This is a genomic window from Kitasatospora sp. NPDC098663 (assembly GCF_044760075.1).
In the GTDB taxonomy this organism is placed as follows: domain Bacteria; phylum Actinomycetota; class Actinomycetes; order Streptomycetales; family Streptomycetaceae; genus Kitasatospora.
Genome location: NZ_JBIWAP010000037.1, coordinates 1 through 57,020, shown reverse-complemented (window position 1 = coordinate 57,020; position 57,020 = coordinate 1). Strand labels below are relative to the sequence as shown.

The 57,020-nt window shown below is 71.4% G+C and carries 49 protein-coding genes, 1 tRNA gene and 1 pseudogene (1 of these 51 running past the window's edge); 24 read left to right on the top strand and 27 right to left on the bottom strand.

Annotated features, from left to right (window positions below):
- Both ACIQVZ_RS31550 and ACIQVZ_RS31545 read left to right on the top strand, forming a co-directional pair.
- A protein-coding gene (locus tag ACIQVZ_RS31550; RefSeq protein WP_063347991.1) for a peroxiredoxin crosses the window boundary here: on the top strand, positions 1-531 show its 3' portion. Its footprint begins 21 nt before the window's first position; 531 of the gene's 552 nt are visible here — the last part of the coding sequence; the start codon falls outside the window, past its left edge; it ends in the stop codon at positions 529-531.
- 3 nt (positions 532-534) lie between these two features.
- Positions 535-1,077 (top strand): alkyl hydroperoxide reductase, encoded by a 543-nt coding sequence (locus ACIQVZ_RS31545; RefSeq protein WP_063347992.1) that lies wholly within the window; start codon positions 535-537, stop codon positions 1,075-1,077.
- Between the two features lie 75 nt (positions 1,078-1,152).
- Here the strand turns inward: ACIQVZ_RS31545 and ACIQVZ_RS31540 are convergent, their stop codons facing one another.
- The 4 genes from ACIQVZ_RS31540 to ACIQVZ_RS31525 form a co-directional block, all read right to left on the bottom strand.
- Entirely contained in the window at positions 1,153-2,544 is a 1,392-nt protein-coding gene (locus ACIQVZ_RS31540) for an AI-2E family transporter (RefSeq protein WP_402454645.1), read from the bottom strand.
- Between the two features lie 471 nt (positions 2,545-3,015).
- Positions 3,016-3,774: a transglycosylase SLT domain-containing protein gene (locus ACIQVZ_RS31535; RefSeq protein WP_402454642.1), complete on the bottom strand. Its 759-nt coding sequence runs from the start codon at positions 3,772-3,774 to the stop codon at positions 3,016-3,018.
- 432 nt (positions 3,775-4,206) lie between these two features.
- Positions 4,207-5,541 (bottom strand): PhoH family protein, encoded by a 1,335-nt coding sequence (locus ACIQVZ_RS31530; RefSeq protein WP_063347994.1) that lies wholly within the window; start codon positions 5,539-5,541, stop codon positions 4,207-4,209.
- Positions 5,542-5,747: 206 nt separating this feature from the next.
- Positions 5,748-6,542 carry an isoprenyl transferase gene (locus tag ACIQVZ_RS31525; RefSeq protein WP_350879969.1) on the bottom strand — a complete coding sequence of 265 codons (795 nt, stop codon included), beginning with the start codon at positions 6,540-6,542 and terminating at the stop codon, positions 5,748-5,750.
- Positions 6,543-6,986: 444 nt separating this feature from the next.
- Here ACIQVZ_RS31525 and ACIQVZ_RS31520 point away from each other — a divergent pair, with 444 nt between their 5' ends.
- Entirely contained in the window at positions 6,987-8,597 is a 1,611-nt protein-coding gene (locus ACIQVZ_RS31520; protein ID WP_402454639.1) for a chitinase, read from the top strand.
- 154 nt (positions 8,598-8,751) lie between these two features.
- Here ACIQVZ_RS31520 and ACIQVZ_RS31515 read toward each other — a convergent pair whose 3' ends face one another.
- On the bottom strand, positions 8,752-9,465 hold the full coding sequence (locus tag ACIQVZ_RS31515; RefSeq protein WP_350879973.1) for a prepilin peptidase: 714 nt from the start codon (positions 9,463-9,465) through the stop codon (positions 8,752-8,754).
- Between the two features lie 119 nt (positions 9,466-9,584).
- Between ACIQVZ_RS31515 and ACIQVZ_RS31510 the strand changes: the two genes are divergently transcribed.
- A complete protein-coding gene (locus ACIQVZ_RS31510) occupies positions 9,585-9,881 on the top strand; it encodes a hypothetical protein (RefSeq protein ID WP_402454636.1) in 297 nt (98 codons plus the stop codon).
- 100 nt (positions 9,882-9,981) lie between these two features.
- Positions 9,982-11,196, top strand: a complete 1,215-nt coding sequence (locus tag ACIQVZ_RS31505; protein WP_350879977.1) for a pyridoxal phosphate-dependent aminotransferase — start codon at positions 9,982-9,984, stop codon at positions 11,194-11,196.
- A 212-nt stretch (positions 11,197-11,408) separates the two neighbouring features.
- Here ACIQVZ_RS31505 and ACIQVZ_RS31500 read toward each other — a convergent pair whose 3' ends face one another.
- Complete coding sequence (locus ACIQVZ_RS31500) at positions 11,409-13,235, bottom strand: phosphoenolpyruvate carboxykinase (GTP) (protein ID WP_402454633.1); 1,827 nt, start codon at positions 13,233-13,235, stop codon at positions 11,409-11,411.
- Positions 13,236-13,511: 276 nt separating this feature from the next.
- Here ACIQVZ_RS31500 and ACIQVZ_RS31495 point away from each other — a divergent pair, with 276 nt between their 5' ends.
- Entirely contained in the window at positions 13,512-14,216 is a 705-nt protein-coding gene (locus ACIQVZ_RS31495; RefSeq protein WP_380345602.1) for a hemolysin III family protein, read from the top strand.
- Here ACIQVZ_RS31495 and ACIQVZ_RS31490 read toward each other — a convergent pair.
- From ACIQVZ_RS31490 to ACIQVZ_RS31480, 3 genes are all read right to left on the bottom strand, one after another.
- On the bottom strand, positions 14,187-14,669 hold the full coding sequence (locus ACIQVZ_RS31490; RefSeq protein WP_402454630.1) for a hypothetical protein: 483 nt from the start codon (positions 14,667-14,669) through the stop codon (positions 14,187-14,189). The two genes, ACIQVZ_RS31495 and ACIQVZ_RS31490, sit on opposite strands and share 30 nt — an antisense overlap.
- A gap of 326 nt (positions 14,670-14,995) precedes the next feature.
- Positions 14,996-15,844, bottom strand: a complete 849-nt coding sequence (locus ACIQVZ_RS31485) for a hypothetical protein (RefSeq protein WP_402454628.1) — start codon at positions 15,842-15,844, stop codon at positions 14,996-14,998.
- 8 nt (positions 15,845-15,852) lie between these two features.
- Positions 15,853-16,527: a papain-like cysteine protease family protein gene (locus ACIQVZ_RS31480; RefSeq protein WP_350879985.1), complete on the bottom strand. Its 675-nt coding sequence runs from the start codon at positions 16,525-16,527 to the stop codon at positions 15,853-15,855.
- Between the two features lie 265 nt (positions 16,528-16,792).
- Between ACIQVZ_RS31480 and ACIQVZ_RS31475 the strand changes: the two genes are divergently transcribed.
- Positions 16,793-17,725, top strand: coding sequence for a hypothetical protein (locus ACIQVZ_RS31475; RefSeq protein WP_350880042.1), 933 nt, complete (start codon positions 16,793-16,795; stop codon positions 17,723-17,725).
- A gap of 17 nt (positions 17,726-17,742) precedes the next feature.
- On the opposite strand, the gene ACIQVZ_RS31470 is transcribed toward ACIQVZ_RS31475, so the two are convergent.
- Complete coding sequence (locus tag ACIQVZ_RS31470; RefSeq protein WP_402454625.1) at positions 17,743-18,315, bottom strand: hypothetical protein; 573 nt, start codon at positions 18,313-18,315, stop codon at positions 17,743-17,745.
- A 44-nt stretch (positions 18,316-18,359) separates the two neighbouring features.
- The gene (locus tag ACIQVZ_RS31465) at positions 18,360-20,039 is read right to left on the bottom strand and encodes an alpha/beta hydrolase (RefSeq protein WP_402454623.1); all 1,680 of its coding nucleotides are present in this window, start codon (positions 20,037-20,039) and stop codon (positions 18,360-18,362) included.
- Positions 20,040-20,128: 89 nt separating this feature from the next.
- Here ACIQVZ_RS31465 and ACIQVZ_RS31460 point away from each other — a divergent pair, with 89 nt between their 5' ends.
- Positions 20,129-20,485, top strand: a complete 357-nt coding sequence (locus tag ACIQVZ_RS31460; RefSeq protein WP_402454621.1) for a hypothetical protein — start codon at positions 20,129-20,131, stop codon at positions 20,483-20,485.
- Here ACIQVZ_RS31460 and ACIQVZ_RS31455 read toward each other — a convergent pair.
- From ACIQVZ_RS31455 to ACIQVZ_RS31445, 3 genes are all read right to left on the bottom strand, one after another.
- On the bottom strand, positions 20,476-21,351 hold the full coding sequence (locus ACIQVZ_RS31455; protein WP_402454618.1) for a GNAT family N-acetyltransferase: 876 nt from the start codon (positions 21,349-21,351) through the stop codon (positions 20,476-20,478). The genes ACIQVZ_RS31460 and ACIQVZ_RS31455 overlap by 10 nt on opposite strands.
- A gap of 40 nt (positions 21,352-21,391) precedes the next feature.
- Positions 21,392-23,509 carry a thioredoxin domain-containing protein gene (locus ACIQVZ_RS31450; RefSeq protein WP_402454616.1) on the bottom strand — a complete coding sequence of 706 codons (2,118 nt, stop codon included), beginning with the start codon at positions 23,507-23,509 and terminating at the stop codon, positions 21,392-21,394.
- 212 nt (positions 23,510-23,721) lie between these two features.
- The gene (locus tag ACIQVZ_RS31445) at positions 23,722-27,309 is read right to left on the bottom strand and encodes a hypothetical protein (protein WP_402454614.1); all 3,588 of its coding nucleotides are present in this window, start codon (positions 27,307-27,309) and stop codon (positions 23,722-23,724) included.
- 591 nt (positions 27,310-27,900) lie between these two features.
- Here ACIQVZ_RS31445 and ACIQVZ_RS31440 point away from each other — a divergent pair.
- The 6 genes from ACIQVZ_RS31440 to cas6e all read left to right on the top strand — a co-directional run bounded on the left by ACIQVZ_RS31440 (position 27,901) and on the right by cas6e (position 34,068).
- Positions 27,901-28,077, top strand: coding sequence for a hypothetical protein (locus ACIQVZ_RS31440; RefSeq protein WP_402454611.1), 177 nt, complete (start codon positions 27,901-27,903; stop codon positions 28,075-28,077).
- Positions 28,078-28,866: 789 nt separating this feature from the next.
- Positions 28,867-30,468, top strand: a complete 1,602-nt coding sequence (locus ACIQVZ_RS31435) for a type I-E CRISPR-associated protein Cse1/CasA (RefSeq protein ID WP_402454608.1) — start codon at positions 28,867-28,869, stop codon at positions 30,466-30,468.
- Positions 30,469-30,493: 25 nt separating this feature from the next.
- A complete protein-coding gene (gene casB / locus ACIQVZ_RS31430) occupies positions 30,494-31,021 on the top strand; it encodes a type I-E CRISPR-associated protein Cse2/CasB (RefSeq protein WP_402454605.1) in 528 nt (175 codons plus the stop codon).
- A 55-nt stretch (positions 31,022-31,076) separates the two neighbouring features.
- Complete coding sequence (locus tag ACIQVZ_RS31425) at positions 31,077-32,432, top strand: type I-E CRISPR-associated protein Cas7/Cse4/CasC (protein WP_402454602.1); 1,356 nt, start codon at positions 31,077-31,079, stop codon at positions 32,430-32,432.
- Positions 32,429-33,322, top strand: coding sequence for a type I-E CRISPR-associated protein Cas5/CasD (gene cas5e, locus ACIQVZ_RS31420; RefSeq protein ID WP_402454599.1), 894 nt, complete (start codon positions 32,429-32,431; stop codon positions 33,320-33,322). Before ACIQVZ_RS31425 ends, cas5e begins: the two co-directional genes overlap by 4 nt.
- Entirely contained in the window at positions 33,319-34,068 is a 750-nt protein-coding gene (gene cas6e / locus ACIQVZ_RS31415) for a type I-E CRISPR-associated protein Cas6/Cse3/CasE (protein WP_402454596.1), read from the top strand. Before cas5e ends, cas6e begins: the two co-directional genes overlap by 4 nt.
- A 135-nt stretch (positions 34,069-34,203) precedes the next feature.
- Here the strand turns inward: cas6e and ACIQVZ_RS31410 are convergent.
- From ACIQVZ_RS31410 to mca, 3 genes and pseudogenes are all read right to left on the bottom strand, one after another.
- Positions 34,204-34,362: pseudogene (locus ACIQVZ_RS31410) on the bottom strand (DUF255 domain-containing protein); the annotation flags it as partial.
- A gap of 78 nt (positions 34,363-34,440) precedes the next feature.
- Positions 34,441-34,632, bottom strand: coding sequence for a hypothetical protein (locus ACIQVZ_RS31405; protein WP_063348010.1), 192 nt, complete (start codon positions 34,630-34,632; stop codon positions 34,441-34,443).
- Positions 34,633-34,681: 49 nt separating this feature from the next.
- Positions 34,682-35,587, bottom strand: a complete 906-nt coding sequence (gene mca, locus ACIQVZ_RS31400; protein WP_350879998.1) for a mycothiol conjugate amidase Mca — start codon at positions 35,585-35,587, stop codon at positions 34,682-34,684.
- A gap of 240 nt (positions 35,588-35,827) precedes the next feature.
- Between mca and ACIQVZ_RS31395 the strand changes: the two genes are divergently transcribed.
- Together ACIQVZ_RS31395 and greA are read left to right on the top strand one after the other, a co-directional pair.
- Positions 35,828-36,244, top strand: coding sequence for a DUF4307 domain-containing protein (locus ACIQVZ_RS31395; protein ID WP_402454592.1), 417 nt, complete (start codon positions 35,828-35,830; stop codon positions 36,242-36,244).
- A 429-nt stretch (positions 36,245-36,673) separates the two neighbouring features.
- Positions 36,674-37,174: a transcription elongation factor GreA gene (gene greA / locus ACIQVZ_RS31390; RefSeq protein WP_063348012.1), complete on the top strand. Its 501-nt coding sequence runs from the start codon at positions 36,674-36,676 to the stop codon at positions 37,172-37,174.
- A 108-nt stretch (positions 37,175-37,282) separates the two neighbouring features.
- On the opposite strand, the gene ACIQVZ_RS31385 is transcribed toward greA, so the two are convergent.
- The 3 genes from ACIQVZ_RS31385 to ilvA all read right to left on the bottom strand — a co-directional run bounded on the left by ACIQVZ_RS31385 (position 37,283) and on the right by ilvA (position 40,780).
- The gene (locus ACIQVZ_RS31385) at positions 37,283-38,140 is read right to left on the bottom strand and encodes an ABC transporter permease (RefSeq protein WP_350880002.1); all 858 of its coding nucleotides are present in this window, start codon (positions 38,138-38,140) and stop codon (positions 37,283-37,285) included.
- Between the two features lies 1 nt (position 38,141).
- Positions 38,142-39,236 (bottom strand): ATP-binding cassette domain-containing protein, encoded by a 1,095-nt coding sequence (locus ACIQVZ_RS31380; protein WP_402454588.1) that lies wholly within the window; start codon positions 39,234-39,236, stop codon positions 38,142-38,144.
- Positions 39,237-39,568: 332 nt separating this feature from the next.
- Positions 39,569-40,780 carry a threonine ammonia-lyase gene (ilvA, locus tag ACIQVZ_RS31375; RefSeq protein ID WP_402454585.1) on the bottom strand — a complete coding sequence of 404 codons (1,212 nt, stop codon included), beginning with the start codon at positions 40,778-40,780 and terminating at the stop codon, positions 39,569-39,571.
- A gap of 122 nt (positions 40,781-40,902) precedes the next feature.
- Between ilvA and ACIQVZ_RS31370 the strand changes: the two genes are divergently transcribed.
- Entirely contained in the window at positions 40,903-41,385 is a 483-nt protein-coding gene (locus tag ACIQVZ_RS31370) for a MarR family winged helix-turn-helix transcriptional regulator (protein WP_063348015.1), read from the top strand.
- A 173-nt stretch (positions 41,386-41,558) separates the two neighbouring features.
- The gene (locus ACIQVZ_RS31365) at positions 41,559-44,447 is read left to right on the top strand and encodes a SpaA isopeptide-forming pilin-related protein (protein WP_402454582.1); all 2,889 of its coding nucleotides are present in this window, start codon (positions 41,559-41,561) and stop codon (positions 44,445-44,447) included.
- 172 nt (positions 44,448-44,619) lie between these two features.
- Here ACIQVZ_RS31365 and ACIQVZ_RS31360 read toward each other — a convergent pair whose 3' ends face one another.
- Entirely contained in the window at positions 44,620-45,774 is a 1,155-nt protein-coding gene (locus tag ACIQVZ_RS31360) for a cystathionine gamma-synthase (protein WP_063348017.1), read from the bottom strand.
- 171 nt (positions 45,775-45,945) lie between these two features.
- On the opposite strand from ACIQVZ_RS31360, the gene msrA reads away from it, so the two are divergent.
- On the top strand, positions 45,946-46,611 hold the full coding sequence (gene msrA / locus ACIQVZ_RS31355; RefSeq protein WP_363621317.1) for a peptide-methionine (S)-S-oxide reductase MsrA: 666 nt from the start codon (positions 45,946-45,948) through the stop codon (positions 46,609-46,611).
- 138 nt (positions 46,612-46,749) lie between these two features.
- Complete coding sequence (locus tag ACIQVZ_RS31350) at positions 46,750-47,112, top strand: cupin domain-containing protein (RefSeq protein WP_350880013.1); 363 nt, start codon at positions 46,750-46,752, stop codon at positions 47,110-47,112.
- A gap of 26 nt (positions 47,113-47,138) precedes the next feature.
- Here ACIQVZ_RS31350 and ACIQVZ_RS31345 read toward each other — a convergent pair whose 3' ends face one another.
- From ACIQVZ_RS31345 to ACIQVZ_RS31335, 3 genes are all read right to left on the bottom strand, one after another.
- A complete protein-coding gene (locus ACIQVZ_RS31345; protein WP_350880015.1) occupies positions 47,139-48,425 on the bottom strand; it encodes an Ig-like domain-containing protein in 1,287 nt (428 codons plus the stop codon).
- Positions 48,426-48,616: 191 nt separating this feature from the next.
- A complete protein-coding gene (locus ACIQVZ_RS31340) occupies positions 48,617-48,952 on the bottom strand; it encodes a hypothetical protein (protein WP_063348021.1) in 336 nt (111 codons plus the stop codon).
- A gap of 502 nt (positions 48,953-49,454) precedes the next feature.
- A complete protein-coding gene (locus ACIQVZ_RS31335; RefSeq protein ID WP_402454577.1) occupies positions 49,455-50,879 on the bottom strand; it encodes a cystathionine beta-synthase in 1,425 nt (474 codons plus the stop codon).
- A gap of 232 nt (positions 50,880-51,111) precedes the next feature.
- On the opposite strand from ACIQVZ_RS31335, the gene ACIQVZ_RS31330 reads away from it, so the two are divergent.
- From ACIQVZ_RS31330 to ACIQVZ_RS31320, 3 genes are all read left to right on the top strand, one after another.
- Positions 51,112-52,194, top strand: coding sequence for an SGNH/GDSL hydrolase family protein (locus tag ACIQVZ_RS31330; protein ID WP_402454574.1), 1,083 nt, complete (start codon positions 51,112-51,114; stop codon positions 52,192-52,194).
- A 62-nt stretch (positions 52,195-52,256) separates the two neighbouring features.
- Positions 52,257-53,477, top strand: coding sequence for an acetyl-CoA C-acetyltransferase (locus tag ACIQVZ_RS31325; RefSeq protein ID WP_063348024.1), 1,221 nt, complete (start codon positions 52,257-52,259; stop codon positions 53,475-53,477).
- A 290-nt stretch (positions 53,478-53,767) separates the two neighbouring features.
- A complete protein-coding gene (locus ACIQVZ_RS31320; protein WP_350880021.1) occupies positions 53,768-54,748 on the top strand; it encodes a hypothetical protein in 981 nt (326 codons plus the stop codon).
- A gap of 106 nt (positions 54,749-54,854) precedes the next feature.
- Here ACIQVZ_RS31320 and ACIQVZ_RS31315 read toward each other — a convergent pair whose 3' ends face one another.
- The 3 genes from ACIQVZ_RS31315 to ACIQVZ_RS31305 all read right to left on the bottom strand — a co-directional run bounded on the left by ACIQVZ_RS31315 (position 54,855) and on the right by ACIQVZ_RS31305 (position 56,397).
- The gene (locus tag ACIQVZ_RS31315) at positions 54,855-55,223 is read right to left on the bottom strand and encodes a hypothetical protein (RefSeq protein WP_402454571.1); all 369 of its coding nucleotides are present in this window, start codon (positions 55,221-55,223) and stop codon (positions 54,855-54,857) included.
- Positions 55,224-55,303: 80 nt separating this feature from the next.
- Positions 55,304-56,176 (bottom strand): Bax inhibitor-1/YccA family protein, encoded by an 873-nt coding sequence (locus tag ACIQVZ_RS31310; RefSeq protein WP_350887894.1) that lies wholly within the window; start codon positions 56,174-56,176, stop codon positions 55,304-55,306.
- A gap of 139 nt (positions 56,177-56,315) precedes the next feature.
- Positions 56,316-56,397: transfer RNA gene (locus tag ACIQVZ_RS31305), tRNA-Leu, on the bottom strand.
- A gap of 393 nt (positions 56,398-56,790) precedes the next feature.
- Here ACIQVZ_RS31305 and ACIQVZ_RS31300 point away from each other — a divergent pair.
- A partial coding sequence (locus ACIQVZ_RS31300; RefSeq protein ID WP_402454567.1) for an ATP-binding cassette domain-containing protein occupies positions 56,791-57,020 on the top strand: 230 nt, incomplete at its 3' end.

Below are 57,020 nucleotides of genomic sequence, written 5' to 3'. Positions count from 1 at the left end.
TTCCCCGAGTTCGAACTCAACGCCTGCGTCGACCTGGACGCCGCGAACGCCTTCGCCGAGATCAACCACAAGTCCTACGAGGGCAAGTGGAAGATCGTCTTCTTCTGGCCGATGGACTTCACCTTCGTCTGCCCGACCGAGATCGCCGCGTTCGGCAAGCTGAACGACGAGTTCGCGGACCGCGACGCCCAGATCCTCGGCGTCTCCGGCGACTCCGAGTTCGTGCACCACGCCTGGCGCAAGGACCACAAGGACCTGCGCGACCTGCCCTTCCCGATGCTGGCCGACGTCAAGCACGACCTGATGCGTGCCTGCGGCGTCGAGGGCGCCGACGGCACCGCCCAGCGCGCGGTGTTCATCGTCGACCCGAACAACGAGATCCAGTTCGTCATGGTGACCGCCGGCTCCGTCGGCCGTAACCCCAAGGAGGTCCTGCGGGTGCTGGACGCCCTGCAGACCGACGAGCTGTGCCCGTGCAACTGGACCAAGGGCGAGGACACCCTCGACGCCCAGGCCCTGCTGGCGGGCTGACCCATGGCCCTCGACGACCTGAAGGCCGCCCTCCCGGACTACGCCAAGGACCTCAAGCTCAACCTGGGCTCGGTCATCGGCAACTCCGACCTCCCCGCCCAGCAGCTCTGGGGCACCGTGCTGTCCTGCGCGATGGCCACCCGCAGCGCCGCCGTGCTGCGTGAGCTGGAGCCCGAGGCCAAGGCCAACCTCTCCCCGGAGGCGTACACCGCCGCCAAGGGCGCGGCCGCGATCATGGGGATGAACAACGTCTACTACCGGACGCTGCACCTGCTCTCCGACAAGGAGTACAGCACGATGCGGGCCGGTCTGCGGATGAACATCATCGGCACCCCGGGCGTCGAGAAGGTCGACTTCGAGCTCTGGTGCTTCGCCGTCTCGGCCATCAACGGCTGCGGCCAGTGCCTCGACTCGCACGAGGCCGTGCTGCGCAAGGCCGGTGTCGAGCGCGAGGTCGTCCAGGCCTCGATGAAGATCGCCGCCGTCCTCCAGGCCGTGGCGGGTGTCCTCGACTCCGAGGCCGCCCTCGCCGCCGCCGGCGCCTGACGGACCCCGCACCAACGCCGACGGGCCCTCCCGGACACCACGTCCGGGAGGGCCCGTCGGCGTTGCGCTTCGGCCTCAGCCGTCCGCGGCCGGGGCGGCGGAGGTCCGGCCCGCGGCCTCGCGGGCGGCCTCCATGGCGGTGAAGACGGCCTGGCCGGCCTCGTTGCGCCGGCGTAGGTGGGTGATCACGGTGTTGGTGACGGCGATCAGCGGGACGGCCACCACCGCACCGCCGATGCCGCCGATGATGCCGCCGGCCGCGACGCCGAGGACGACGCCCAGCGGGTGCACCCGCACGGCCCGGCCGAGGATCAGCGGCTGCAGGATGTGGCTCTCGATCTGCATCACCGCGACCAGCACGATCAGCACCATCAGCGCCGTCCACGGCCCCTCGGTGACCAGGGCGATCAGCATCGCGACCGTGCCGGTGACGAGTGCGCCGACCAGCGGGACGAAGGCGCCCAGGAAGATGATCACGGCCAGCGGCATCGCCATCGGCACGCCCAGCAGATCGATGCCGATGCCGATGCAGACCGCGTCGATGAAGGCCACGCAGACGGTGCCGCGCACGTACGCGGTGAGCGTCGCCCAGGCCTTCGGGCCGGCGCCGGCCATGGCGAAGCGGGAGTGCCGGGGCAGTCCGCGCAACGCCCAGTTCCAGATTCGCGAGCCGTCGTAGAGGAAGAAGAAGGTGGTGAAGAAGGCCAGCGCCACGGCGGTCAGCACCTCGACGGCGATCTGCGCGCCGGTCAGGCTGGCCGAGGTGATCTGGTCGGTGTTGGTGGTGATCGCCTTGCCGATCTGGTCGGCGTAGTCGTTGATCTGCTGCTGGGTCAGGTGCAGCGGCCCGGTGCTCAGCCAGTCCCGCAGTTGGTCGACGCCGTCCTTCACCTTGCTGGTGACCGTCGACAGGTTGGTGGACACCTGCCAGACCACGAACCAGCCGACCAGCCCGATTCCGGCCAGACCGCTCAGGAACACCCCGCCCGCCGCCAGCGAGCGCGGCACCCCGTGCCGGCGCAGCCAGGAGACCGTCGGCTCCAGCAGTGCGGAGATCAGCAGCGAGGCCAGCACCGCGAAGGCGACCAGCCGCAGCATGTCGACGATGTAGAAGACGACGTAGAGCGCGCCGCCGAGCAGCAGCAGCCGCCAGGTCGACTCGGCGGCCACCCGCAGCCCCCAGGGCACGGCCTCGGCCGGGGTGGCGGGCCGACCGGGGTGGTACTCCCGTGCCAGGCCGGGCGGTGCGGCCGGCGCGGGGGCCGCCGGGGCGGCGGCCGGCACCGCGGCGGGTTCGACCCGCGGGGCCGGCACCGGATCGGGCGCCTCGGCCAGTGCGGGGACGGCGAGCTCGTGCGGGTCGGCCGCCATCGCGGCACGCCGGCGCCGTTCGATCACGGCGGCCGCGCTCGCCACCACGGCCATGCCCTTGGCCACGGCCTTGAAGGCCTTTCCGCCCCGCGCCATCCTCGCTACCACCGCTCCCCTGCTGAGCCGCCGTGCCCGGCGGTACGCCGTGGGTCCCGACACGGCCGTCAGGGATGACGCTACCCGGCGGCGGGGCGGCGAGTCCGGCCCCCGCCGGGTTCGGCTCGAACAACCTCGTCATCAAACCGGGGCAAAACGCCAGGTTTCAGATGGTTTCGGACCGGAACCGCTGGGGAGGAGTCGAAACGGGGCGCCCGGGGAGAGCGTGGCCTCGGACCACGGACCAACTGTCGGCGGACCGGCCGGCGCGGGAAGCAACCAGGACCCCTTCCCGCGCCCCGCGTCCGCACCGGGCCCGCACCGCCCGCAGGCGCACTGGTCAGCGCAGCCCGGGCGGCGCGGCCCGACCCGGCTCCCGGTGGGCGGGAACGCGACGGCCCCCGGTCGCTCGTCGGGCGAGACGAGCGGCCGGGGGCCGTACCGGAGTCCACCGCCGGGCGGTGGCGGCTCCTAGTACCAGTTGTGCGACTGCCAGAACGACCAGGCGCCACAGGGGCTGCCGTAGCGGCTGTTCATGTAGCCCAGGCCCCACTTGATCTGGGTGGCCGGGTTGGTGCGCCAGTCGGCGCCGGCCGAGGCCATCTTGGTGCCGGGCAGCGCCTGGACCAGGCCGTACGCGCCGGAGCTCCGGTTGGTCGCGGTGTAGTCCCAGCCGCTCTCGCGCTTCACGATCTGGCTGAAGCACTGGAACTGGGCGTCGTCACCGACGACCTGCCGGGCGATGTCCTGGACGGATCCGGGGCTGACCGAGACCGGCGGGGCACTGTTGTCGGTGGCGGCCATCGCCGAACGCGCCTTGGAACGGTTGGCAGCGGCCTCGTCGGCCTTGCGCTTGTCCTCGGCGGCCTTGGCGGCCTTGTCCGCGTCGGCCTTGGCCTGGGCATCGGCCTTCGCCTGGGCGTCCGCGGCGGCCTTCTGGCGCGCGGCCTCCTCGGCGGCCTTCTGCTCGGCGGCGGCCTTGGCCGCGGCGTCGGCGGAGGCCTGCTGGGCGGATGCCTGCTGGCCGATGTTGTCACTGATGGTCTGCGCCTGGGAGCCAGAGGGGACTTCGGCAAGCAGGGTCGCGCCCGCGACGTCGACCGTCTGCGTCGTCTTGCCCTCGCTGCCCGAGGCCACACCCACGACGGCACCGACAGCGGTGACGGCGGTGGCGGAGGCCACAGCGACTCCCCGGACCGAGATCCGAGTCACATGGATTCCTTCCAGCATGCCCACGCGTGACCGTGCGGGCGCAACATACCCCTTGGCACTGACCTCCGCAGGTGCTCTGGTCACGGGAGGTGCTGGCCCGGCGTCCGGCCGAGGTGAGGCGACCGGGCGTTGGAATCGGGCGGCGTACGGCTCATCGGTCTTCAATTGTGCGCCCACCGACCGGAGTTGGTGGACCATTCGGGGCCGGACCCGTGGAGTCCGAAAGCCCTGCCACGCCGTACGCGGGGCCTGACAGAACCCTCACCATGCCGCACCGGACGCTGTCGACGCAATTCCCGTTCGCGTGGCGCACGTCACATTCACCGCACGGGAGTTCTTCGGACGGAAAGCACTCGATGTGATGAAAGGGATGAGGGCCCGCCCCGTCAGGAGCGGGCCCCACATCAAGAGTTGACCGTATTGTCCGACTATGTCCTGGTCAGGGACGGATCACGGGTGGATGTCCTCCAGCATCTCCGTGACCAGCGCCGCGATCGGCGAACGCTCCGAGCGGGTGAGCGTGATGTGCGCGAAGAGCGGATGCCCCTTCAGCTTCTCCACCACCGCCACCACGCCGTCGTACCGGCCCACCCGGAGGTTGTCGCGCTGCGCCACGTCGTGGGTGAGCACCACCCGCGAACCCTGGCCGATCCGGGACAGCACCGTCAGCAGGACGTTCCGCTCCAGCGACTGGGCCTCGTCCACGATCACGAAGGCGTCGTGCAGCGAGCGGCCCCGGATGTGGGTCAGCGGCAGCACCTCCAGCATCCCGCGCGAGATCACCTCCTCGATCACGTCCGGGGTGGTGACGGCGGAGAGGGTGTCGAAGACCGCCTGCGCCCAGGGGCTCATCTTCTCCGTCTCGGAGCCCGGCAGGTAGCCGAGCTCCTGCCCGCCGACCGCGTACAGCGGCCGGAAGACCATCACCTTGCGGTGCTGCCCCCGCTCCAGCACCGCCTCCAGCCCCGCGCACAGCGCCAGCGCGGACTTGCCGGTGCCCGCCCGGCCGCCCATCGAGACGATGCCGACGTCCGGATCGAGCAGCAGGTCCAGCGCCACCCGCTGCTCGGCGCTGCGCCCGCGCAGTCCGAACGCCTCGCGCTCGCCGCGCACCAGCCGGACCCGGCCGTCACCGGTCACCCGGCCGAGCGCCCGGCCGCGCTCCGAGGTGAGCACCAGCCCGGTGTGCACGGGCAGCTCGTCCGCCCCCTCGACGTCCACGGCGGCGTCGTGGCCGGCCGCGAACAGCGCGTCCACCTGCTCCGCCGGGACGTGCAGCTCGGACATCCCCGTCCAGCCGGAGGTGATGGCGAGCTCGGCCCGGTACTCCTCGGCGAGCAGGCCCACCGAGCTGGCCTTGATCCGCAGCGGCAGGTCCTTGGAGACGACCGTGACGTCGTACCCCTCGGCCTGGAGGTTGCGGGCGACCGCGAGGATCCGCGAGTCCGCCTCGCCGCCGCCGACCCGGTAACCGGCCGGCAGTATCGACAGGTCGGAGTGGTTGAGCTCGACCCTGATGGTGCCGCCGAGCTCGCCGACCGGGATCGGCTCGTCGAGCCGTCCGTGGCGGATGCGGTAGTCGTCGAGCAGTCGCAGCGCCTGGCGGGCGAAGTAGCCCAGCTCCGGGTGGTGCCGCTTGGCCTCCAGCTCGGTGACGACCACCACCGGCAGGACGACCTCGTGCTCCTCGAAGCGGGTCATGGCGAGCGGGTCCGCCAGGAGCACGCTGGTGTCGAGAACGTACGTGCGCCGGTCTGGCGTCCGGCGGCTCTTGGAACTGACCACTAGGCCTCCAGAGCGGATGACCCTGCGTCATCCGCGGCAAGCCGGCCCCCGCTGCCCCGGTGGCCTCGGGACCGGACTGCCTGGAGTATTCCCAGGCGAGGGGCGGTGCATTCGCGCCCCCGGCGAACTGACGGATCATTGCCGGTGAACGTTTGGCCTCACGAGGGCTCCGGGTAGGCCAGCCCTACGGCGGTCACTTCACCCGTTCAGAGGCCCAGTCGCCGGTTGCGCTGCTCGAACGCCCGCAGCGCCCGCAGAAAGTCGACCTTGCGGAAGGCCGGCCAGTACGCCTCGCAGAAGTAGAACTCGCTGTGCGCGCTCTGCCAGAGCAGGAAACCGGACAGGCGCTGCTCGCCCGAGGTGCGGATGATCAGGTCCGGGTCGGGCTGGTTGCGGGTGTAGAGGTGCTCGGCGATGTGCTCGACGTCGAGGATCTCGGCCAGTTCCTCGATCGAGGTGCCGCGCCCGGCGTGCTCCTGGAGCAGCGAGCGGACGGCGTCGGCGATCTCGTGCCGGCCCCCGTAGCCGACCGCGACGTTGACCGTGATGCCGTCGATGTCGGCGGTCTCGTCGGCGGCCCGCTTGAGCACGTCGGCGGTGTGCTGCGGGAGCAGGTCCAGTGCGCCGACCGGGTGGACCTTCCAGCGGCGGGCGGCGGCCAGCCCGGTCACGGCGTCCTCGATGATGCCCAGCAGCGGGACGAGCTCGTCGGCGGGGCGGTCGAGGTTGTCGGTGGAGAGCATCCAGAGGGTGACGACCTTGACGTGGGTCTCGTCGCACCAGCCGAGGAACTCGCTGATCTTGTCGGCGCCGCGCTGGTGGCCGTACACGGTGGTGCCCCCGGCGGCCTTCGCCCAGCGGCGGTTCCCGTCCAGGATCACGCCGATGTGGTGCGGGGTGCGGGCGAGGTGGACCTCGACCCGGCGGCCGTAGAGCCCGTACATCCCGCCCAGCAGGGTACGCAGACCCGGCGTCCGTTCGGCGACATCGCGCAGACCCATGATTCCCGGCCCCTCCGTGCTCGTTTCAGCTGGTGCGTCAACGCCCCGGCGCAGCCTACTCCGGCGGGCAGGCACACGGTAAAGCCGCAGGTAGCGGTCTGGTCACGGTCCTGTACGGAGTCCGTCCCGGCGGGCGTGTCGCGGGCCTTCCCCGGCCGCTCCGACGGCGGACACGGAACGGTCTCCGAATCCTTAAAGAATCCGTAAGCCGACTGTCCAATGCTTGACGACCGGCAATGGTCTAGTCCAGCTTTTGATCCAAGGCGGAACGAACCCCACGGCCCCGCCCCACCCCCACGCACCACCGTGCACTCCCATGCGCCACCGCGGTCGCCCACCCCCACGTACGACGACCCCACGCACCACGACGGACCTCCCCTCCCCCACACGCGGCCGCCGCGCCCCCCACCGCGGCGGCCGCTCCCTCCCCAGGAGCGTCACCCCATGGCCCGTACGCTGAACCAGCCCGCGCACAAGCGCCGGCGCAGCCCCCTCCCGGCCGTCGCGGCCGGCGCCACCGCCCTCGCCCTGGCCGGCGGCGGCCTGGCCCTCTTCGCCGGCGGCGCCAGCGCGGCCGTCGGCAACCTGGTCACCAACGGCGGCTTCGACAGCGGGCTGGGCGGCTGGAACTGCGCCGGCGCGGCGACCACCGTCTCCTCCCCGGTCCACTCCGGCACCGGCGCGCTGCAGGCCACCCCGGGCGCCGGCGACACCGCCGAGTGCACCCAGACCATCAGCGTGCTGCCCAACACCAGCTACACGCTGAGCGCCTGGGTCCAGGGCCCGTACGTCTACCTCGGTGCGCGCGGCACCGGCGGCACCGACCCGTCCACCTGGTCGAACCAGAACAGTTGGAACCAGCTGTCCTCCACCTTCACCACCGGCGCGAACGCCACCAGCGTCACCGTCTACCTGCACGGCTGGTACGGCCAGAGCGCCTACCTCGCCGACGACGTGAGCCTGATCGGCCCCGGCGGCCCGTCCACCCCGAGCCCGACCGCCACCGCCACCCCGTCGCCGACCGCCACGGCCACCGCGACCTCCTCCCCCACCGCGACCGGCACGCCGACGGCCACCGCGACCCCGACCGCGACGCCCACCCGGACCGCCACGCCGACCCCCACGGCCACCGCGACCGCCACCACCCCGCCCACCGGCCTGCCCGCGCACGCCGTCACCGGCTACTGGCAGAACTTCGACAACGGCTCGACCCCGCAGCGCCTCGGCGACGTGCAGAGCGCCTACGACATCATCGCGGTGTCCTTCGCCGACGCCGTGCCCACCCAGACCGGCGCGATCAGCTTCACCCTCGACCCCGGCCTGTCCAAGGCCCTCGGCGGCTACAGCGACGCGCAGTTCCGCGCCGACATCAAGGCCAAGCAGGCGGCCGGCAAGAAGGTCGTCCTCTCCATCGGCGGCCAGAACGGCGCGATCACCGTCGGCGACGCCACCGCCGGCAACAACTTCGCCAACAGCGCCTACGCGATCATCAAGGACTACGGCTTCGACGGCATCGACGTCGACCTGGAGAACGGCGTCCAGGCCGGCCCGCTCGGCAACGCGCTGCACACCCTCCAGGCCAAGGTCGGCCCCGGCTTCATCCTGACCATGGCGCCCGAGACGATCGGGATGTACAGCACCGCCGGCGCCTACTTCCAGCTGGCGCTGAACACCAAGGACATCCTCACCGTCGTCAACACCCAGTTCTACAACTCGGGCGGCATGAACGGCTGCGACGGCAAGGTCTACAACCAGGGCACCATCGACTTCATCACCTCGCAGGTCTGCAACCACATCCAGGGCGGCCTGCGGCCCGACCAGGTCGGCATCGGCGTCCCCGCCTCCGCCAAGGCGGCCGGCGGCGGCTACGTCTCGCCGACCGTGGTGAACAACGCGCTGGACTGCCTGGCCACCGGCAACAACTGCGGCAGCTTCGTCCCGCCGGCCAAGTGGCCGACCATCCGCGGCGCGATGACCTGGTCCACCAACTGGGACGCCAACAACGGCAACGCGTTCTCCAACGCGGTCGGCCCGTTCGTCCACAAGATGCCGTAACCCCCACCGCCACATCCCCCACCGGCGCGCCGCTCCTTGAGGGTGGGGCCCGCGCGCCGGCGGCGGGGCCCGCCGTACCCGACCCGGTACGGCGGGCCCTCCCGCGTCCGGGCCCGGTAGCGCCCCGTCCGGTCCGGCCTCCCGGGCCCGGACGCTACCGGGCCAGCACCGCCAGCAGCGCGCCGAGCAGCAGGAACGGTCCGACCGGGACGTCGAGCCCGCGCACCGGGCGCCGGCGGGCCAGCGCGACGGCGGCCCGCAGGATCGCCCAGAGCCCGGCGAGCACCACTGCGGCGAACAGCCCGCCGACCGCCACCGGCCAGCCGTACCAGCCGAGCAGCCCGCCCAGGGCGAACCCCAGCGGGGAGTCACCCGGGCCCAACGCGCCGATCCAGACCGCCAGTTCGAGCAGGGCCCCGACCGCGAGGGCCACCAGTAGGCAGCGCAGCAGCACCCCCGGGCGCCCCGCGGCCAGCGCCGCCACCGCCAGCAGGGCCGCCACCCCGCCGGCCAGCGGCAGGGTCAGCCGGTACGGCAGCCGGCGCACCCGGGCGTCGACGAAGCCGAGCACCACGCCGAGCCCGGCCGCCCAGCCCAGCGCCGCGGCCGACGGCCCGTCCGCCGCGTACGCCAGCCCGGCAGCGACCACGGCCGCCACCAGCTCCACCGACCAGGCGCCCGCGCCCAGCCGCTCCCGACAGCCCGGACAGCGCCCGGTGGGCGGCAGCAGCCGCACCTCGCGCCCGCACAACGGGCAGGCACCGCACCAGGGTTCGCCCTCCGGCACGGCGAACCTGGCGACCAGCCCGCGCAGCAGCGGAGCCACCAGAAATGCGGCCAGCACCGCGCCGACTGCGGCTACCATCACCGGCGCACCCCCTTTCGATCAACGCCCGCACGCCCGCACGTCCGCACGCCCGCACGTCCGTGCGAAACCCGGGGACCGGGCGGGGCGCACCGAGCACATCATCCAACGGGGGAACGACCATGACGAAGACCCAGTCCATCCGGAGAATCGCGGCCGGCCTGCCGGCGGCGGCGCTCGTCCTGGCGCTGTCGGCCTGCGGGCCGGACAACGCCGACCCGGCGGCCGGCCCGAGCGCCTTGGGCGCCACGGCCGGACCGGCGATCCCGCGGTGCGACACCCGGTCGCTGGTCACGCTCGCGGACGGGCAGTCCGTCAAGCTGTGTGCCGTCTATCTCGTCCCGAACGAGACCCCGCCCGGCTTCCTCACGTACGGGAACATCATGGACACCGCGCCCCTGGTTTGGAAGGTCGGCTGACACCCCCGCCTGCCGATCCAAGGAGGCCACTCCGGGCACTTCGGTGCGCGTCCCGGGACGCGCACCGAAGTGCCCGGAGGTGCCCCTAAAGTAGGCAGGCATGCAGGTCATCCAGTCCAGCAAGCTCGCCAATGTCTGCTACGACATCCGCGGCCCGGTACTCGACGAGGCGATGCGGCTGGAGGAACAGGGCCACCGCATCCTCAAACTCAACACCGGCAACCCCGCCGTCTTCGGCTTCGAGGCGCCGCCGGAGATCCTCCAGGACATCCTGCGCAACCTCTCGACCGCGCACGGGTACGGCGACTCCAAGGGCCTGCTCGCCGCCCGCCGCGCGGTGGTCATGCACTACGAGGACCGCGGCCTGCACGGGCTGAGCGTCGAGGACGTCTTCCTCGGCAACGGCGTCTCCGAGCTGATCCAGCTGGCCATGACCGCGCTGCTGGACGACGGCGACGAGGTGCTCGTCCCGGCGCCCGACTACCCGCTGTGGACCGCCTCGGTCTCGCTGGCCGGCGGCACCGCGGTGCACTACCGCTGCGACGAGCAGGCCGAGTGGTACCCGGACCTCGCCGACATCGAGGCCAAGGTCACCGACCGGACCCGGGCCATCGTGGTGATCAACCCGAACAACCCGACCGGCGCGGTCTACCCGCGCGAAGTGCTGGAGGGCATCGTCGAGATCGCCCGCCGGCACCGGCTGGTGGTCTACGCGGACGAGATCTACGACAAGATCCTCTACGACGACGCCGAGCACGTCCCGCTGGCCACCCTGGCGCCCGACCTCTTCTGCGTCACCTTCAACGGGCTGTCCAAGGCGTACCGGGTCGCGGGCTTCCGCTCCGGCTGGATGGTGCTCTCCGGCGACCGGCAGCGGGCCCACAGCTACATCGAGGGCCTGGCCGTGCTGGCCTCGATGCGGCTGTGCGCCAACATGCCCGCCCAGCACGCGGTGGCCGCCGCGCTCGGCGGCCGGCAGTCGATCCGCGACCTGGTGCTGCCCGGCGGGCGGCTGCTCGCCTCGCGCGACGCGGCGTACCGGCTGCTCAACGAGATCCCGGGAGTCAGCTGCGTCAAGCCCAAGGGCGCGCTGTACGCGTTCCCGCGGCTGGACCCGAAGGTCTACAAGATCAAGGACGACGCCCAGATGGTGCTGGACCTGCTGCGCTCCCAGCGCATCCTGCTGGTCCAGGGCACCGGCTTCAACTGGCCCGAGCCGGACCACTTCCGGCTGGTCACGCTGCCCCGGGCGGAGGAGATCACCGACGCGGTGACCAGGATCGGCGACTTCCTGAGCGGCTACACCCAGCCGTAGCCCCGGAACGGCCGCACCCGGCCGCAGCCCCGCGCGCCCAGCCGTGGCCCCCGCGCCCGGCGCGCGCGGGGAAAGCACTACGGCCGGAGTCCCGACCCGGGCGGTCTCCTTGGTCGGGGAAAGACCGCCCGGGGGAACTCCGGCCGTCCTGTCACTCGGCGGGCGCGCGGTTCGTGCCGCGCGGCCGCCTCTCGCTCTGCCGAGGCTCAGGCTCAGCCGAGACGCGCGACGAGGCTCCGGTACTCGTCCCACAGCTCCTTCGGGGTGTGGTCGCCGAACAGCTCCAGGTGGGCCGGCACCAGCGCGGCCTCCTGGCGCCAGATGTCGGCGTCCACGGTGAAGAGCAGGTCGAGGTCCTCCTTGGACAGCTTCAGGTCGCCGAGGTCGAAGCCGTCGACCGTCGGCAGCACGCCGATCGGGGTCTCGACGCCCTCGCCGGTGCCCTCCAGGCGCTCGACGATCCACTTGAGGACGCGGCTGTTCTCGCCGTAGCCCGGCCAGACGAACGCGCCCTCGGCGTTCTTGCGGAACCAGTTGACGTAGTAGATCTTCGGCAGCTTCGCGGCGTCCGCCTGGGCGCCGACCTTCAGCCAGTGGGCGAAGTAGTCGCCCATGTTGTAGCCGCAGAACGGCAGCATCGCGAACGGGTCGCGGCGCAGCTCGCCGACGGTGCCCTCGGCGGCGGCGGTCTTCTCGGACGCGATGTTGGCGCCGAGGAAGACGCCGTGCTGCCAGGTGAACGACTCGGTCACCAGCGGGACGGCGGTGGCGCGGCGGCCGCCGAACAGGATCGCCGAGATCGGCACGCCCGACTGGTCCTCCCACTCGGGGGCGATGGTCGGGCACTGCGCGGCCGGGACGGCGAAGCGGGCGTTCGGGTGGGCGGCCGGGGTGCCGGACTCGGGGGTCCAGTCGTTGCCGCGCCAGTCGGTGAGGTGCGCCGGGGGCTCCTCGGTCAGGCCCTCCCACCACACGTCGCCGTCGTCGGTCAGCGCGACGTTGGTGAAGACCGTGTTGCCCCACAGGGTGTCGATGGCGTTGGCGTTGGTGTCCACGCCGGTGCCGGGGGCGACGCCGAAGAAACCGGCCTCGGGGTTGATCGCGTAAAGCTGGCCGTCGGCGCCGAAGCGCATCCAGGCGATGTCGTCGCCGATCGTCTCGACCTTCCAGCCCGGGACGGTCGGCTGGAGCATGGCCAGGTTGGTCTTGCCGCAGGCCGACGGGAAGGCGGCGGCGACGTACTTGACCTCGCCGGACGGCGGGGTGAGCTTCAGGATCAGCATGTGCTCGGCCAGCCAGCCCTCGTCACGGGCCATGGTCGAGGCGATGCGCAGCGCGTAGCACTTCTTGCCGAGCAGGGCGTTGCCGCCGTAGCCGGAGCCGAAGGACCAGATCTCCCGGGTCTCCGGGAAGTGCGAGATGTACTTGGTGCTGTTGCACGGCCACGGCACGTCCGCCTGGCCCTCGGCCAGCGGGGCGCCGACGGTGTGCACGGCCTTGACGAAGTCGCCGTCCTCGCCGAGCTGGTCCAGCACCGCCTTGCCCATGCGGGTCATCACGCGCATCGACACGGCGACGTAGGCGGAGTCGGTGATCTCGACGCCGTACGCGGCCAGCGGGGAACCGACCGGGCCCATCGAGAAGGGCACGACGTACATCGTGCGGCCCTTCATCGCGCCGCGGAACAGTCCCTTCTCGCCCTGGAAGACCTCCCGCATCTCGGCCGGGGCCTTCCAGTTGTTGGTCGGACCGGCGTCCTTCTCCTGCTCGGAGCAGATGTAGGTGCGGTCCTCCACACGCGCCACGTCCGTCGGGTCCGAGGCGGCGTAGTAGGAGTTGGGGCGCTTTTCCTCGTTGAGCTTCTTGAAGGTGCCCTGAGCCACCAGCAGGTCCGCGAGGCGCTGGTACTCCTCGTCGGAGCCGTCGCACCACTCGACGCGGTCCGGCTGGGTGAGCTCGGCGATCTCGTTCACCCACGCGAGCAGGCGCTGGTGGCGGGTGGGCGCGAAGGCGCTGAGAGCAGAGATCTCGTACGACACGATCGCTCCGTTTCACACCATCTCGGCGAGGAGGTGGCGTAGCGGGGGTCTGAGGGTGCTTGCAGCGTAGCTCCGGCCTCAACGCCAAACTGCGGCACAGCGGCGAAATTGACTCATCTTTTACTACAGTAAGTACGATTACCGGCCAGTAATAGGTCGTCCACATCCCGGCCCGGACGCCTCCGCGGACGCCCCGAACACTCCAAAACGTCCAAGAGTGATGATCGCCACTTTCCTACGCGTCAGTAACCTACGGCCCCGTAGGTAGCGGGTAGCATGCTGCGCATGACTGCTGAGCTCGTCGAGAGCACGGAGAACGAGGGCGCGGAGAACGAGGCCTCGGGACGCAAGCCGAAGTGGCGCGGCTGGCTGCACGCCGGGATGTTCCCCGCCACCGTCGCCGCCGGGATCGTGCTGATCTGCCTGGCCGACTCCACCCCCGCCAAGATCGCCTGCGCGATCTACTCGATCAGCGCCTGGCTGCTGTTCGGGGTCAGCGCGGTCTACCACCGCTTCGACTGGGGCCCGCGCGGGGACGCCGTGCTGCGGCGGCTGGACCACGCGAACATCTTCCTGATCATCGCGGGCACCTACACGCCGTTCACGATCCTGCTGCTCAAGGGCGCCGACCAGCAGGTGCTGCTCTGGGTGGCCTGGGGCGGCGCGCTGGCCGGAATAGCGTTCCGGGTGTTCTGGGTCGGCGCGCCGCGCTGGCTGTACACACCGGTGTACATCGCGCTCGGCTGGGCCGCCGCCTTCTTCCTGCCGGACTTCCTGCACGCCGGCGGCGTCGCCGTCCTGGTGCTGATGATCGTCGGCGGCGTGCTCTACAGCATCGGCGGCGTGGTGTACGGGCTCAAGCGGCCCAATCCGTCACCGCGCTGGTTCGGCTTCCACGAGGTGTTCCACGCCTTCACCCTGGGCGCGTTCATCGTGCAGTACGTCGGGGTCTCACTGGTGGCGTACAGCGCGGCCGGCTGAACCCGGCGCGCCACGGCGGGCGGCCGCGCGGTCCACGGACCGGGCGACCGCCCGCTCCGCCGTCCAAGGACGCTCGTACGGCGCCCGGCCCTGCGGGCGGCGCGGATACGGCGGGTGGTCCGCCGCGCCGGCCTCCGGCCACGGCTCCACCACCGGCCCGGCGGTGCGCCCGCGCGCCTGCCGGGCGTCCAGCGCCTCGCGGGCCCGGCGGCAGCGCTCGCAGTGCGCGGCGTCCGGGGTGACGGCCGACGGCCGATGCCCCCGCGGGGCGGCCGGCCGGTGGAGCGCCCGCCAGCGGCGGCCCACGTAGACCATGAGCAGCAGCACCTCGACCCCGGCGACGACCAGCACCAGCATCGCCCCGTTGATCAGGTAGGCCGCGACCACGGCGAGCGCGGACGCCACCACCACCGCCGCACCCCACACCTGGGCGCTCGACTCCCTGCCGGCCATTCGACTCCCCTTTCCCGGCGCCGGGCTCGTGGTCGGCTCCGGCCGCCCCACCCCTTCTCCGCTCTCGGCACGCGTCAGTCAGCACTGACCGATTGCCACATGGTATCTACCGTCCGTCACCCGGAGCTGCCCCCGGGCGGCGAACGACAGATCAACGTTGCGTCAATTCCTTGTGCGGAAGCATTACTTCCAGGACACATCACGCAGCGCGCCCGCTCGGCTACAGGTCGACGCGCCGGGGCCGCACACGGCACGGCGGGGCCCGGCTGTGTCAGCCGGACCCCGCCGCATCCCACGTGTGGCGCGCATGTCGCGCCCGAGAGGCCCTACCCCCGTCGGACACCCGCCCTGCGCCGCACGGCCGCACCCGCGCCCACGAGCGCGGTCACGCCCAGGGCCGCGAGCGCCGTCACGGCCGGCAGCGCCGAACCGCCGCCCGCCGCCCGTTCCCGGTCGGCCGCCAGCTGGTAGCCGCCGCCCTTGCCCTCCCGGTCGTACGCCGAGCCGGGCAGCTTGTCCCCGTACCGTTGGTGCACCAGCTTCTGGTACGCGGCCAGCGACACCCCGCCCGCGCCCACCGAGCGCCGGGCCTCGTCGTCCAGCGGCAGCACCCGGCCGTCGCGCAGCACGTACCAGGCGTTCACCTGCGGCTCGCGGAACGCCGTACCGCCACCGCCGCCGGCCGCCTTCGCCGCGTAGTCGCTCTCGTCACCACCGGAGGCGATGTTGACCACCTGCCAGGAGTCGCCCTGCCGGATCGTCCACACCGAGGCCGTCTGCCCGTCCGCCGCGACCACCTTGCTCGCGGTGAACTCGGCCTTCGCCACCGGCGCACCCGGGGCGCCGGCCACGAAACCCGCGTCCAGGGTGTACACCGGCACGGTGTCGCCGGCCAGCCGCGGCGCGGCCGCGCTCGCCGCCTGCGCCTCCTGCGCCGCACCGATGGTCAGCTGCTGGGTCGGCGGGACGCCCTTGCGGGCGAAGAAGTGACCCACCTTGTCGAGGACGGCCCGGTCCTGGACCACGCCACGGGCCTTCGCCAGATCCGCGGCGGGCACCGGCACCGGGGCGCCGGCCGGCCCGTCCGCGTGCGCGGCCGGGGCCAGCGCCAGCCCGAGGCCGGCGGCGAGCAGGGCGGTGACGGCGGCCCGACGGGCCTTTCCGAGGTCAGTCATGGTCGCCCTCACGCGCCGATCCGGTACAGGGAGTGGGTCCACGAGAACGTGTTGTTGTTCACGTAGTAGTTGTAGTCCGCCCAGTTGTAGCGGTAGTTGGACGGCCACGGGTCGCCCCAGTACACCCAGTTGCTGCTGGTGTCGTAGCCGTAGACGACGTGCATGTGGCCGCCGCCGGAACTCCACTGGATCCGGGTCTCGATCGGCCGGTTCGCGTCCACCTCGGTCTGCACGGTGTTGTAGCGCAGGTAGCCGGTGACGTACGAACCCGGGTTGATGCCGACCCAGTCCAGCCCGTTCTGCACATCGGCCAGCGAGGCCTGGCTGTTGGGGCAGCTGGAGTTGACCGAACGGCCGAACGCGGCGTTGCAGAACTGGTTCTGGCTGTAGTTGTAGCCGAACCAGGTGGCGATGGTGTTCCCGCTCGCCGCCCAGCACCAGTTGGTCTGCTGTTGCTGCTGCATGGTGATGTTGAGCTTCTTGAACGTGCCGGCCAGATCGGCCGTGCTGCCGGGCGCGGCGGCCTGGCGGACCTGCGCCGGGGCGCGGTCCTGGACGGGAGCGAGATCCTGGGCGGGGGCGGCGAGCGCCGGAGTGGCCGCCACCGCGGTCAGCGCCGGGCCCAGCACGCCGAGGGCGAGCAGCGAGACCGCGCGGCGCAGCCGTATCCGTGGAACTGGCATGGGGGAAATGCCTCCTTGCACAAGCGGAGCGAGGTGCTGTGTGGGGGCGCGGTCCGGATCGCGCCATGAGCATCCCGCCGCCCCCGGAGGCCGGTCAACGGCCCCCAGAACCATCACAGTTCAGGTGTGAACGACTGGTCACGGGTGTGAACGCCACCCCGAAAACCCCCGCGTGGCACGCCAGGACCGGTGACAAACCGCCGCCCTGATGTGAATATTCACGGTCAAACACGGTCTGCCCGCGCCCGTCCCCCAGGAGGCCGTCATCCACCGCACCGACCAGGCCGACCTCACCGCCGCCCTCCGCACCGGCCCCTTCCACCTCGCCCTGCGCACCGCCATCGCCACCCGCGGCCTCGCCCTCCACCGCATCCGACGCCACCTCGCCCTGCGCGGCGTCCACGTCGGCCTCACCAGCCTCAGCTACTGGCAACAAGGCCGCCGCCGCCCCGAACGCCCCGAATCCCTCCGTGCCGTCGCCGCCCTCGAAGACGTCCTCGACCTCCCCGAACACTCCCTCACCCGCCTGCTCGGCCCCCGCCGCGCCGCCGACACCACCCCCGCCGGCCCACCCGTACGCCCCTACCGCGACCTCATCTCCCCCGCCACCGCCGTCGACGACCTGCTCGCCACCATCGCCGGCCCCCGCGACACCGGCCTGCACACCATCACCCACATCGAACGCATCCGCCTCGGCCCCGACCGCCAACTCGCCCGCCGCGACTCCCAACACGCCCTCCGCGCCCACCGCGACGGCATCGACCGCTACCTCGCCCTCTACCAGGGCGACCCCGGCAGCGACATCACCCGCGTCGGCGTCCGCGCCGAAGAGAACTGCCGCCCCGGCCGCATCCGCCGCGACCAGACCCACCACCTGCTCGTCGCCGAACTCCTCCTCGACCGCCGCCTACGCGCCGGCGACACCCACCTCCTCGGCTACGGCTTCGACGACGCCCCCTCCCCCGACCCCAGCTGCGAATACGTCCGCGGCTTCAACTCCGGCGCCGGCCAGTACGTCCTCCAGATCACCTTCCACCCCGCCGCCCTCCCCGTCCGCTGCCACCGCTTCGCCCTCCGCTCCCCGGGCGAAGCCCCCTACGAGACGGAGGAACTGACCCTGGACGGCCACCACTGCGTCCACCTGGTCGCGACGGCGCTGCGGCCGTGCCTGCTGGGGATCCGGTGGGACTGGGAGTGACGGGCGCGGCGTCAGCGTCAGTGCGACCAGTACGGGTCGTCGACGTCGGGTGCACCCTCGTGGCCGGTCAGGCGGGGGCCGACGGGGCTGGCGCCGTAGTCCTTCTCGGGCTGGTAGCGGACCGTGTCCACCCGACCGCTCAGGTGCACCCCAAGGGTCGATCCATCCGCCGAACTGACCACTGACAGCTTGAAGTACGACTCGCCGCGCCCGGGGCACGACAGATCTGTGTAGTGCGTCGCCGCGTAGCCGACGGTGGTGTCGTCCTGCCGGCACCGATCACCCCAGAGCTGCTTCATCTGGTTCAGCAATACCGGGATCCTCGCCGGGCCGACCTTCGTCCGGAGGGAGACCGAGGCCATGACACCGGACAGCAGACTCGGTTCGCCGTCCGCGTGCTCCGGCAGGCGGTCCACGACGTAGACACCGCCGAAGTAGGCCACTGGTGGGGAGATCGCACCGGTGGCCGCCCGAAGGGTGTCGTCGAGTTGTCCCTTCGCCTCATGCGGGCTCAGCTGGGGGGCTCCCCGATCCTTCAGAGCCATCGGCCCGTAGCCGTTGTAGAACAGCCCAACCCCGGCGGCCAGCACGGCTACTACCGCAGCTGAACACCCCAGTGCCCGGCGCGGCCGCTTCATCGCCCGCCCGTCCGTTTGACGTCCCCGCTGCCGATGACGATGGCCGCGACGTTGTCCAGCGAGGGCCCACCGCGGCCCGTCAGGTACTTGGTGTGCGCGTCGACGGGGTTGCCCCTGCTCCAGTCGTCGACGGCGAAGCGGTTCGCGCCGAAGTGCTTGCTCGCCGGGTCCCGCCCGTACCAGCGTTCGTCCGGGTCGATGCTGAACTTGGACGGAACGTGCGTCACGACGTCGTTGTCGGCCGCGCCGACCCAGACGTGGCCGGGCGGCAGCTTGAGGTCGGCGGCCTTGTCCACTCCTACGCCCGGGCTGCCGAGGAAGACCACGTCGTCCGGGGGTGCGTAGTGCGACCCGGGCTGGGTGGCGAGCTTGGTGGCCTGGCCCACCAGGTACGAGCCGTAACTGTGTCCGACCGCGGTGATGTGCGGCGGCTGGGCGCCCTCGTGGTTCGCCCGCACTCCGCTCAGGAACTTCGCGTACGCCGGAGCTCCGTCCTTGCCCGCCTTGGTCGAGGCGGCCCCCAGGTCGGCGCCCGGCGGGTCGTACCCGAGCCAGACGATCGAGGCGACCGAATGGCCTGCCGGAGCCTTCCTGCTCGCGCTGCGATAGAGGCTCAGCGCGTTCTCCGCCTCGTTGGTGCCGTCGTGGACGTTCCCTGCCACCCCCAGGCTGCCGGTGTCGGTGGTGATCCCCGGCACGTAGGCGGAGATGTCGGTGGCGGTGTCCGGGTTCCCGTACGAGAGGACCACACGGCCCTTTCCCTCGTCGCCGAGGCCGAGCAGATAGATCGGCGGATCTCCCTTGCTCTCCGCGAGACGGGCGGCGACGGGTCCGTAGCGGGCGAGAACAGCCTTCTCACTGGAGTCCAGCGGCAGGCCCGCCTCCGCCTTGTCGCTGGCGGATTTCATGAGGGCTCCTAGGTGCGCCCGGTTCACCTGGTCCCGCACCTCTGCCGGCACCCCGTCGAGGTTGCCCAGCGATTCCGGATGGTGGCTGAGGAACCACTGCTGCCCGTCCGCTCCGAGACCCTTCCACCAGGCGTTGACGTCCGTCGGGGTGGCCTCCTTGCCCGGCATGTTCAGCTTCCAGAGCGGATTGGCCGCCTCGCCGAACTGCAGCAGGTAGACGTCCGCGCTCGCGGTCCTGGCGTCCAGGCCGCTCTTGTCGGTGGCGCGGCCCGTGTACTTCTTGAGTTCTTCGGCCAGCCCCTGGTCGACCCGGGTGGCCTCCGACAGCGCCGCGCCGATCCGCTTGGAGATCTCCTCGGCGGCCGCTTTCTGCTTGGCCTCCCAGTCCGTGCTCTGGAAGGGACTGCTCGCCGGGGGCCAGCTCACCGACCCGCTGTCGTCGACCGACATGCCTTTGGCCTGGGCGTCGACGAGCGCCTTTCGGAGCTTGCCCTGGGCGAGCGTGAGGGAGTCGGCGCAGTCCCGCACCTCGGCGCCGATGCAGTGCAGTTCGGTCGCCGCCGCACGCAGCTTGTCGGTGATGCCGTCCAGGACCGGAATCGCGGCGGCGGCCGCCGGTCCGCTCCACCCGGACCCGTGGACCCGGTCCGCGGTGCCGCTCTTCCAGTCGGCGGCGTGCTGGCCGCACGCCTTGCACAATGCGTCGTAGGCATCCGCCACCGCGTACAAGTCCGCAGGCTTGGCGTTCTTCAGGCTTGCGAGGTCCATCCCCCAGTCCCCCCGTTACCCATAGGTGCCCCCGGAGCACTCAGGGATACCATAACTCCCGCTATCGATACGGAGATCGGGGGGACATCGTGCCGAGCGACCCAGGATTCACCGTCAAACCGAGCGAGTTGACCGTGGCCGGGAACAACGCGCTGACCGTCGCCGGGAAAGTGCCCGACGAGACCGCGAAGTTGGCCGAGCCGAGCGCCAAGGCGGCCGGGGGGCTGGCGGGTTGGCAGAGCGGGGCGGCGTTGCAGGGGTGCGGGGCGGCCTGGAAGGCGCTGTTGGACGGCCTGGCCGGTGACATGAAGTCGGCCGGCGGCAATCTGCTGACCTGCGCGCAGACGTACGTGAACGCGGACCACCTGCCGGCACCCGCCGCGACTGCGGCCGTCGACCCCTTCAACACGAAGGTGGTCGGCGGCCGCCCGGTCGACTACGCGTAGGTTCCGCCCTGCGTCGTGAAGTCCAGCGTCAGGCAGTCCTCGACCGGCCGGTAGCCGATCTGCTGGTAGATGGAGTTGCTGGTCGGGTTGGCGAGGTCGGTGTAGAGCAGGACCTCGGCCGCCCCCTGGGCGAGGGCGTGGGCGGAGGCGGCGGCGGTGACGGCGCTGGCGTAGCCGCGTCCGCGCTGGTCGGTCGGGGTGTAGACGGGGCCGATGCGGGACATGCCGGCGATCACCGGGCTACTGCCGGCCAGGGCGACGGGGCGGCCGCCGTCCTCCCACAGGTGGAGGCCGCCGGTGGCGATCCGGTCGTCGACGGCCTGGGGGACGTTGGGCAGGTCGACCCCGGCTTCGACGAGGAACTCCTCGTACCAGCGGATCGCCAGTTCGCGGTCGGCCGGGGCGGCGGGTCGGTGGTGGCCGGCGGGCGGGCGGGGCGGGTCGGTCAACTCGCCGAGCCGGTAGAGCCGTTCGTTGAAGCGGACGGACTGGCCGGCACCGGTGGCGGCGGTCCAGGCCGCGGCGAAGGCCCGGACCGCGTCCGCACCTCCGCCGACGCCGGACACCTCGGTGAACTCGCTCCCGGCGGCGGCCAGTTCGACCGCCAGCTCGGCTGCCGCCGCCGGTGTGCAGGAGAGCCGGGGGCCGAACGGCGGCGTCTGGAGGAAGGCTCCTTCGACCGGGCCGCCGGCCAACGGGCGCCACCAGCCGAAGACCGGTGGCCGCTGGCCGAACACGTCCAGGCCGCGTTCGGCCAGCCGGTGTACGACCGTGAGCAGGACGGTGCTCTCGGCCGGGCGGGCGGCGAGGAACTCTTCCGCGTGGCGCCGGAAGTCGTCGAACGAGCTGCTCAAGGTCCAGGTCATGGCCCATTCTGGCCCGGCCGCACCCCCTCCCACCAGCGTTTTATTCGACGGCGACGCCCAGCCGCTCGCCGAGGACCGCCGGGTCGGTGGTCGGTGCTTCGCAGGCGAAGTGCCGGCAGACGTAGGCGGCGGGCGCTCCGCCGACCAGCGGCCGGCCCGCCAGCAGCGGCACCTCCGCGCCGCCGTCCTCCGCCGAACCCTCCACCGAACCGTCCGCCGACCCATCCGCCGGGCTCGCCACCGACCCATCCGCCGGGCCCGCCGGCGCGCCCACCGCGACGACCGCCCCGGGCGCGGTCCCGAGCAGTGCGGCCCGGCGCAGTGCGGCGGTGGCCGGGTCGTCGGCCGGGCCGACGACAGCGACTTCGCGCGGCCCATCGAGCAGCGCCTCGGCGACGGCGAGGCCCCAGCCGATGAACCGGGGGGCGCGGGACGCGAGCGCGCCGACGATGCCGAGGGCCCGTTCGGCGGCCGTCCGGTGCCGGTCGGATCCGGTGTAGGCGGCGTAGGTGAGCAGGGCGCCGGCGGCGGCGGTCCAGCCGGACGGGGTGGCGTTGTCGGTGGGGTCCTGGGGGCGCCGGATGAGTTCCTCAGCGTCGTCGGCGGTGTCGTAGAGCGCGCCGGAGGCCTCGTCGGTGAAGTGCTTGAGCACGGTGTCGAGGAGTCCGCCGGCCAGTTGCAGCCAGGCGGCGTCGCCGGTGACGGCGTACAGGGACAGGAAGCCCTCGGCGGTGTCGGCGTAGTCCTCCAGGACGCCCGCATTGGTGCCGGCCCGGCCGTCGCGGGAGGTGCGCAGCAGCCGGCCGTCGGGGGTGAGGTGGACGGCGAGCAGCAGGTCGGCGGCGCGTTCGGCGGCCTCGACGAGGTCAGGGCGTTCCAGGAGGGCGCCGGTCTCGGCGAGGGCGGCGATGGCGAGGCCGTTCCAGGCGGCGACGACCTTGTCGTCGCGGGCGGGGGCGGGCCGCCGGGTGCGGGCTTCGAACAGCCGGGCACGGATGGTCTCGTACTCGGCGAAGTCCTCGGGATTGGCGAGGAGTTGGAGGACGGAGGTGCCGTGTTCGAAGGTGCCGCCGGCGGTGACGGTGAACAGCCGGGCGGCGGTGGCCGCGTCGGCGGGGCCGAGCAGGTCGACCAACTGGCCGGGTTCCCACACGTAGTAGGCGCCTTCGGTGGACTGCCCGGTCTCCTCGTCGAGGCTGTCGGCGTCCAGCGCGGACGCGAACGCGCCTTCGGGGGTGCGCAGTTCGCGCAGCAGGAAGTCTGCGGTGGTCAGCGCGGTCCGGCGCGCCAGCGGGGAGCCGGTGGCCCGCCACAGGTGCACGTAGGCACGCAGCAGCAGGGCGTTGTCGTACAGCATCTTCTCGAAGTGCGGCACGACCCAGCCGGCGTCGACCGCGTACCGGGCGAAGCCGCCGCCGAGCTGGTCGTGGATGCCGCCACGGGCCATCGCCTCGCCGGTGCGGACGGCCATCTCCAGGGCCGCCTCGGATCCGGTGCGGGCGTGGTGGCGCAGCAGGAACTCGACGACCATGGCCGGTGGGAACTTGGGCGCGCCCCCGAAGCCGCCATGCCGGTCGTCGAACTCCCGGCTGAGGGCGACCAGCGCCTGGTGCAGATCGGCACCGGCGGGCGGGTGGTGGGCGCCGGCCGAGTAGACGGCGGCGCGCTCGGCGAGGTCGGCCCGGATCCGCCCGGCGACCTCCGCGACCTCCTGCCGCCGCCCCCGCCAGGCGGCGTCGACGCCTTCCAGCACCTGCCGGAAGGACGGCATGCCGTGCCGGGGCTCCGGCGGGAAGTAGGTGCCGAAGTAGAACGGCTCCTTGTCGGGCGTGAGGAACACCGTCATCGGCCAGCCGCCCTGCCCGGTGGCGGCCTGCACGGCCTCCATGTAGACGGCATCGACGTCGGGCCGCTCCTCCCGGTCCACCTTGACGGCGACGAACCGCTCGTTCAGGTAGCCGGCGACCCCGGCGTCTTCGAAGCTCTCGTGAGCCATCACGTGACACCAGTGGCACGCCGCATACCCGACGCTGAGCAACACCGGGACCCCGCGCCGCTCCGCCTCCGCGAACGCCTCGGGCGACCACTCCCACCAGTCGACGGGATTGTCGGCGTGCTGCTGAAGATAGGGCGATGTCGCACCGGCGAGACGATTCACAGCAGCACCCTACTCATGCCGGGCAACGGGGTGACCACCGAAACGACGGCCTGCCCGAACCGGAACCACCGAGACCATCTCCGTGTCCGCGCCCACCCAGTTCCGCTCCCGAGCCGTCCGCCACGCGCTCGCGTTCTCGCTACATCCAGCGGGATCAAGCAGCATCAGGCCCAGAGTCAGTAAGCCAGGTTGCCCGTGTTCCCACCTGGCACCTAACCGATCGTGAGGGCCTCACCCCCGTGGCGAGGTGCCCGAGGTGCCTCTGCCGTCGGCTCCTTCTGTATGCCGGCTCGCGCCCCCGCGATTGCGCCCAGGTGGCCCAGCGCCCCAGGAGCAAGTGCCGGCAGCAGAGGGATCGTGTGGGTCCACGCATCGGACTTCAGCATCCTCAGCACGATGTGCCGGGCCGTCTCCCCTCCGGTGGGGCTGCCACCTCCATGGACCCGGGCGAGTGCCAGGCAGGTCCGGATCGTCCGATCCTCGGCACGGCTGTCCGTGGTCAGCGCCACCTGACCACCCGCCAGGTACAAGGCGGCGGTGCGGAGCGTCGTCGATCGGTCCTCCGGGGTCCTCGCCGCGTCGGCGTAACGCCATACGGCGGAGGTATCACCGTCCACCGCGGCCAGCAGCGCCAGTTCTGCGGAGGAGTCCTGGCCCGGCCGGAACGAGCGCCGCCATCTGGCGGTCGAGCTTTCGACGATGTCCACGGCTGCTTCGGGAAGGCAGCCGAGCCGGGCCAGCAAGCCAGGAACGGCCATCGGCCGTGTCGACCACGACAAGGAGGGACCTGTCAGGTGCAGCACGGCTCGGTGGAGTGCGTCGCTCAGCATAGGGTCAGGACGCCTTACGTCGGGAAAGGCGAGATGCAGAGCCGCCAGTTCGGGGAGCAGGCTGGGAGGGCTGCCGAGCCCCACGGCATCCATCCGCCGCACCAGGTTCTCGATCAAGGGCCTGGTGACACGTGCCGCTCCTTCGGGGCAGTGCCGTACGAGCCCGACGGCGACGGCCGTCAGCGCCTGCCCCTGCTGACCAATGGTGCGCCCCTGCACCATTGCCAAAGCCGCGGGCTCGTCCCCGGTGTGGGCGAGCGCCTGGGCTACGGCGTTCGCCAGCTCAGGAGTGGCGCCGTCGGGCATCAGGCGTGCCGCCTCTCGGGCATGGCGGGTGCCCGAGCTGTCGTGGCCGGCGAGAGAGCACCCCAGCGAGAGGGCTGCCAGGTGTCTCGCGCGCTCATGGGGGCCGGGCCGACTCCGCGCGAGCGCTTCGGCCTCGTCGGCCCTGCCCAGCGCGCCCATGGCCTGGCAGAGGTCCACCGTCCAGCCGTCCGTGAGGTGCGGGCTGTTCGCGGGTGTCGACGGCCGTGCGGTGGAACGGTTGCGCAGGGCCGTCTCCAGCAGTTCCCGGCTGCGTAGGAGATTGCCCGTTCCCAACTGATCCTCTGCCTCCAGCAGGAGAAGGACGGAGGGGTGATCGGGGTGCGGGTCGTCGCCCGCGGAAGGCAGGCCGGCCGACCTCCGGTGCGTTTCCAGGCGCCTGGACGTGGCTCCGCGCCTGGTCGCAGACGGCATCCGTGCGCCCTCGGACTCCTCCGTCCTGCTCTCGCGCCCGGCGTCCTTCCTCCTGCGCTCCGCCCTCCTCTTCTCCTCTGCGGCAGCCGCCACCACACGGTCCTGCCATGCCTTCTCGTTCCTGGCCACCTCGACGACCCACTGCGCCCGTTCCAGTTGGGGATCCCCGAGCACCCCGACGCGCAGTTCTTCCGGCAGGGTCTCCAGCAGGCGCCCGATATCGTCAATGTCCGCCCTCGTCGCACCCGTGTCGGCCGCTGCTTGGGCAAGGCGCGCCAGCGTCCCGGCCAGTTCGTGGCCGAGATGGGCCTGGTCCTCTTCGGACGACGAAGCAGGATCCTTCGACGCCTCGATGACCTTGTGTACCAGGGCCACGGCCCTCCGCGTCAGTTCGAGGGCCGCGCGAGGTCGCTTGGCGGGCAGGGCGATGAGCGCCGAAGCCGCCGAGGCCAGAACGTCTACCGCTGCCAGCCCGTCCACGTCGCCGAGCCCCTCGCAGACGGCCTCGATACAACTGCCGGCGTACGGGCTGAGGGACGGGACAGCCCGCGCCAACGCACCCCACAGATCCACGGCCGCCGCCTGGGCACGCATGCCACCCGAGCCGAGTGTCTCCGCCCGGCCCCGCAGAACCGCTACTACATCCGCATCTCGCTCCGGATCCAGCATCCCCGCCGCCTTGGCAAGGGCATCCGTCCCGACTGCCGGATCCTGGAGCACTGCTCGGACCAAGGGCCGGGCGGCGGCCTGGCCGGTCAGCCCCGCGAGCGTGCGGGCGGCGGCGAGAAGCCGTACGTGCGTCCCGGGGTCTGGAACGGCTCCGGGAGACGTCCGGCGGGCGCAGTCGTGGACCAACCACTCGACTGCCTCCCGGACAACGGCGGCGACATCCGGTTCAGCCCGCCCCTCGTACATATGTCCCTTGTGGGACTGCTGCGCGTACGCCAGTTCCACCGCCACGTCGGCCAGGTGCACGGCCCTGGTGACCGGCGTAGGCGCGGAGCGGGCCAGGACGCAGGCCCGCTCCGCGTCACCAAGCCTGACGAAGAGGGAGGCGGCCCCGTCAGGCACTTCGTGCGTCTCCCGCAGCAGCAGGGACCGCGCGGCGCAGAGCGGTACGAGCATCGCCAGTCCGTCATCGTCCGATGCCTCGCCGATCTCCCCCTCGAAGGCGTCCAGTTGGGCGAGTGCGGTGTGCGGGCCGGCCGTGCGGGCGAGTCGGCGCAACCGGGGCAGGTCCAGAACGTACGCGGCCCGCTCGGCGGAGTCGGTCAGCAGGCGGAGCTGATGCGCCAAGAGGTACGGGGGCGTACCGTCCGGCCAGCCGTCCGTCCGCCATCTCCGCGACCAGGCCAGCAATGCGCGGGTGTGCCGCAGAACCCCCGCCTCTCCCAGCTCCTCGCGAACCACCTGAGCGAGGCTGAGGCCGGCCAGGGCATACGTCCCGAACACCGGGTCGTCGGTCATGAGGGCACGCCCCGCCGGTCCTTGCAACAAGCGCTCGACGCGCTCTGCGGGGAACCCGGTCAACTCCGCCAGGTCCGTCGTCCGCAGACCGCCGCGCGCCACGGCCAGCAGCCCCGCGACCGGTTCGCCGAGCGCGGCGGCGTCAGGCGGCGGCTGCCGGATCAGCGCCACCCCTGCGACGGGCAGGAGACTCCGAAGATGTCGGAACTGGCGTAGCGGGTGCCTCCGCGGGGGCAGGTCGTCGGGAAAGCGCACCCAGCGCCGAAGGGAGACGATGATGCGCATGCCGGATGGCGGACGGGCGGGCAGGAGTGCGGCGATGCTTCCGCGCACGGGCCTCCGTCCGGCCCCGGACCCGAGGTCTGCCTCGGTCCCGGACTCCGGCGTCCCGCTCTCGGCAGCGAGGCCCGACCAGGCCAGGTCGTCATCAAGTCCGTCGACCACGAGCAGGAGCTTCCGTCCGTGGGTTGTGCTCTTCGCGGCCGCTTCGGCGAAGAGCGCGAGCCACTCCCGGGCGTTGCCCGGGACGGGGCTCCCGTCCCTGCCGAGGAGGTCGTCGATCTGATCGACGATTTCCTTCTCGAACTCGGCGCGGGTGTTCGTACCGTGCGCCGCGGAGACGAAGAAGGTCAGGATGTCGGCTTCCACCGGGGGCCGTCGGCTGACGTAGTCGGCGAGCAGCACAGTCTTGCCGACGGGAGCATCGCCGTGCCAACACAGGTACGACGGCGCGTCGACGCGGGACGCCCGGACGAACGCGTTCATTTCCGTTCGCTCGTCCGTCCGGCCTCGGACCTCGACCTCGGATGCCTCAAGGGCCGGCCTGTGCACCCGGACGAAGCGGAGACCGGGGTTCACCCGCCTCCGGTTCGCAAGGATTTGGCCGTCTCTCAAGCCTCTTGATTCCTCCCCGGCCGCGCGGATGGCGGCTTCCCACTCCGCGTCCGAGGGTGACTCCGAGCCGGAAGCGTCTCGCAGCATCCCTACCGCGGCCCGGAAGTCGTCCGTGCGCCCCGGTGAGGGGACCGATCTTCCCTCGAACCAGTTCCGCCAGGTCGAGGGGGCGATCCCCAGCCCCTCGACCACTTCTTCGGGAAGCGGCCGGCCAGCGGCTCCCCACACCTCCCTCAGCATGTCGCGCAACTCGTCACGCGCGCGTCTCGGCGAAGCCGCCACTGCCCACTCCTGTTCTGGCCCGCTGCCCGAGAACTCGACCGGCGCCGTACGAATTCACCAGGTCCCACCTGCGGAAACCGCAGTGGTGCCGTCAGTGCAACTTCCCGCTCTCACTGGCGCACGCGAGTCTGAAGACATCACCGAATCAGTCGGATCCGGCTCCCGATACGAGGATGGCTCATGCTCGACCTTCCCCAACTGTTCGCCTGCGCCGCCGCCCTGAGCGGGTCGGCCGGCCTTCTCTACACGGGCGTCCTGTTCGTCGTGGCCCTCGTCTCCGTCCTCGCCCCCACAGCGGAACGCCGCAAGGACGCGCGGACGACGCTGGGCATCCTCGTGCGTCGGCGGTCGCGCTGAGACGACCGCATCCTCCCTCCCCAGGCATCCTCACCGGCGGGATCGCCCGCACCATCCTCTGTCGGAACTCGGGTGCCCGCAGGGCACTTCTGGATTAATCGCCCTTCGGCTGACGCAGAATGGCCTGAAGTGACCCATCGAGCACGGAGAGTGGTGTAGAAAGGTTCCCGCTCGCCACCGATCACCCAAGCCGTGTCGCCGTCTCCGATTCCGCAACTGCGGCGCCGGAGGTCTCGACACGGAAGGAGTTCCATGGGCAGAACGGCACGTGAGTGGCTGGGGCACCACGGAGGGGATCTGATCCTCATCGTGGTCGCCGCAGTGGTGACCAAGGTGGTCGACTACCTCTGGTAGACGGCCGTTCTCGACGCGAACAGCGCGTCGAGAACGGCCTGCCCCAGCAGTGAGTGGGTCCCGTCCCGTCTGCGCGGGGCGGGCCCCAGTCACACCTCGCCGACGTGCCGGCGGTGTACTACCTGGGGTGCCGAGATATCGGCAATCCCTCAGTCTAGATCCCCGGCCGACGCCGTCCGGTCGGCCGGTCCCGCTGCCGGACGAACGGGGAGCGGGGAACGTCGAGACCAAAGAGCACACCTCCCCGCCGACTGCGGGGGTAACCCGTCGGGAGCCTGCAGGGCCCTGGTTGGTCTTCTCCCTGCACATGCAGGGACACCCAGCGCTCCAGATTCGGTGGAGCGTCCGAAGTGCGGCAGGGAACCGGAGAGCTTCCGCACCGCTACCAACGCCCGTGGAATTCCGGGCCGTCAGCTCCGAAGGTGGTGAAGCAGATTGCACGAGACCCGACCGCTGGAACCTGCCGGGCAGCGACCCCGTTGGGATCCTCGCTTCGAGCCATGCATCCCTACGGTCAGTATCAGAGGCGGGACCGCCCGCAACTCCCTGTGCGAGATCTTCGACCAGGCCGACGACCTAGTCGCCCTCGACTGCGCCTCGCCGGGCGAGGTCGTCGCCGTCATCGAGTACCTCCTGGCCATCTGCTTCGCGTCCGGCACCTTCCCGTCGTCCGACGCGGAATGGCTCACCTGGGTCCTCGACCGGCGGAGCCTCGCATCGGCCGCCGCATGGCTGGCGAAGCAGTCAGCGGACTCCTGGGACCTGTTCCACCCCACAGAACCCCTGGCCCAGAACTCTCAGCTGGCAGCGGATCTTCGTGAGAGCGGCACCGGAACAGCCCAGCTGATCATCGAACATGCCGGCGACTACAACCAGCACTTCGACCAGCATCACCTCGAACGCGACAACCCGCTCCCAGCGGCGGACGCATTCCGCGCCACTCTCACGCAGCACGTCTACAGCCCTTACGGGCGGGCCCGTATGTCCGGAAAACGCCTCGGGCCAAGGGTCACCAACCTCACGGCAGGCCGGCTGACGGGACGCATCCGGGTCATCGCCCTGGGGGCGACACTGGCCGAGACCCTACGCCTGAATCTCTACCCGCCCGATGGGCCAGGAGAGCCGCTCAACACCTCCTGGACCACCCCCGGCTTCGAGCGGCACACGTTCAGGGAAAAGGCGTCCCGAGTGCCGCGCAGCTCCGCGGACCTGCACAGCTCCCTGGGCCGTTCTGTGCTGTTGCGTCCGGCGCACGGACCACGCGGAGAGGCCATGGTCGACCGGGTCCTGATCGGGGCCGGCGAGGAACTGGAGCTCGACCCGGCCCGTCACCTTCAGGACGCCGTCTACAGCAGGACGACGAACGGCATGCGCAAGCCACTTTGGCCCTCCCCGAGCAGGGCCCTCTGGCAGCAGGCCCATGCTCTCTACAGCGCTGTCATGGACGACGCCACCGGGATGTACGCACGACTGCGATCCATCCTCCCTCTCGCGCGAACGATTCCGGGCACCCCCTACCATCTGTGGGCCGTGGGTCTGCTGACGAACCAGACACTGCCGGTCGCCTGGACCCAAGGGTCCTACCCCTATGCCCCGGGGATGGCCGCACATCTCTACAGGGCGTCCCGCCGGGGCTCGGTCATCGCCGAATACCTCGCGCAGGTCCTGAAGAACGCGGCAACCGTGGCCGCCGGGATTGCTTTCCCGGCCATGCGGGTCGCGGACGAGAGCAATCAGGTGTCGCGGCTCGATGCCCGCTATACCTTCTGGCCCACAGCTGAGGACCCCTTCGAAAGACTGCTGGTCGAGGTGGTCGGCCGGGGATTCGAGGACGACGACCCGGTGTCCGCGCCGTTGGTCGCTTATGCGCTGGAGTTGACGGCCACGGCTCGCACCCAGTTGCTCCGACTCCTCGACACCCTGCCCTCCAACGATCGCAACCACCGTGCGCGAGCCCGGGCAATACAGCTCTTCGAAGAGGCAGTGTCCGGGAAGCGGGCCCCGGCCGAACTGAGAGAGGAGACCTCACTTGACTGAGCAGAGTCCGTCGACCGTTGCGGGCATGGAGCAGCCCCGGTTTCCCCACGACAGCAAGGCACTCACCACCTGGCTCACCACCCTCGTCCACAACCGCGAGTACGGGACTCTCGCCGAACTCCGCCGGGCCAGGCTCCCTACCAATGCGCACATCCGCGCGGGCTGGTACGGGGGCGACGATCACCGCGACCTTTTCGAGCGGGTGGCGTTCCTGTTCGCGATCTACCACCAGGGGCGCTCCACACCCTTGTACGGCCATGGCAGCCTTGGCGCCGCGGCCCGCAGGATCGGGGACGGGGTCGGACGCGGGCCGGACAACCCCGGCGCCCAGCGGCTTCTGAACCGTGTCGTCGCCAGCCGGCGGATCCCTTGGCGTCACCTCCAGCACGCGGTCACCCGGCTCCGGTCCTGCGAACAGCCCCCACCGTCCTGGACCGGTCTGACCGAGGACCTCATCAAATGGAACGACCGAAAGGCACGCGTCGCCTATCAGTGGTCGGTCGAGTTCCACACTCCCCCGGAAGCGATCGGAAAGCACCGGGCCAACCGATGACGCAACCAATGTATCCACCAACGATTCGACCGACCGCGCGAAAGGACACCACCTCGTGACCGAGCCACCCCGGAGCCAGTTCCTCTCCCTGCACCTCATCGAGACCCTGGCAGCGGTCCTCCCGGTACGCGACGAAAACGCACAGCCCAAATCCCTGGTCTTCGGCGGCGTGGAACGCCACATGATCACGAGCCAGGCACGCAGGCGCGCCGAACGGGTCCATGCCCGCAACAGGGCGAACGCCGGCCGCGGGGCGCTGAAGGGACGGAGCATGGGTGTCCGCACCCGGGAGTGGGCGCTGCTCGCCGGACATGAGCTCGAATCCACTCATGGCTGGGACCACGACAGAGCTCTCGTCACCGCCCGTGCAGTGCTGGAGGCAACCGGTCTCAAATTCGGCGACCCGAAAAAGAAGACGGTGGCCAACCTGACCAAGGTGCTCATCTTCGCGCCGTCCGATGCGGGGACGAGGATCGCGCACCACATCGCCGACCGGGCGTCCGAGGTAGAAGAGTGGCGCGACACGTATTTTCAGGCCCAGGCCCACGCCGAGTCTGCGAAGAAGACGCGACGCGGAGCCGCCCAGAAGGCCTCGGCGCCGCCACCGGAGACAGCGGAAGCGTCCACTACTGCCGCTGTCACTGCGAGCCTCCCCCCGCTGCCCAAGGCCACACGTGACGCTGTTCTGCTGGCCCTCGCCCCTCGCGATGCCGTGGACATCGCTCTCTACGGTCGTTTCCTCGCCGAAATTCCCGACTCGCCGAACGTCGACGGTGCCGTCCAGACCGGGCACGCTTTCACGGTGCACGAAGCGGAGCAGATCGAGGACTTCTACGCGGCCGCCGATGATGCAAAGCTGGAACGCAGGCGCAACGCTCTTGATTTCCTCGACGCCGCGGACGACGCGGGCGCAGGTATGACCGGCTATCAGTCTCTGATCTCCGGCACCTTCTACCGGCATGCGGTTCTCGACCGGATTCAGCTCCGCAGCAATCTGCGGGCGGCCGGAATGGCCGAAACCGAGGCCGAACAGGCTGCGGCGGAGGCCGAGAAGGAATTCGTGAACTCTTTCGTCGAGGCGTTTCCGGAGGCGAAGAAGAACTCCACCGCGTCCACCGGATCGCTCCCCGTGCTCGTCCTCGCGTTCGAGGGGGAGCGCCCCTACAACTACGCGTCCGCCTTCCAACGGCCGGTCGACGAGGGATCCCTGTCGACCGGAGGGGAGGGACCGGCGGGGCCTGCCGCTGTACGCAGGCTGCTGCGCCACCACACGTTCGTCAGCCGCCGCCGTGACGATCTGCGTACCGCGCGGGTGCTCACGTACGATCCCGAGATCGATCTGCTCCTGGGCGAGTTGGGGCTGCCAGAAACGCTGTCCGTGGTGGAGCGATCCGAGGATCTCACCCCGTGAGCGAGGCGAACGACTCACATGTCCTGCTCATTCGGCTGGCCGGCCCCCTGCAGTCGTGGGGGACCAGCGGGCTCGCCCATCGCGACACCCACAGCCGTCCCACGAAGTCAGGCGTGATCGGCCTGTGCGCAGCGGCCCTCGGCGTGCCTAGGGGTGAGCCCCTCGGAAGACTCGCCGAGGTCCTCTTCGGGGTGCGGGCCGATCGGCCCGGCACACCATTACGCGACTATCACACGGTCGGCGGAGGAAGGTACCCGCTGCGCCCCCGCGACCTCATCACCGATCACCAACGAGCCGCCAAAGCGATAATGGATCCGCCGCCGCTCTCACCGTCGGGCACTCCGGAGCCAGGTCCGTTCGGCCTCGGGGAACTGGAAGCCTGGTACGGATCACCGAAGTACGTCACAGCCGATCCGACGTCAGGAACCCTCGTCTCCGGAGAGGTCCGCCGCCACAGTCTCATCACCGAGCGCTGGTACCTCGCCGACGCCGCCTTCCTCGTCGGTCTGGAGCACCCGGACACCGCCTTCCTGGAACGTATCGCCCACGCCTTGGAGCACCCGAGGCACCTGCTCTGGCTCGGCCGCAAAGCCTGTCCGCCTACGGGGGACCTCGCTGTCGGTATCGTTCCCGGCCCCCTCCAAAGGGCGTTCGAGACACACGCGCTGCTTCCCGACGGGCTCGGCCACGACACTGGGCGGCCGGCCTCCGGGACGGGTGTACGTCCGTGGGCCTGGATCGAAAGCCCTCAGCCGCTCCCCGGGGTGGGCCCCCTGCACGACCAGCCCGTGCTCTTCGGAGCGGACGGAGGCACCTACAGCCTCCGCTGGGAGACCCGCCACCGCATCACGATCGCCGCAGACGCCCAGGGATGGGACATCATCCTGTGAACATTCCCACCTCCACGCCGAATGTGCCGTCAGGCGCGGCTGGGGCTGCCAGGTTCGTCGCCGCGCAGACCCTGCTGACCTTGGATTCCCGGCACCCTTTCATCAGCAAAATGCTCATCGACGCGCAGGACATGCACCGGACCGTCATGAGCGGCTTCCTCGGCTGGTTGGACGACGGCAGCCCGGACCCGCGTGCCCAGATGGGCGTCTTGTCGACCTGGACCGTCGATCTCCGTCAGGCGCGGCTCAACCTGGTGGTCCAGTCGTCGCTCCCCGCCGACTGGAGCAGCATCCCCCGTACGGCCCTGGCCGAGAAGCCGGAGCCGCTCACCGTCGACCGCACCTTTCGTGTCGGTGACCAGGTCGCCTTCCGCACAGTCATCAATCCGGTCCGCAGCATTCCGGCCCCGCCGGGCTCTTCGCCGAAGGCCCGGGGCACCCGCGTTCCTCATACCCACCCCGAACACGTGAAGAACTGGTTCGCGAGCCGCCTCCAGGCACTCGGCGAACCCGCGGTCGCCCCGAACGGAGTGACCCGCATCGGTGCGGAGACCGATACCGACCGGATCGCGGTGCGCATGCTCCCGACCGTCTCCAGCCCGGCACCGCACAAGGGCTTGCGCATCAACCGCGCGGAGATCAAGGGCACGCTCACGGTCACCGATCCCAGGACATTCGTCACGGCCCTCACCCAGGGCATCGGTCACGCGCGTGCGTACAGCTGCGGGCTGATCCTCGTCCGCTGAACCGATCCACCCCTGCCCCGGGGCGGCCTTCCTGGCCGCGCGGCCGCCCTCTCCGGGGAGCATGTCGGCCAGGGCAGCTGGTCCCAACCCAAGGAGGGGTGAGGACCACCGACTACTGGGTTCGCGAGTTCACTGGCACCAGTGGCACGCCGCGTACCCGACGCTGAGCAACACCGGGACCCCGCGCCGCTCCGCCTCCGCGAACGCCTCCGGCTCCCAGGGCCACCAGTCGACCGGGTTCTCGGCATGCTGCAGCAGGTACGGCGAGGTCGCGTCCGCGAGACGGTTCGGCATGCCCCCCATCCTCGCGCATCGGGGGCCGGGCGCCGGGACGCCGGCTGCGGCGAGCCGGGCCCCGCGCGCGCCCGCGCGCTACTCCTTGGGGGCTTCCGGCTCCTCCGCGAAGTCGACCTTCTTGAACTGCCGGTTCATGGACTTGGCCAGGAACCAGGTGGCCACGCCGAGGGCGGCGAAGACGACGAAGCCGAGGAGTCCGGGGGTGACCTTGGCGTCGTCGACGGCGAGGTCGGCGGCGAGGTTGACGAGGTTCACGGGGGCGCTCATATCTCTATGGTGGCCCGGCTCACGGGGAGCCGGGCCATCGGGGGGTGGTTCAGTCGCGCGTGTCGGCGGCCTCGACGGCCAGGGTGGGGGTGCGCAGGCCGGCGAACAGGTCGTCCTCCGGCAGGTCCACGTCGATCAGGGTACGGGCGAGTTCGTAGTCCTCGGTGGGCCAGACCTCGCGCTGGACGTCCAGCGGGACGCGGAACCACGGCCCGTCGGGGTCGATCTGGGTGGCGTGGGCGATCAGGGCGCGGTCGCGGGTCTCGAACCAGTCGCCGCAGCTCACCCGGGTGGTGATCTCGCGCTCCTGGCGGCCGCTCTTCTCCCAGCCCGCGATCCACTCGCCGTACGGCGAGTCGTGGCCGTGCTCGGTGAGGTACTGGTGCAGGGCGCGGATGCGGCCCATCGGGAAGCCGTGGTTGTAGTAGACCTTCAGCGGCTGCCAGGGCTCGCCGGCCTCCGGGTAGGCGTCCGGGTCACCGGCGGCGTCGAAGGCCAGCATGGTGATCTTGTGGGTCATGATGTGGTCGGGGTGCGGGTAGCCGCCGTTCTCGTCGTAGGTCGTGATGACCTGCGGCTTGAACTCCCGGATCAGCCGGACCAGCGGTTCGGCCGCCTCCTTCACGTCCTCCAGGGCGAAGCAGCCCTCGGGCAGCGGGGGCAGCGGGTCGCCTTCGGGCAGGCCTGAGTCGACGAAGCCGAGCCAGGCCTGCTTGACGCCCAGGATCGCCCGGGCCTCGTCCATCTCCTTGCGGCGCACCTCGTGGATGTTCTCCTCGATGTACGGGTCCCCCTGGAGCTTGGGGTTGAGAACCGACCCGCGTTCGCCCCCGGTGCAGGTGGCCACGAGCACGTCCACTCCCTGGTCGACGTACATGGCCATGGTGGCCGCGCCCTTGCTGGACTCGTCGTCCGGGTGGGCGTGCACCGCCATCAGTCGCAACTGCTCAGTCAACGCCTTGCGTTCCTTCCACATATCGGGCGTTCCGCGAAGTCCGGTCCGCCCACCGTACGAGCCGCTCACGTCGGGGCCGCGTCGCCGCGGGACCGGCCGCGGACGAACCCCGGCCCGGTCGAGCCCCGCCCCCGCCGGACCGGCCGCGGGCGTGCCCCTCCTATAGTGACGGACTGGAGGAGCGTCGCATTCCCCCGCACCACCCGCGCGGCCCCTCCCGTCAGGAGAGGACTGGGTCCGATGAACGCGAGCACCACCACCGCGCAGCTGCCCGAGGGGCGCTACGGTCGGCGCGGCGACCGCGATTCGGACCGCCGCCTGAAGGTGGTCGGCGCGGTCTGCGGCGTGCTGGGCCTGGGCCTGGTGGCCTGGCTGGGCGGCTCCTACCTGCTGCGCGAGACCACGATCAACGGTTCGGTGCCGACCTTCCAGGCGGTCTCGGACTCCGAGGTCGAGCTGCACCTGGCGGTGCGCAAGAGCGGCGGGACGGCCGGCAGCTGCACGGTCCGCTCGCAGGGGTCGGACGGCTCGGTGGTCGGGGTGGCCGACTTCCCGGTGCCGGCCGGCGGCTCCAGCTACGACGCCGTGGTCACGCTGCGGACCACCGCCCGCGGCACCACCGCCGAACTGCTGGGCTGCACGCCGGCGAAGAAGTAAGCCCCCGAAGAAGCAGGCCGAAGAAGTACGCCCGCGAAGAGGCGTGGAGGAGGGGCCCGCCCGCCGAGTCGCACCGGCAGCGCGCCCCGCTCACCGGTACTCTGCCGGGCACCACCGGTACTCTGCCGGACACCGGCGCATAACCGATCGGGAGAACGGGCATCCGTAGGAAGTCCCGCACCCGGCCCGGCAGGCACCGCCCCCGTACACCGTGGCACATTCGCTGTACACCGTGGCGCAACGCCAACGTCAATGGCGCGCCAACGACCCTTCTGCTTGTCGGCAGGACTTGTTAGGCTCGTGGTTTCGCCCCTTCCGCACCGGATGGTACGGGAGCGGGCGTTGCTTTGTAGTTACGACCGATATCACCACCAACCCTGCTGACGACTCACACCCTCAGCACAGCCCCAGCACCTACGAGGAGCACCCGTGACCCAGACCAGTGAGAACGTGACCTGGCTCACTCAGGCCGGCTACGACCAGCTGAAGGCCGAGCTGGATCACCTGACCGGGCCCTGGCGCATCGAGATCGCCCAGAAGATCGAGGCGGCGCGCGAGGAGGGGGACCTCAAGGAGAACGCCGGCTATCACGCGGCCAAGGAGGAGCAGGGCAAGTACGAGCTGCGCATCCGCCAGCTGACCCAGCTGCTGGAGCGTGCCAAGGTCGGCGAGGCTCCGGCCGACTCGGGTGTGGTGGCCCCGGGCATGGTCGTCACGGTCGCCTTCGACGGCGACGAGGACGACACCATGGAGTTCCTGCTCGCCTCGCGCGAGGTCGCCGGCTCCGACACCATGGACGTCTACTCTCCGCAGTCGCCGCTGGGCCGCGCGATCGACGGCAAGCAGATCGGCGACGAGGCGACCTACGAGCTGCCGAACGGCAAGCCCGCCATGGTGAAGATCGTCAAGGTCGTGCCGCACGCCGGCTGACCAGGTCTGATCCGACCTGATCCGACCTGACCAGGCCGGACCGACCGACGAGGGCGGCCGCGGAGTCCAGGGACTCCGCGGCCGCCCTCGCGGCGTACCGGGCGCGGTTCAGCCCACGGCCGAGCGGTACTTGCGCACCGACAGCCAGGAGAACACCGCGGTGATCAGCACCGACCAGAGCACCGACACCAGCGCGGCGTGCTGCATCGGCCAGGCGGCGTCCACCGGGCCGACCTGGTTGCCGAACAGGTCCCGGCAGGCCTGCACGGTGGCGCTGAACGGGTTCCAGTACGCGACCGTCTGCAGCCAGCCCGGCATCGAGCTGACCGGCACGAAGGCGTTGGAGACGAAGGTCAGCGGGAACAGCCAGATCAGGCCGGCCGAGGTGGCCGCCTCGGGGCTGCGCACCGAGAGGCCGATCAGCGCGCCGATCCAGGAGAACGCGTAGCCGAGCAGGAGCAGCAGGCCGAAGGCGCCGAGCGCGTTGAGCACGCCGTCGTGGATGCGCCAGCCGACCAGCAGCGCGACCAGGGCCAGCACGACCACGGTGAACGCGGTCTGGCACAGGTCGGCCAGGGTGCGGCCGACCAGCACCGCCGAGCGGGCCATCGGCAGCGAGCGGAAGCGGTCCACCAGGCCCTTGGTCATGTCCTCCGCGATCCCGGCGGAGGCGCCGGCGACGGCGAAGGTGACGGTCTGGGCGAAGATGCCGGCCATCAGGAACTGGATGTACGAGTCGGAGCTGGAGCTCGCCCCGGGGATCTTGATCGCCCCGCCCATCACGTACGAGAACAGCAGCACGAACATGACCGGCTGCATCAGCCCGAAGACCACGATCTCGGGGATCCTGGTCATCCGGCGCAGGTTGCGCTTGGCGACCACCCAGGAGTCGTGCAGGGTGGCGGCGACGCCGCGGCGCTGCCTGGGCATCGCCTCGCCGATGGCGTGCTCGGTGGCGGTGCTCATCTCAGCGCTCCGTTCCGGCCGCGACGGCCTGCTTGTCCGGCCCCTGGCCGTCGGAGCCGTCCGGCGGCCCCCCGGCGGCCGACCCCTCGGCGGCCGGCCCACCCTTACCCCGGCCGCCCCGGCCGCGCCCGCCGGAGCCGTTCTCCTCCTCCACCGCCTCGGCGACGTGGCCGGTGAGGGTGAGGAACACGTCGTCCAGGGTCGGGCGACGCAGGCCGATGTCGTCGATCTCGATGCCGCGCGCGTCCAGTTCGCGGATGACGTCGGCGAGCACCCGGGCGCCGCCGCTGACCGGCACGGTGATCCGGCGGGTGTTCTTCTCCACCGCCGGCTCGCCCAGCGCGTACCCGGACAGCGCCGCGACCGCGTCGGTGACCAGGCCCGGCTCGTGCACCACGACCTCTATCCGCTCGCCGCCGATCTGGGCCTTGAGCTGGTCGGCGGTGCCGCGGGCGATCACCCGGCCGTGGTCGACGACGGCGATGTCGTGCGCCAGCCGGTCGGCCTCCTCCAGGTACTGGGTGGTGAGCAGGAGCGTGGTGCCCTGCTCGACCAGGGTCTCGATGACCTCCCAGAGCGCGAGCCGGTTGCGCGGGTCGAGGCCGGTGGTCGGCTCGTCGAGGAACATCACCGGCGGCCGGACGACCAGCGCGGCGGCGAGGTCGAGGCGGCGGCGCATGCCGCCGGAGTAGGTCTTGGCGGTGCGGTCCTTGGCCTCGGTGAGGTTGAACCACTCCAGCAGCTCCAGCGCCCGGGCCTTCGCCTGACGGGCTCTCATCTGGTAGAGCTCGCCGACCATCTGGAGGTTCTCGAAGCCGGTGAGGTACTCGTCGACCGCCGCGTACTGGCCGGACAGGCCGATCAGGCTGCGGACCTTGTTGGGGTGCTTGAGCACGTCGACTCCGGCGACCACCGCGCGGCCCGAGTCGGGGCGCAGCAGGGTGGTGAGGACCCGCACGGTGGTGGTCTTGCCGGCCCCGTTCGGGCCGAGCAGCCCGAGCACCGTGCCCTCGGGGACGTCGAGGCTCACGCCGTCCAGGGCTCGTACGTCGCCGAAGGTCTTGACCAGGTTCTCGGCTTGGATGGCTGGCGCCATGGCCTGCCTCATCTCCTCGGACGAATATGGGCGATCTGTCACACTCTGCCCCTTTTTTGGGCATGCGGGCGACTCGGTTTTCGCCTACCGGCGCACAGAACGCGATGTATCGCGAGTCTGGCAGCACGCGATATATCGCGTCAAGGCATAGGGCTCCGCCATCGTGACAGGGACCACTGACATCCACCGAGATCCGCTGAGGCCCGCCCCGCACCATCCGGCGCCCGAGACACCAAGCCCCCCGAGCGCCCAAGCGCCCCGACAAGCGCCCCAGGCACCCCAAGCGCCCCAGGCACCCCAAGCGCCTCAGGCGCCTCAGGCGCCTTCGGAACTCAGCCGGAAACGACGTACCCCGCGTCCCGCAGCTCGCCGACCACGGCCGCGCAGTGCTCCGGCCCCTTGGTCTCCAGGTGCAGGTCCACCTCGACCTCGGTCAGCCCCAGCCGCGGGTCGATCCGCACGTGCGCGACGTCCAGTACGTTGGCGTCCAGCCTGGTCAGTACCCCCAGCAGGTCGGCCAGCGAGCCCGGTTTGTCCGCCAGCCGCACCCGCAGCGACAGGTACCGGCCGGCCGCCGCCAGCCCGTGCCGCAGCACCCGCTGCATCAGCTGCGGGTCGATGTTGCCGCCGGACAGCACGGCCACCACCGGCCCCTCGAAGGAGTCCGGCTGCTCCAGCAGCGCCGCGATCGGGGCCGCCCCGGCCGGTTCGACCACCAGTTTCAACCGCTCCAGGCCGAGCAGCAGGGCCCGCGACAGCGCGTCCTCGGAGACCGTCCGGACGCCGTCCGCCAGCGAGTTGACCACCTCGAACGGGATGTCCCCGGGCCGGCCGACCATGATCCCGTCGGCCATCGTGGCGTAGTGCTCCAGCGACACCGGCCGCCCGGCCGCCAGCGAGGGCGGGTACGCGGCCGCGCCCGCCGCCTGCACCCCCACCACCCGGACGTCCGGCCGCAACGGCTTGACCGCCGCCGCGATCCCGGCCAGCAGGCCGCCGCCGCCCACCCCGACCAGGATGGTCCGCACCTCGGGGCACTGCTCCAGGATCTCCAGCCCAACGGTCGCCTGGCCGGTGACCACGTCCCAGTGGTCGAAGGGGTGGATGAACACCGCGCCGGTCGCCTCCGAGTACCGCTGCGCGGCCTGCAACGCCTCGTCCACCGTCGCGCCGTGCAGCCGGACCTGCGCGCCGTACTCCCGGGTCGCCGCGACCTTGGGCAGCGGCGCCGCGACCGGCATGAACACGGTCGAGTGCACCCCCAGCAGCGCGGCCGCCAGCGCCACCCCCTGCGCGTGGTTGCCCGCGCTCGCCGCCACCACCCCGCCGGCCCGCTGCACCGGCGAGAGCCCGGCGATCCGCACGTACGCGCCGCGCAGCTTGAACGAACCGGTGCGCTGGAGGTTCTCGCACTTCAGGTGGACCGGCGCGCCGATCAGCCCGGACAGGTACCGGCTGCCCTCCATCGGCGTCACCCGGGCGATTCCGGCGAGCATCTTCTGGGCGCCGCGGACGTCGTCGAGGGTGACCGGCCAGTTGTGCATAACGCCAGCCTACGGTGGTCGACACCGGCAATCCGGGATGCCGGGGCTGTTCCCGGGCCCGCTCCGCCCGCGTACGCTGCTGCTTCTGAGCCTCCCTCACCGCACGACGATCGTGAGCCGCGATGACGACGACCTCGCCCCAGGCCACCGACCGCACCGACCCCGTGCACGCCCGACTCCAGTACCAGTTGGCGGTGTTCGCCCGCCGGATGGACCAGGTCCGGACCACCGGCGGCGGTCTCGGCGCGCTGGACCGGGCCGCCTACCTGCTGCTCGACCGCCTGGAGCGGCACGGGCCCGCCAACGTCAAGGCGCTGGCCGAGTCGCTCGGCGTCGACTCCTCCACGGTGACCCGGCAGGTCGCCCCGCTGGTCGCGGGCGGGCTGGTCGGCAGGGTCCAGGACCCGGCCGACCGCCGCGCCGTACGCCTCGCGCTGACCCCGGTCGGCTCCGGCCGGCTGGCCGAAGTCCGCGACGGGCGGGCCGAGTTGACCCGCCGCCTGACGGCCGACTGGCCGCCCGAGGAACAGCAGGCGTTCTGCGCCCTGCTGGCCCGCTTCAACCACGCGATGGAGTCGTACACCGCGGACCAGCAGGGCCAGTGACCGCCGACGGCCGGAAGCCGTCCCCCGCGCCCGGGCCGATCAGTCGTCGACACACAGCCGAACGAGTGCATTAACACGATTTTCAGATGACAACACCAGTGAGTCGTGATGCTCGGCCCTCCAACCCGGAACACTCCGAGGGCCCATTGTGTCCACATGGTGAGAGGACTGAGGTGAAGCCCAGTCAGAACCCGGTGACCACCGTCACCTGGAGACGCCGACTCGGCAGGACGGTGGGTTCCGTCCTGGCCCTGACGCTCGTGCCCTTCGGCATGTCGCTCGTCGCACCACCGGCCGCGTACGCGGCCGGTCTCCCGGGCGGCCTCGGGCCGTGCCTCGGTGCGGACTGTCCCGCGACGTTCCCCCCGGTCAACAACGGTCCCTTCGCAGGCCGCGACGCCGGCATCAACATCTTCGTCGGCGGCGACTTCAACGTCGGCGGTTCCGCCGCCGAGGCCGAGGGGCACGTGGTGACCCTCGGCAACTTCGACCTGAACAAAGCCCCGGGAGCCAGCTCCGTCTACAACATCGGCATCGTCGGCGTCGGCTCACGGGTCCCCCCGCCGAACGGCGCCGACTTCCTCACCGCCGGAGGCAACGTCACGGTGGCCCCGGGGCAGCGGCTCCTGGCGGAGGGCGGCGTCGTCCGCTACGCGGGCACGGCCACGGGCACCATCGTCGGTACGAAGGTCCAGGAAGCTCAGGCCGTGGCCGCCTACACGCCGCTGCGCGGCCAGCTGCAGACCGCGAGCGAGTGCTACGCCGGGGTCGGCACACCCCGCCCCGCCACCGGAACCGCGGTCAACCAGGGGTTCCAGACCCTGTTCACCGGTGACGGCACCTCCGCACTCCAGGTCTTCAACGTCGACTTCGACATCGCCGGGAGGGGAGGCTCCACCCAGGGCATCGCGTTCGCCGGCATCCCCGCGAACGCGACGGTACTCGTCAACCTCGTGGGCGGCGCCCGCACCATCAACACCTACAGCGGGAGCCTCCAGGACACCGATCCCTGGAACCGGCTGCGCGAGCGCCTCCTGTGGAACTTCCCCGCCGCGACGTCCGTCACGCTCACGGGATCGGGGCAGTTCCAGGGCAGTGTGCTGGTCGGCAACCCGGCCAGCACCGCCACCATGAGCCTGCCCGGTCTGAACGGACGGTTCTTCACCACCGGTTCGCTGCTGCAGAACTCCGGCTCGGGGATGACCGGGACCGAGTTCCACGCCTATCCCTTCAACGGCGACCTTCCGGCGTGCGGAAGTCCCACTCCCACCGCCTCGACCAGCGTGACGAAGGTCGACTCCGTCACGGGGCAGCCCCTGGCGGGGGCCACCTTCCAGCTGTGGCGTGAAACCAACGGCGTCCCCGGCCTCCAGACCTCGGGGGTCACCCCGGACACCGAGGTGGGCGCCCCCTGCACGACCGGGGCGAACGGCGTCTGCTCCACGGCCGACCTCCCGCTGGGCACCTACTACTGGCAGGAGACCGCCGCTCCCCCCGGCTACGACCTGCCCCAGCCCGCGGTGACGACCGTGGTCCTCGACACGAACGGACAGAACGTCCCGGTCACCGTCAAGGACACCAAGTCCCCGATCGTCGAGACCGGGTCCACGAGCGTGACCAAGGTCGACTCCGCCACCGGGCAACCGCTGGTCGGCGCGACCTTCCAGCTGTGGCACGAGACCAACGGCGTCCCCGGCCTCCAGACCACCGGGACCAACCCCGACACCCCCGTCGGCTCCCCCTGCACCACCGGAGCGAACGGCACCTGCTCCGCCAGCGGCCTCCCGCTGGGCACCTACTACTGGCAGGAGACCGCCGCTCCCCCCGGCTACGACCTGCCGGAACTCAACGTCACCACCGTCGTCCTCGACACCAACGGACAGAACGTCCCGATCACCGTCCAGGACACCAAAGCCACCGCCCCGACCGCGTCAACGAGCGTGACCAAGGTCGACTCCGCCACAGGCCAACCACTGGCCGGCGCCACCTTCCAGCTGTGGCACGAGACCAACGGCGTCCCCGGCCTCCAAACCACCGGGACCAACCCCGACACCCCCGTCGGCTCCCCCTGCACCACCGGAGCGAACGGCACCTGCTCCGCCAGCGGCCTCCCCCTCGGCACCTACTACTGGCAGGAGGTGTCGGCGCCCAACGGCTACGACCTGCCGGAACTCAACGTCACCACCGTCGTCCTCGACACCAACGGGCAGAACGTCCCGATCACCGTCCAGGACACCAAGACCATCGCCCCGACCGGCTCCACCACGGTCACCAAGGTCGACTCCGACACCGGACAGCCTCTGGCCGGCGCCACCTTCCAGCTGTGGCACGAGACCAACGGCGTCCCCGGCCTCCAAACCACCGGGACCAACCCCGACACCCCCGTCGGCTCCCCCTGCACCACCGGAGCGAACGGCACCTGCTCCGCCAGCGGCCTCCCCCTCGGCACCTACTACTGGCAGGAGACCGCCGCTCCCCCCGGCTACGACCTGCCCCAGCCCGCGGTGACGACCGTGGTCCTCGACACGAACGGACAGAGCATCCCCGTCACCGTCCAGGACACCAAGACCACCACCCCGACCGGCTCCACCACGGTCACCAAGGTCGACTCCGACACCGGACAGCCTCTGGCCGGCGCCACCTTCCAGCTGTGGCACGAGACCAACGGCGTCCCCGGCCTCCAGACCACCGGGACCAACCCCGACACCCCCGTCGGCTCCCCCTGCACCACCGGGGCGGACGGCGTCTGCTCCGCGGACAACCTTCCGCTGGGCACCTACTACTGGCAGGAGGTGTCGGCGCCCCCCGGCTACGAACTGCCCCGGACCGCGGTGACCACGGTCGAACTGACTGCGGACTGCCCGTGTGTGACGATCACGGTCGAGGACAGGAAGTGCCCGCCGAAGCCGTGTCCGCGCCCCCCTCACCCGCCGCACTCATGGGCCTCGGCGGACTCATGGACCCTGCGGGGCGGGTGGAACCTCTGGGACCTGGTGCGCGGTGAGTCCGGTCCGAACGAGGACTGCACTTCCGCGTCCCTCACTTCCTGGAAGCGCTCCTGAAGGACCGCTCCGGCGCGAGCGCGTGAGGGCATGAAGTGATGGACCGGCCGGAGGAGCCCGCAGGGGCTCCTCCGGCCGAGTGCGTCGACAGCGCGTCAGGTGACCATCGCGGTCCCCGGACTGCTCACCGAGGCCGGAGATCCTCGACAGACTCCGGGCCTCTGAACGCGTCCTAGCCCAGCGCCTGCTTGAGGTCGGCGAGCAGGTCGTCGATCGACTCGATGCCGACCGAGACGCGCACCAGGTCGGCGGGCACCTCCAGCGCCGAACCGGCCACCGAGGCGTGGGTCATCCGGCCCGGGTGCTCGATCAGCGACTCCACACCGCCGAGCGACTCACCGAGGGTGAACAGCTGCGCGCGGTTGCAGACCTCGACCGCCGCCTCCTCACCGCCCTGGACCCGGAACGAGACCATGCCGCCGAAGGCCTTCATCTGCTTGGCCGCGATCTCGTGGCCGGGGTGCTCGGGCAGGCCCGGGTACAGCACCTGGCTGACCTTCGGGTGGCTCGCCAGCAGCTCGGCGACCTTCTCCGCGTTGGCGCTGTGCCGGTCCATCCGGACACCCAGCGTCTTGATGCCGCGCAGCACCAGCCAGGCGTCGAACGGCCCGGAGACGGCGCCCATCGCGTTCTGGTGGTACGCCACCTCCTCGCCCAGGCTCGCGTCGGCCAGCACCAGCGCACCGCCGACCACGTCCGAGTGGCCGCCCATGTACTTGGTCGTGGAGTGCACGACCGCGTCCGCGCCGAGCGCGATCGGCTGCTGCAGGTACGGGCTGGCGAAGGTGTTGTCGACCACCAGCAGCGCGCCGGCGCCGTGCGCGACCTCGGCGAGCGCGGCCAGGTCGGTGATGCCCAGCAGCGGGTTGGACGGGGTCTCCACCCAGACCGCGCGGGTGTTGGGGCGCAGCGCGGCCCGGACGGTGGCCAGGTCCTGGGTGTTGGCGACGGAGAACTCGACGCCCCAGCGGGTCAGCACCTTGGCGAACAGCCGGAAGGTGCCGCCGTAGGCGTCGTTGGGGATCACGATGTGGTCGCCCGGCTTGAGGATGGTGCGCAGCAGGGTGTCCTCGGCGGCCAGGCCGGAGGCGAAGGCGAGGCCGCGGGCGCCGCCCTCCAGCGCCGCGAGGCACTCCTCCAGCGCGGTGCGGGTCGGGTTGGCGCTGCGGCTGTACTCGTAGCCGCCCCGCAGGCCGCCCACCCCGTCCTGCTTGTAGGTGGACACCTGGTAGATCGGCGTGACGACGGCCCCGGTCTGGGGGTCTGCTTCCTGACCCGCGTGGATGGCGAGGGTCTCGAAGCCCTGGGGAAGCTGGTGCTCGGTCATGGGTCGAGCCTAGTGGCCGTACGGCCCGGCGCCCTCCGGAACGTCCCAGCCCGCCGTGAACCTGGCCAACTGCGAACCGGGGCCGCGCCGGAATCCGGGCGGCGCCGGAATCCGGGGGCGGCCCGCCGCGTTGAACCCTGCGCAACCCTCCCTACCCCGCAGGAGCAGGCCGTGCTGTTCAACCGCCACAAGACCTCGCTCGTTCCCGCCGACCAGGCGCTGCCCGGCCGGGAGTCGCCGGGCTTCGCTCTGCGCGAGCCGCACACCGTGCTCGGCCACCCGCTCACCGGGCCGTACCCGGACGGCCTGGAGGTGGCCGACTTCGGGCTGGGCTGCTTCTGGGGCGCCGAGCGGACGTTCTGGCGCCTGCCCGGCGTCTGGACGACGCTGGTCGGCTACCAGGGCGGCTACACCCCCCACCCGACGTACGAGGAGGTGTGCAGCGGGCTGACCGGGCACACCGAGGCGGTCCGGGTGGTGTTCGACCCCTCGGTGATCTCCTACGAGCGGCTGCTGAAGACCTTCTGGGAGGCGCACGACCCGACCCAGGGCAACCGCCAGGGCAACGACGTCGGCACCCAGTACCGCTCCGCCGTCTACACCCACTCCCCCGCCCAGGCCGCCGCCGCGGCCGCCGGCCGGGACGCCTTCCAGCCGGCCCTGACCGCGCTCGGCTACGGCCCGATCACCACCGAGATCGCCCCGGCCGGCCCGTTCTACCCGGCCGAGCCGTACCACCAGCAGTACCTGTCCGACGCCAAGAACCCGAACGGCTACTGCGGCCTCGGCGGCACCGGTGCCTCCTGCCCGATCGGCGTGGCCCGCACGCAGGGCTGACCGTCCGTGACCGTTCCGGCGGGCCGGCCACCCGAGGTGACCGCCCGCCGGTCGGGGCGCAGACTGGAAGGGCCAGCAGACGGGCCTGCCTCCTCTCCGCGCGGGCGGCCGGGCCGTCCGCGCGGAGAGGAGTGCGCCATGTCCGGTCTCGTCCGCATGAACTTCGACGCCCCCGAGGAGGTCCGCCCCTTCGAGGAGGGCACGGGGGAGCTGCGCCTGGTCAACCTGGACGCCGGCCCGGTGGGCCGGGCCGTGTTCCACCCGGGTTGGCAGTGGTCCAAGCACGTGAAGCCGATCGCCAGGACCGACAGCTGCCGGGCCGCCCACACGGGGTACGTGGTCTCGGGCCGGATGAGGATCGTCATGGACGACGGTCAGGAGACCGAGTTCGGCCCCGGCGACCTGATGATCTGCCCGCCCGGGCACGACGCCTGGATCGTCGGCGACGAGCCCTGCGTCATCGTCGACTGGCAGGGCTTCGCCGACTACGCCAAGCGCTGACCGGCGCTGACCGGCGGCTCCCGGCGTCAGACCGCGCTGCCGGCCTTCCAGGCGGCCCAGCCGAGGTTCCAGCCGTTCAGGCCGTTGTCCGGCGCGACGGTCTTGTCGCCGGAGTTCACGACCTCGACCACGTCGCCGACCATGGAGCTCTTGTAGAACTTGTAGCCGTCCGTGCTGCCGTCCTGCGCGCCCTTGGCGTCCTGGAGGCCGATGCAGCCGTGGCTGGTGTTCTGGCCGCCGAAGATCGACGACGAGGACCAGTAGTTGCCGTGGATGAAGGTGCCCGAGGTGGTGAGCCGCTGGGCGTGCGGCACGTCCGCGATGTCGTACTCGCTGCCGAGGTTGACGGTCTGCGAGTTCATCCGGGTCTGCTGGAACTGCTCGGAGATCACCATCTTGCCGCCCCAGGTGCGGTGCTCGGGGGACCCGCCGGAGATCTTGTAGACGGCGCTGACCTGGCCGTCGGTGGTGACGGTGAGCTTCTTGGCGCCGAGGTCGGCGACGCTGGTCTGGGCCCGGCCGATGGTGAAGCGGACGTCCTTGGACTGGGTGCCGTAGACGCCCTTGGCGCCCTCGACGTCCTTGAGCCGGAGCTTGAGGGTGACCTTGGTGCCCTTGGCCCAGTACTCCTGCGGCCGGAAGTCGAGGCGGGTGCTGGAGAACCAGTACCCGACGATCTCGACGCCCGGCTCGGCTATCACGGTGATCGCCTGCTGGACGGCCTTGCGGTCGGTGATCGGCTTGCTGAACGTGATCGAGACGGGCATGCCGACGCCGACGACCGAGCCGTCCTCGGGCGTGAAGTAGCCGACGAAGGTGTTGGCCGGGGTGGCCGTGGTGAAGGTGGCGTTGGCGTCCGCCTCCAGCTTGTCCTTGTCGAGGGCGGTGGCGGCCACGGTGTACTTGGTGCCGCTGGCGGGGGCGGCGGCCGAGGTCCAGCTGGCGCCGTCGGAGGCGAGCTGGCCGGCCAGTTCCTTGCCCGTGGAGTCGGTGACCTTGACGGTGCCCAGGGTGCCGTTGCTGACGGTGACCTTGACCGGCTCGCTGAAGCTGGCGGAGGCGGCCCCGTCCGCGGGAGTGACGGTGATGACGGCGGTCGAGGTCTTCGGCGCGCTGCTGGTCCCGCCGGAGCCGCTGCCGGTACCCGGGGTCCCACCGGAACCACCCGAGCCGCCCGAGCCGTTGGCGTCGGCGCTCTTGGTGTCGTTGCAGGCCGCGAGCAGCAGGACCGGCGCCCCGATCAGGCCCGCGAGCACTCCGCGCCGGCTCCAGTTGCCTCCGCCTGCCCGCCCCTGACCGTCCCGTGCCGTCACGTCGCGTCTCCCTGCTGATCATCCCGGGCATTTACGGATACAGAAACGCAATCCGGCCGTGCACGGTTCCACCTCCGAAGGGTAAGCGATCGTATGAGATGACCCAACTTCCCGGTGAACAGGGAGAAACGCCCGGCCTGCGGGGCAGACCGGGCGTTCACGAGCGCTGACGAGCCGGCGGGGTGAGGCCGCTACTCGGCGGACTCGTCCACCACGTACTCGTCCCACCCCTCGTTCTCGGGGTCGAACTCGGTCTGCGCCGACTCCCAGGTCGCCGAGGCCAGCTCGACACCCGGCACGTCGCCGAGCAGCGCCACCGGGTCGATGAAGTGGGCGAGCGAACCCGACGGGTCCACCTCGATGGCGTCGACGGACTGGGCGCGCTCGTCGTCGTCGAGGTACTCGTCCTCGGTCACCTGCTTCAGGGCGGCGGCCTTGAGCGCGCCCTCGTCGGTGATCTCCGCGATGAGCTCGATCTTGAGCCGGACGTAGCGCGGCTCGTCCTGGGTGGTTTCAGTGCTGGTCATGCGTGTGAGCGTACGGGAAGGGCCGGTCCCTCGGAGAAGGACCGGCCCTGCCGTTCTCCGCCTCGGTTCCCCCACCCGGGAACCGCGGAGACGCGCCGTGCGGCGCGCGGTGCCGCGGGAGCCGCCGCACCCTGTCGACCGGCCGCAGCCGGGCAGGGGCGGGACGACGACGCCTCCCGCGGAGGCCCCTCTCCCCCGTTGCCGGGCTGGAGGGCGGACACGGAGGGCCGGGTCAGGACCGCCCGACGTGTCCGGAGCCGACCGCGTCCGCCGGGGAGCCGCTCCCGGACGGTTGCCGTCGTCTCGCTCGGCGTCTCGCCGTTGACCACCACGATGCCGGACCGTTGTTAACCGCGTGCTGCGGGCAGGTGACGCCGGTGTACCACTTCGCCCGTGGGCGAACCGCGGGCAAAACGTGGGCGAAACCTCGTCCGCCCCGCCGACCGGAGCCGGTGGCGGGGTCGGGGCCGGTCAGGGCCGGCCGGGGCCCGGGGCCGACGGGTCAGTGCGCGGCGCGGCCGGCGAGGAAGCCCAGCAGGTCCTGGCGGGTGACGATGCCCTGCGGCTTGCCCTCCACCAGCACCACCGCGGCGTCGGCCTTCTCCAGCACGGTCATCAGGTTGGTGACCGTCTCGCCCGCACCGACGACCGGCAGCGGCTTGGACATCACCCGGTCCAGCGTGTCGGTCAGCTCGATCTCCTTCGCGAAGACGCCCTCCAGCAGCAGCTTCTCCGCCACCGAGCCGATCACCTCGCCGGCCATGATGTCGGGGTGCCCGGCACCCGGGGAGACCACCGGCATCTGCGAGACGCCGTACTCGCGCAGCACCCGGACCGCCTCGGCGACCGTCTCGTTCGGGTGCATGTGGACGAACTGCGGGATGCCCTCGTGCTCGATGGCGTCCTTGCGGGCCAGCACCTCGCCGATGTGCGCCTCGTCGGTGGCCGAGGGCAGGAAGCCGTAGTCGGCCATCCAGTCGTCGTTGAAGATCTTGGACAGGTAGCCGCGGCCGCCGTCCGGCAGCAGCACCACCACGACGTCGTCCGGGCCCAGGCCCTTGGCCACCTCCAGCGCGGCCACCACGGCCATGCCGCAGGAGCCGCCGACCAGCAGGCCCTCCTCCTTGGCCAGGCGGCGGGTCATCTGGAAGGAGTCCTTGTCGGAGACGGCGACGATGCCGTCGGCGACGTCACGGTCGTAGGCGGTCGGCCAGAAGTCCTCACCCACGCCCTCGACCAGGTACGGCCGGCCGGTGCCGCCCGAGTAGACCGAGCCCTCCGGGTCGGCGCCGATCACCTTGACCTTGCCGCCCGAGACCTCCTTCAGGTAGTTGCCGGTGCCGGAGATGGTGCCGCCGGTGCCGACGCCCGCCACGAAGTGGGTGATCCGGCCCTCGGTCTGCTCCCACAGCTCCGGACCGGTGGAGTGGTAGTGCGAGGCCGGGTTGTCCGGGTTGGAGTACTGGTCCGGCTTCCAGGCGTTCGGGGTCTCCCGGACGAGCCGGTCGGAGACGTTGTAGTACGAGTCCGGGTGCTCGGGGGCCACGGCGGTGGGACAGACGACCACCTCGGCGCCGTACGCGCGCAGGGTGTTGATCTTGTCGGTGGACACCTTGTCCGGACAGACGAAGATGCACTTGTAGCCCTTCTGCTGGGCCACGATCGCCAGACCGACACCGGTGTTGCCGGAGGTCGGCTCGACGATGGTGCCGCCCGGCTTCAGGGCGCCCGAGGCCTCGGCGGCCTCGATCATGCGCATCGCGATGCGGTCCTTCACCGAACCGCCGGGGTTGAAGTACTCGACCTTCGCCAGCACTGTCGCGCTGATGCCCTCGGTGACCTTGTTCAGCTTGACCAGCGGAGTGTTGCCGACGAGGTCGATGATCGAGTTGTGGTACCGCACGGGGGTCCTCCCGGTTGTGGGCATGCGAGTGCTTTCGGTACTGCAAAGCCTAGGCCGTGCCGCCCGCCCCAGCCCGCCCTTCCGCCCCACCCGCCCCCCACCCCGCCCCGGCCCCGCGCGGCGGCCCACCACCCGCCTTCCTCCCCCAATGGCCCAGCCCCGCAGGTAGCCCCGGCCCCCGCGCGGGTAGGAGGGGGGGTGCAGGCATCGCCATGGCCCCGGAGGGGGCGGCACCAGGACGCGAAGGGGGCATCGGATGCCAGGGGCACAGGACTCGCGGGCCCGGGTGGCCCGCCGGATCGCCACCGCGGCGGCGTACGGCGGCGGCGGGCTCGGCCTGCTGGGCGTGGGCCTGGTGGGCGTGCTGCTCACCGAGAGCAAGCTGGCGATCCAGGCCATCGGCGTGCTGGAGGGCGATCCGCCCAAGGCCGACGGCGTCTACGGCGAGGCCTTCGCCGACAGCTCCGCCGCCACGCAGCCGCCGCTGGTGCTGGCCGTCCTCGGTGACTCCACCGGCGCCGGCCTCGGTGTGCTGCGGGCCCGGGAGACCCCGGGCGCGCTGCTGGCCGCGGGCCTCGCCTCGGTGGCCGAGCGCCCGGTCCGGCTGGTCAACGTGGCCCGCACCGGCGGCCGTTCCGCCCACCTCTCGGGCCAGCTGGAGCAGGCGCTGCCGCACCACCCGGACGTCGCCGTGCTCATGATCGGCGCCAACGACGTGACCCGGCACAGCCCGGCCCAGCTGGCCGTCCGCCAACTCGGCGAGGCGGTCGCGGCGCTGCGGGCGAACGGCTGCGAGGTGGTGGTCGGCACCTGCCCGGACCTCGGGACGATCAAGCCGGTGCGCCCGCCGCTGCGCTGGGTGGCCCGCCGGCTGAGCCGGCAGCTGGCGGCCGCGCAGACCATCGCGGTCGTGGAGGCCGGCGGCCGGACGGTCTCGCTGGGCTCGCTGCTGGGCCCGGAGTTCGCGGCGCGCCCGGAGATGTTCGCCGCCGACCGCTACCACCCGTCCGCCCAGGGCTACGCGACGGCCGCGATGGCCGTGCTGCCCTCGGTGTGCGCCGCGCTCGGTCTCTGGCCGGAGGAGGAGCGCCCGGCCGCACCCCTGCCGGGCGGGACGGTGCTGCCGGTGGCGATGGCCGCCGCCGCCGCGGCCGGGCGTTCGGGCACCGAGGTCGCGGCCGTCGAGGCGGAGGGCGCCGGCCGCCGCTGGGCGTTGCTGCGCCACCGGCTGCGGGTCGGGCTGCCCGGCTCGTGGGCGCCCGAGGAGGCCCGGGAAGGAGGCGTTCCAGAGGCCGGCGACACGTCGGCCAGCTCACACGCCGGGACGGGTGACGCCTGATCTACCAGGCGGTAACTTTCCTCCCGGACGCCAGTCCGCCGTCACCCAGCGAGGAGCCCGCCATGCCCGAAGCCGTCATCGTCAGCGCCACCCGTTCGCCGATCGGCCGGGCCTTCAAGGGCTCGCTCAAGGACGTCCGCCCCGACGACCTGACCGCCCACGTCATCCAGGCCGCGCTGGCCAAGGTCCCGCAGCTCGACCCGCGCGAAATCGACGACCTGATGCTCGGCTGCGGCCTGCCCGGCGGCGAGCAGGGCCACAACCTGGCCCGCATCGTGGCCGTCCAGATGGGCATGGACTACCTGCCCGGCGCCACCATCACCCGCTACTGCTCGTCCTCGCTGCAGACCACGCGGATGGCACTGCACGCGATCAGGGCCGGCGAGGGCGACGTCTTCCTCTCGGCCGGCGTGGAGACCGTCTCGCGCAGCGTGAACGGGACCTCGGACGGCATGCCGGGCACCACGAACCCGGTCTTCGACGAGGCCCAGGCCCGCACCGCCAAGCGCGCCGAGGAGGGCGGCGGGGAGTGGCACGACCCGCGCGAGGACGGCCTGCTGCCGGACGCCTACATCGCGATGGGCCAGACCGCCGAGAACCTGGCCGCGCTCAAGGGGATCACCCGCGCCGAGCAGGACGAGTTCGGCGTCCGCTCGCAGAACCTCGCCGAGGCCGCCATCAAGGCCGGCTTCTGGGAGCGCGAGATCACCCCGGTGACGCTCCCGGACGGCACCGTGGTGAGCAAGGACGACGGCCCGCGCGCCGGCGTCACGCTGGAGGGCGTCTCCGGCCTGAAGCCGGTGTTCCGACCGGACGGCACCGTGACCGCCGGTAACTGCTGCCCGCTGAACGACGGCGCCGCCGCGCTGGTCATCATGTCCGACACCAAGGCCCGGGAGCTGGGCATCACCCCGCTCGCCCGGGTGGTCTCCACCGGCGTCAGCGCGCTCTCCCCCGAGATCATGGGCTACGGCCCGGTCGAGGCCTCCCGGCAGGCGCTGCGGCGGGCCGGCCTGACCATCGACGACATCGACCTGGTCGAGATCAACGAGGCCTTCGCCGCCCAGGTGATCCCGTCCTACCGGGATCTCGGCATCGACTTGGACAAGCTGAACGTCAACGGCGGCGCGATCGCCGTCGGCCACCCCTTCGGCATGACCGGCGCCCGGATCACCACCACCCTGATCAACTCCCTGCAGTGGCACGACAAGCAGTTCGGTCTGGAGACCATGTGCGTCGGCGGCGGCCAGGGCATGGCGATGGTGATCGAGCGCCTCAGCTGACCCCGCCGGCCACCCCGAAAGGGTCTGGACCACCCATTTGGAGTGACCGTGAGTAATTGAGGGCCGGATCACATCGCGAGGTCGATCCGGCCCTCTTTTCGCTCGTTTTCGGCTCGGAAATCGACACTGCGGAGCGGATCAACTCCACTGCGTAGAACGGTGTTACCTAACAATTTGGGGACAAGAGCGAAAGTCCCCCACAAATTAGACATTCGCCACTGCGGCAACAGCCCCGGATGCGGCAGTGTGGACACGTAACCCCGTTCCGCTCCTCGCTAGGAGTACGTTCCGTGAGCGCCGTCTACACCATCCTGCTGCTGATCCTGATCACCGTGTCGACCGCCGTGCTGCTCCACCTCCGGGGACTCTCCCGCCGGCTGGACGCGCAGGCCGCGGCCCAGGCCGCCCCCGCGCCGGTGGACCAGGCCGCGATACGCCAGGCCGTCACCGAGGCACTCGCCGCCGACCGCGAGCGGGAGATCACCGAGGCCCGGGCGTTCTGGGCCGAGCAGGAGGCCCGCGCGGCCGAGGACGCGCCACTGTTCGACTCCCCGTACACCGGCCCGTTCGCCAGCACCGACGAGTGGCCGCTGTTCTTCCCCCGCCCCACCGGCCCGCAGGACGCCGTCGACAACGCCGGCACCATGGACCCGGAGTTCGGCGAGGCGCTGCGCTCCGCGCTGGAGGACCTGATCAACGAGGGCCCCGCCGAGCCCGGCCCCGAGGGCGGCTCGTCGCTGTTCCCCGGCCAGGGCGCCGGCACCTCCTCCGGCGGCCCCACCGTCGCCTCCGCCTCCACCGGCTCCGCCGAGCCCACCGGGGACGCCCGCGCACGCCGCGAGGCCGACCTGCTGGCCACCGGCCTGGAGGCCGGGCTGCTGGACGCCGACCAGGCCGTCGAGGACGCCCCGGTCGCCACGCCCGACCCGCGCCGCCACCCCTCCCACCCCGACTTCGTGCCCAGCCAGGCGCCGTCCCGCGAGTGGACCGACACCCGGCTGGCCACCCTCGCCGACGAGGCCGTCGCCCTGATCGACGTCCGCCCGGGCCCGCTGGGCACCCTGGACGTGTACGCCTTCGCCGACGGCACCACGCTCTGCGTGGCCCCGGGCGACCGGGAGGCGGCCTACCGGCTGATCGACGCGGTCCGTGCCGGTGAGCACGTCCGGCTGCTCGGCGGCTCGCGCTTCTCCGGCTCGTACTCGCTGACCTTCTCCACCGACGAGGAGGCCGTCTACGTCCTCGCGGACCGGGTGGTCGCCAGCATCTGACGCCTCCCCAGCGGCGGGGCAGCACAGCACACACGGCGCAGCACGCCGAAGGCCGGCCGGGTCAAGGGGTTACCGACCCGGCCGGCCTTCGGCGTGTACCGGACGTCTACCCGCAGAGCGCCGTCGTCGCGCGCACCGCGGCCACCGCGCCGGCCAGCACTTCCGCGGCCGCCACCGGCCCGCCCGGCAGGGCGACCGCGTCGCCCTCCGGCAGGGCCGCCAGCGCGGCCGCCAGGTCGTGTCCGGCGACGGCCAGTTGGTCCCCCGCCGCGAAGGCCCCGGCGTCCGGGAACTCCCGCTCCGGCCCGCCCTCCGCCGCCAGCGCCGACTCGGCCAGCCGCCGGGCCAGCGCCAGCACGGCCGCCGCCCGCGAGGCGTGCCCGGGCACGGCACCCAGCAGTTTGCTCTGCGGCAGCGAGCGGAAACGATCCGCCAGGGAGTCGACGGCTTCGACCAGGAGCTGTACGTCATGCATGACAGGGAGCCTAAACGCCGCCGGGCCCCCGGAGCGTTTCGCTCCGGGGGCCCGGCGGCAGTGGTACGGCGGGAACGCGATTAGTCGTCGCCGCGCAGGATCGCGATCAGGCGCAGCATCTCCATGTAGATCCAGACCAGCGACAGGGTCAGCCCGAAGGCGGCCCGCCAGGACTCGCGCTGCGGCGCGCCCTGGGCGATGGCCTCCTCGACCGCCGCGAAGTCCAGCGACAGGAAGAACGCGCCCAGGCCGATGCCGACCAGGCCGACCACGATGCCCAGCGGGCCCGATCGCAGGCCCATGTCGGCGCCGAAGGCCATCGCGATCATGTTGACCAGCATCAGCAGCACGAAGCCGATGGCGATCGCGATGCCGATCCGCTGGTAGCGCGCGGTGACCCGGATCCTGCCGCTCTTGTAGGCGAACAGCATCGCCGCGAAGACCGCCGCCGTACCCAGCACCGCCTGGAGCACGATGCCGTTCAGCATGGTGTTGAAGGCGTGTGAGACGGCACCGAGCGCGAAGCCCTGGAGAGCCGCGTACGTCAGGATCAGCGGCGGGCTGACACTGCGCTTGAAGGCGATGACCAGGTAGACGATGAAGGCGACCACCGAGGCGCCGATGGCGTAGCCGTAGTTCTCGAACGGCAGCGCGAACCAGGCCACCGCGCCGCCGGCGACCAGGGTCAGCAGCGTCATGGCCGTGCGCGCGACCACGTCGTCGAGCGTCATCCGCCCGGTGGCGGCGGGGCCGGCTGACGGCCCGTTGTACATCTCGTACAGCTGCTCGTCGGTCATCGGGCCCTGCGCCTGCGGCTGCTGGGCGTAAGGGGTCCCCGCGTAGGGGTTGTTGCCGTACTGGCCCCCGGCCTGCGTGGTGGTACCGAACCCCGCGTAGCCGGGCTCGCGGGTGAAGGACCCCTCCCGCGAGAAGACCGGGTTGCTGCTTCTCATTGCACATTCCCTCCGTGGCGGCACTGCACCGCCCAGCCACCAGGGTAATGGCTTGGCAAAAATATCGGGATACGCCGCGAGGAGGATCACTGAAGGACTCCCGGCGGGGACGCCGTCGGCGCCCCCGCGAGTCGAGCGGTGCCCGGAGCCGGACTCGAACCGGCACGGCCTCACGGCCAAGCAGTTTTAAGCTGCCCGTGTCTGCGTTCCACCATCCGGGCGTCCTGCGGACGGGCCCCTCCATCGGCCGGAGAAGAAACGCTCCACCCCCGGTGCGGGCCACCCCAGAGCCTAGTCGCCCGGCTCACCCTTTCGCATGTTCCCAGCCAGGGAAGTTGTCATGTTTCCTTGCGATCTGACGAACAGTCCGCAATTCGGCCACGAAGTGCACGAGTTCCGGCCACCGCCCAGCGCTCAGGGTCGGCGTCATACCCCAGGAGGAGGGCGTCACCTGGCCGTACGCCCAGCGGTGGTCAGGCCAACCGTCCGGCGGAGCGACGAGAACTCATGATCACACGGCGGAGCATGGAGGTACGGCCGGGCGCCCCTGGCGGCCCGGCCGTCCAGGCGCCCAACGCGTCTCCCGCAGCCCGCGACCACCAAGGAGCACCCCCGTGACCACGCCGACCGCAACCGCCGTCCGGACCGGCCTGGCGGCCGCCCGCGCCACCGGCCTCAACAAGGTCTACGGGGACGGGGAGACCCGCGTCGTGGCCCTCGACAACGTCAGCGTCGACTTCCCGCAGGGTCAGTTCACCGCCATCATGGGCCCCTCCGGCTCCGGCAAGTCCACCCTCATGCACTGCATGGCCGGCCTCGACACCATCAGCTCCGGCTCCACCAC

Bases quoted from the DNA above. Each gene is read 5' to 3' on its own strand.
- ACIQVZ_RS31545 (WP_063347992.1), top strand. From the start codon at position 535: ATGGCCCTCGACGACCTGAAGGCCGCCCTCCCGGACTACGCCAAGGAC.
- ACIQVZ_RS31540 (WP_402454645.1), bottom strand. From the start codon at position 2,544: ATGGCGCGGGGCGGAAAGGCCTTCAAGGCCGTGGCCAAGGGCATGGCC.
- ACIQVZ_RS31535 (WP_402454642.1), bottom strand. From the start codon at position 3,774: ATGCTGGAAGGAATCCATGTGACTCGGATCTCGGTCCGGGGAGTCGCT.
- ACIQVZ_RS31525 (WP_350879969.1), bottom strand. From the start codon at position 6,542: ATGGGTCTGCGCGATGTCGCCGAACGGACGCCGGGTCTGCGTACCCTG.
- ACIQVZ_RS31520 (WP_402454639.1), top strand. From the start codon at position 6,987: ATGGCCCGTACGCTGAACCAGCCCGCGCACAAGCGCCGGCGCAGCCCC.
- ACIQVZ_RS31510 (WP_402454636.1), top strand. From the start codon at position 9,585: ATGACGAAGACCCAGTCCATCCGGAGAATCGCGGCCGGCCTGCCGGCG.
- ACIQVZ_RS31505 (WP_350879977.1), top strand. From the start codon at position 9,982: ATGCAGGTCATCCAGTCCAGCAAGCTCGCCAATGTCTGCTACGACATC.
- ACIQVZ_RS31495 (WP_380345602.1), top strand. From the start codon at position 13,512: ATGCTGCGCATGACTGCTGAGCTCGTCGAGAGCACGGAGAACGAGGGC.
- ACIQVZ_RS31490 (WP_402454630.1), bottom strand. From the start codon at position 14,669: ATGGCCGGCAGGGAGTCGAGCGCCCAGGTGTGGGGTGCGGCGGTGGTG.
- ACIQVZ_RS31485 (WP_402454628.1), bottom strand. From the start codon at position 15,844: ATGACTGACCTCGGAAAGGCCCGTCGGGCCGCCGTCACCGCCCTGCTC.
- ACIQVZ_RS31480 (WP_350879985.1), bottom strand. From the start codon at position 16,527: ATGCCAGTTCCACGGATACGGCTGCGCCGCGCGGTCTCGCTGCTCGCC.
- ACIQVZ_RS31465 (WP_402454623.1), bottom strand. From the start codon at position 20,039: ATGGACCTCGCAAGCCTGAAGAACGCCAAGCCTGCGGACTTGTACGCG.
- ACIQVZ_RS31455 (WP_402454618.1), bottom strand. From the start codon at position 21,351: ATGACCTGGACCTTGAGCAGCTCGTTCGACGACTTCCGGCGCCACGCG.
- ACIQVZ_RS31445 (WP_402454614.1), bottom strand. From the start codon at position 27,309: ATGAACGCGTTCGTCCGGGCGTCCCGCGTCGACGCGCCGTCGTACCTG.
- ACIQVZ_RS31440 (WP_402454611.1), top strand. From the start codon at position 27,901: ATGCTCGACCTTCCCCAACTGTTCGCCTGCGCCGCCGCCCTGAGCGGG.
- casB (WP_402454605.1), top strand. From the start codon at position 30,494: ATGGAGCAGCCCCGGTTTCCCCACGACAGCAAGGCACTCACCACCTGG.
- ACIQVZ_RS31405 (WP_063348010.1), bottom strand. From the start codon at position 34,632: ATGAGCGCCCCCGTGAACCTCGTCAACCTCGCCGCCGACCTCGCCGTC.
- ACIQVZ_RS31395 (WP_402454592.1), top strand. From the start codon at position 35,828: ATGAACGCGAGCACCACCACCGCGCAGCTGCCCGAGGGGCGCTACGGT.
- ACIQVZ_RS31385 (WP_350880002.1), bottom strand. From the start codon at position 38,140: ATGAGCACCGCCACCGAGCACGCCATCGGCGAGGCGATGCCCAGGCAG.
- ACIQVZ_RS31380 (WP_402454588.1), bottom strand. From the start codon at position 39,236: ATGGCGCCAGCCATCCAAGCCGAGAACCTGGTCAAGACCTTCGGCGAC.
- ilvA (WP_402454585.1), bottom strand. From the start codon at position 40,780: ATGCACAACTGGCCGGTCACCCTCGACGACGTCCGCGGCGCCCAGAAG.
- ACIQVZ_RS31370 (WP_063348015.1), top strand. From the start codon at position 40,903: ATGACGACGACCTCGCCCCAGGCCACCGACCGCACCGACCCCGTGCAC.
- ACIQVZ_RS31360 (WP_063348017.1), bottom strand. From the start codon at position 45,774: ATGACCGAGCACCAGCTTCCCCAGGGCTTCGAGACCCTCGCCATCCAC.
- ACIQVZ_RS31350 (WP_350880013.1), top strand. From the start codon at position 46,750: ATGTCCGGTCTCGTCCGCATGAACTTCGACGCCCCCGAGGAGGTCCGC.
- ACIQVZ_RS31340 (WP_063348021.1), bottom strand. From the start codon at position 48,952: ATGACCAGCACTGAAACCACCCAGGACGAGCCGCGCTACGTCCGGCTC.
- ACIQVZ_RS31335 (WP_402454577.1), bottom strand. From the start codon at position 50,879: ATGCCCACAACCGGGAGGACCCCCGTGCGGTACCACAACTCGATCATC.
- ACIQVZ_RS31330 (WP_402454574.1), top strand. From the start codon at position 51,112: ATGCCAGGGGCACAGGACTCGCGGGCCCGGGTGGCCCGCCGGATCGCC.
- ACIQVZ_RS31325 (WP_063348024.1), top strand. From the start codon at position 52,257: ATGCCCGAAGCCGTCATCGTCAGCGCCACCCGTTCGCCGATCGGCCGG.
- ACIQVZ_RS31315 (WP_402454571.1), bottom strand. From the start codon at position 55,223: ATGCATGACGTACAGCTCCTGGTCGAAGCCGTCGACTCCCTGGCGGAT.
- ACIQVZ_RS31310 (WP_350887894.1), bottom strand. From the start codon at position 56,176: ATGAGAAGCAGCAACCCGGTCTTCTCGCGGGAGGGGTCCTTCACCCGC.